This is a genomic window from Aquabacterium sp., assembly GCF_030652515.1.
GTDB lineage: Bacteria > Pseudomonadota > Gammaproteobacteria > Burkholderiales > Burkholderiaceae_C > Aquabacterium.
This window is the reverse complement of the sequence record NZ_JAUSAR010000032.1, coordinates 1-56,810: the sequence shown is the minus strand read 5'-3', so window position 1 is coordinate 56,810 and position 56,810 is coordinate 1. Positions and strand designations below refer to the sequence as shown.

Below are 56,810 nucleotides of genomic sequence, written 5' to 3'. Positions count from 1 at the left end.
GATGCCAAGGTGCGCGCCCTGGTCGATCGTTTCTACGATCTGATGGACCTGGAGCCCTCCTACAAGGAACTGCGCCAGGCCCATGGCACCAGCCTGAGCGATGCCCGCGACAAGCTCTACTGGTTCCTCAGCGGTTGGCTGGGCGGCCCCGATTTGTACGTTGAGCAATTTGGCCACCCGCGCCTGCGCGCCCGACACCTGCCTTTTTCCATCGGCATCCTGGAGCGCGACCAGTGGCTGGCCTGCATGTTCCAGGCGATGCAAGAGGTGGAGGTGGATCCGGTGCTGGCCGAGCGGCTGGAGAAATCCTTCTTCCAGACCGCAGACTGGATGCGCAACCAGGGCGTCTGAAGGCCGGCCTATTTGGCGACTTTGGGTGCGGGTTTTGGCGTTCTGGGCGGGGCAGGGCTTTTGCCCCCGGGGTTCAGCAGCACCACCAGGGCGCCAGCGCCACCATCGTCGCCACGCGCCTGCACGAAGGCCAGCACGCGGTCGCTTTGCACCAGCCAGCGGCGCACCTTGTCTTTCAGCACCGGCAGCTTGCCGGGCGATCCCAGGCCCTTGCCATGCACCACGCGCACACAGCGCCAGCCTTTGGTCTGGGCCTCGCGCAAGAACGCGCCCACGCGCTCGCGGGCCTCGTCGGTGCGCAGGCCATGCAAATCCAGGTGGCCCTGCACCGCCCACACGCCGCGCCGCAGCTTGCGGGTCACGTCCTGGCCCACTTCCGGGCGGCGGAAGGACAGGGATTCGTCGGTTTCGAGCAGGCTTTCCACGTCGAACTCATCCGACAGGGATTCGCGCAGCACCGAGGCTTCATCTTGCTGGCGCAGCTTGGGGATGGGCGCCGGGCGCGTGGCGCTGGAGCCCACGGTGCGCCCGTTGGGGGCCATGGCGTAGACCGGCCCCACCGCGTGCTTGAACAGTTCTTGTTCCAGCTCGTGGGCGCGTTGCTCGGCCTCGCGCGTGGCACGCTCGGCCTGTTCTTGCGCGAGCTTGGCGGCCGCCTCTTTGGCGGCTTTTTTCAAAGCGCGCTTGAGGTCGGCGAAGTCGCTCAGGGGCGTGTTGGTGGAGGACTTGCGGGCTGGGCTCACAGTGCCAAGCCTACCTCATGCCCGAGGCCGCTTTTAAATCAGAGCAAACCGCGTTCCGCAAACGACAGGGCGCCCCCTGCGCCGACCACGAAATGGTCCAGCACGCGGACATCCACCAAGGCCAGGCTGCTCTTGAGTGTCTGCGTCAACAGTTCGTCGGCACGCGAGGGCTCCAGCACGCCCGAAGGGTGGTTGTGGGCCAGGATCACGCTGGCCGCGTTCAGTGCCAGCGCGCGCTTCACCACCTCGCGTGGGTACACGGATGTTTGGCTGAGCGTGCCCCGGAACATCTCTTCGCAAGCGATCAGCCGTTGCTGCGAATCCAGGAACATCACCGAGAACACCTCGTGGGGCAGGGCGCCAATGTGCATGCGCAAGTAATCTTTCACCATCTGCGGCGAGGTGAACACCGGTTGCTCGCTCAACTCGCGAGTCATGGCGCGGCGTGCCAGCTCCATCACCGCGATCAATTCCGAGCGCTTGGCTGGCCCCAGGCCCTTGATGCTGGCCAGTTGTGCTGGCTGAGCACGCAGCAGGCCTGACAATCCCCCCAGGTCACCCAGGACTTTTTCCGCCAGCTGCAACACGCCCAGCCCTTGCAGGCCGGTGCGCAGCAGCAGTGCCAGCAGTTCGGTGTCAGCCAGGGCTTGCGGCCCCATGGACAGCAATTTTTCGCGCGGCCGAAGGGCGGCGGGAAGATCTTTCATGGAAACGCTCCCTGATTTGGTGACTCAAACCTAAAATTGTCGTTTTTCCAAACTGAAAGCCCAATCCTCCTGAAGGGTGGGGCACGTTTCCATGACCACTGCTGTGCCCACCGTCGTTCCCGGCTCCTTCCTGACCTTGCATTACCGCTTGGCGGGCCCCGATGGCGGCGACATCGTCAACACCTTCGCCGACAAGCCTGCCACGCTGTCGCTGGGCTCGGGCGAGTTGTCGCCTGCGCTGGAGGCCCGCATGCTGGGCCTGCAAGAAGGCACCCGCACGGTGATCCAGCTTGACCCCGGCGAAGCCTTTGGCCCCCGCAACCCCGAGTTGGTGCAGCGTGTGGCCTTGTCGCTGTTGCGCAAGCTGGGCGACATGAACGAAACCTGGGACGTGGGCGATGTGGTCCAGTTCCCCACGCCCGATGGCCAAGGGGCTTTCGCGGGCGTGCTGCGCGAAATGGGCCCGGCGGGTGAAGATTGGGCCGTGTTCGATTTCAACCACCCGCTGGCCGGCCAGACGGTCACGTTTGAAGTGCAACTGATCGGGGTCCTGTGATGAGCAATCAGGTTGAAGATGTTTTGCTGGCCGAGCCGCGCGGCTTTTGCGCTGGCGTTGACCGCGCCATCGAAATTGTCGAGCGCGCGCTCGAGCAATACGGTGCGCCCATCTACGTGCGCCACGAGATCGTGCACAACACCTACGTGGTCAACGACCTGAAGGCCAAGGGCGCGATCTTCATCGAAGACCTGGCCGACGTGCCGCCTGGCGCCACCCTGATCTTCAGTGCCCACGGCGTCAGCCAGACGGTGCGCCACGAGGCCGATGCACGCGGTTTTCAGGTGTTCGATGCCACCTGCCCTTTGGTCACCAAGGTCCACATCGAAGTGGCCAAGCTGCGCCGCGAGGGCTACGAGTTCGTGATGATTGGCCACAAGGGCCACCCCGAGGTCGAAGGCACCATGGGGCAACTCTCCGAAGGCATCTACCTGGTCGAAGACATCGACGATGTGGCCACCGTGCAGGTCACCACACCCGACAAGCTCGCCGTGGTCACGCAGACCACGCTGTCGGTGGACGATGCCGCCGCCATCCTGGAGGCCATCAAGCTGCGCTTTCCCAACATCCGCGAGCCCAAGCGCCAGGACATCTGCTACGCCACCCAGAACCGGCAGGATGCCGTCAAGGTGCTGGCCCCGCAGGTGGACGTGGTCATCGTGGTGGGCAGCCCCACCAGCTCCAACAGCAACCGCCTGCGCGAGCTGGCCGAGCGCCTGGGCACACCCGCTTACATGGTCGACTGCCCCGGTGATCTGCAAGAAGCCTGGTTCGATGGCCGCCCGCGCGTGGGCCTGACCGCTGGGGCCTCCGCACCCGACGTGCTCGTGCAGCAGGTCATCGCGCAACTCAAGGCCTTGGGCGCCGTCTCCGTGCGCCGCATGCAGGGCGTGGAAGAATCGGTGCGTTTCCCCCTGCCCAAGGGCCTGGGCGGCACGGGGCTTGACCGGCCCTTGCCCACGCAGCGCAGCGCTTCTTAATATTTCAGCTTCTTCTCATTGAACCAACATGCTTGACATCACCCTGCTGCGCAAAGACCTCGACGGCGTGCTGGCGCGCCTGGCCTTGCGCAAGAACCCGCAGCCTTTCCTGGACGAAGCGCGCTTTCGCACCCTGGAAGCCGAGCGCAAGACCATCCAGTCCCGCACCGAAGAGCTGCAATCGCAGCGCAACAGCCTGTCCAAGCAGATCGGCGCCCTCAAAGGCAAGGGCGAAGACACCACGGCCGTGATGGCCCAGGTCGGCGGCATTGGCGACGAGCTCAAGGCCAGCGCCGAGCGCCTGGACGTGATCCAGGCCGAGCTGCAAGACCTGCTGCTGTCATTGCCCAACCTGCCGCACGACAGCGTGCCCGTGGGCACCGACGAATCCGGCAACGTGGAAACGCGCCGCTGGGGCACGCCGCAGACCTACGCCTTCGAGGTCAAGGACCACGTCGATGTGGGCAGCCCGCTGGGCCTGGACTTCGAGACCGGGGCCAAGCTGTCGGGCGCCCGCTTCACGTTCTTGAAGGGCCCCATCGCCCGCCTGCACCGCGCGCTCGCCCAGTTGATGCTGGACACGCAGACGCTTGAGCACGGCTACACCGAGTGCTACACGCCCTACCTGGTGCAGGCCAAGGCGCTGCAGGGCACCGGCCAATTGCCCAAGTTCGAACAAGACCTGTTTCATGTCACCTCGGGCGATGGCGATGCCTCGGGCAGCAAGTGGTACCTGATCCCCACCTCGGAAGTCACCTTGACCAACTCGGTGGCCGACACCATCGTGCCCATGGACCAGCTGCCCATCAAGCTGACCGGCCACACGCCGTGCTTCCGATCAGAGGCGGGCAGCGCTGGGCGCGACACGCGCGGCATGATCCGCCAACATCAGTTCGACAAGGTCGAGATGGTGCAGATCGTGCACCCTGACGAGAGCTATGCAGCGTTGGAGGCCATGGTGGGCCACGCCGAAGCCGTGCTGCAAAAGCTGGAGCTGCCTTACCGGGTGATGTCACTGTGCACGGGCGACATGGGGTTTGGCGCCACCAAGACCTTCGACCTGGAAGTGTGGCTGCCCGCGCAGAACGCTTACCGCGAGATCAGCTCGGTCTCCAATTGCGAGGCTTTCCAGGCGCGGCGCATGCAGGCGCGTTTCAAGAACGCCCAAGGCAAGAACGAGTTGGTGCACACGCTGAATGGCTCCGGCCTGGCCGTGGGCCGCGCGCTGGTGGCCGTGCTGGAGAACCACCAGCAGGCCGATGGCAGCATCCGCATCCCGGCGGCGCTGCAGCCCTACCTGGGTGGCCAGGAAGTGCTGAAACCTTGATGCTATAATCTGCGGCTTTCCAGCATCGGCTGGACGCTGACTAGACCCCAGCGAGCCCCGCATACAGGAGAGGTGGCAGAGTGGTCGAATGTACCTGACTCGAAATCAGGCGTACCGCAAGGTACCGTGGGTTCGAATCCCACCCTCTCCGCCAATAAATGGTTTCGCGCGGTCTCACCAAGACCCCAGTTACCACCAGAAAGCCCCGTCACCACGGGGCTTTTTGCATTTGGCGCCCCCAACAGTTGGTGACAAATTCCGGGCTAACCCTTGCGGACAGGCGCACCACACGGCCACTAAACTCAAGGGGCTCTCAAAGGGAGGGCAGAGCGGGAGGCTCTTTTCCGAGAACGAAGGCGGCCTCCCTTTTTTCATCATGAATTCAGTGGAGAGTCAACATGAAATTCGCATTCAAGACCGCGGTGATCGCCGCCACCTTCATCGCCGCCAGTTCGGCCAACGCCCAGAGCTGGCAGTTCCAATCGGGTTCGGGCGGCCTGACGTTTTCGGGAGACGCCTTGTCGGCCCTCAGCGCTTCGGGTTCCTCGATCGTGACCGCCGCCACCGTGCCCACCATTCCTGGCCTGGACATCAGCGGAGCGGTCAATACTGCGGCTTACACCAAGGCCACCGGCAACGTCAGTCTGACGTTCAGCGACGCGGTCACCAACGGCGACAATCTGACTTCGCTGCAAGCGGCCAATTCCTTTGTGCAGATTCGTCGCACCACCTTCAACGACGATGAAACCACCACCACGCGGTCGATTTTCATGGCCAACTTCGACGTGAACCTGTCCAACTCCACGATTTCGGCCGATCTGTACTCGCGCACGAATTCCGGCGCACTGGTGAGCTACGGCACGCGTTCCATTTTCGCGGCTGACTTACCTGGTGTGGTCGGTGGCACCCAGGGGGTCATCGTGCCGGTTTTTGGCCCCGGTGGGCAGGTCACTGGCGAAGCCAGCGGCGGCCTCGCCGGCAGCTTGCGCATGAACCTGGGGACCGCCGACATCATCCTGGCCGACCTGGGCCTGAACACCTCGGCCACCGACCCGGTGGCCATCCTGGTGCGCACGGCCAACTGGGGCACGACGCAGGCCGCTGGCACCTTCGCAGTGCCCGAGCCTTCAACCTACGCCATGTTCGGGGTAGGCCTGTTGGCCGTGGGTGCCGTCGCTCGTCGCCGCAAGGCGGCCTGAGCCTGATCAGCCTTGACGTGTTCAAGGCTGCCGAAACCGCCCCACACACCGGGGCGGTTTTTTTTCGTGCCTGCAGCGGGAATTCCGCGCCAGCAGGCGCGTTGGCGCGCCGGATGAAATAATGCTGGTTTTGCACACGCCGTGCAAAACCGCAGCACCCGCCCGGAGAGCGCATGAAAGACCACTACGCCAGCCTTGGCCTGGGCAGCGCCGCAACCCTGGCCGACATCAAGAAGGCCTTCCGCCAGAAGGCCTCGCTCTACCACCCCGACCGCAACACCGCCGACGACGCGGCCGAGCGTTTTCGGGCCGTGCAAGAGGCCTACGACGTGCTGTCCGACACGGCCAAGCGCCAGGCCTACGACGACAACCGCCGCCGCAACCTGCTCGACAGCCCGATCGAGACCGCTAGAGACATCTGGCAAAACTATTTCAGCGCCTTGCTTTGACGAACTTCAGCCCCACATGAGCATTTCCCCCTTCTTCCATGAACTGCGCTCGGCCTACCAGGCTGAACTCGACGACCTGGCCTCTGACTCCGAAGGCAAGGACGTGCTGCGTCAGCGCCTGGCCGCCAAGCGCAAGGAGGTTGATTTCTTGCTACAGATGGTCGAGCTGTGCCCCGAGATGGTCGCGGTGGTGTTCCACCAGGGTTTTCGTTTTCCGCAGCCGGTGCTGATGGACCAGTTGCTCAGCCTGGAAGTGGACGAGTTTCCGGAGTGGGACACCCTGTCCAACGCCGTTCAACTGACGCCCTGGGCGCAAGAACTGGCCCAGGTGTTCTTGAAAGAGCCCTCCGGTGGCCGCTTCCTGACCGTGGCCGCCGGGCTGGAATACATGCATGGCAAGGCCGACCCCTCACAAGCCGCCCAGGCGGCCGATGAGGACACGGAAGAAGAGGATGGCGAAGACCGCGACGGCGACTTCAGCCAGGAGGACAGCGACGACGCCCGTGCGCGCGAAGAGGCCGGTGCCGACTGGATGGTCGAGCAAGGCTTCGACCGCAAAGACTGATTGAACCAAAGGAGACTTGATGAGCAGCCACCACCTTGCCCTGATCGCCAAAACCCAAAGCCTGATCGCCGCTGGCGACATCGTGGGGGCCGAATCCGCCCTGGTCGAGCTGGCCGACACCGAGGGCGATGGTGCGTTGATGGTGGTGCTGGAGCAGCTGCCACCCAAAGACATCCTGGCCGTCATCCGCGAGTACGACAACTCCAAAGAGTCGATCATCAACCTGATGGTCACCCCCGCCCAGTTTGCCCGCGCGGTGGTGATCGAAAAACGCTACAAGGACCTGACCCGCACCCACCTGCGCGGCATGGTCAACTCCATCATCTTCCGCGAAGACGCCAACCCGGTCGAGTTCCTCACGGCCGTGGGCGATCTGGAAGGCGGCAGCGAAGCCCTGGCCGACTACTTTGCCGACAAGTGGAGCCGCGTGGAAACCTTTGCCCGCACCGGCAGTTTCGACGCCCTGGAAGACGACGGCCAGATCTTGTCCGAGACCGCGCTCTACGCATCAGCCTACGTCAAACCCATCGTTGATCAAGACGAAGTGGCCGACCAGGACTGGATGGAACTGGCCTGGATCCTGCGCTACCAATGCCCTGATCTGTTCATCGAGACGCTGCTGGTGCTGCGCGCTAAATCACGTGCCTTCGATGCGGGTGAGGAAGAGGCTGACGAGGCTGAAGAGGGCGATGGCAAGGTCGACCTGGCCGACACCGACCGCGGCAAGATCACGCCTGCCAATTTGGAATCGGAAGAAGAGTCGGCGATCTAAATGACGGGCAGTACTTTTTCTTCTGATTCAGCTTCGTCCATCGCGGTTTACGACGCGCGGCCTTTTTTCGAGAAGGCGTTGCAGTACGGCGTGCGCAACGGCATCATCGACCAGCCCAAGCTGGACGCCATCTGTCACGACGCTCCCAAAGGCATGGTGCAGATCGCCAGCTACTTTGGCAGCGAGTTCCTGCAACCCGAGCTTGAAAAAGCCAAGGACCGGCTGGTGAACCTGGTCAGCCTGTACCTGGAAGAGACCTGCGGTGGCGATTTGCGGCAGGCGGCCGAGTCCCTGCGCGACCACTCTTTCCTGTCGCGCTCCAAGGGCGGCTCGGACATGCTCAAGCGCCTGATCGCCATGCCGCAGACCAGCCACTTCGGCATGAACGAGCGCCACGGGTTCACCGACGACCACATCCCGCAACTGGCCAAGTGGTCTTTGCGCAGCCTGGCCGACTACCGGGCCGAGTTGGCCCAGCGTGCGCACGCCACCCAGGCCATGGACGCGGCCATCTGGCTGGCCGAGGCTTTGGGCACGGACGCCGCCGAGCTGGAAGAAGCTGGTGCCGATGCCGACGCCGTCATCCGCACCGCACTGCTCACCTTCGCCACCAAACACACCGACCTGCCCGACTGGGCCGCCTTCGACAAGATGGTGGGTGCCTTGCGCAAGAAGCCGCCAGCCAAGTTGACGGCAACTTTGCCGCCCAAACTGCCCGAGCACCTCAAGCCCGTGGTCGATGACGCCTGGCAATCGGTGGTGGCGGATCTGCCCAAGATCCTGGACACCAGCTTGACGCCTCACAAGCTGTTCCACAAAACGCCCGCTTTCCGGGGCCGCTATTTCTGGATCGAAGACGCCTTGAGCGAGGTGGATCACCACGACCGCTCGGCCTCCGCCAAATGGAAAAAAGTCACCGCAGGCCACAGCGATGAAGGCTCACTGATCACCTTGTTCTTGTGCGTGGCCACGAGCACTGCGCCCAAGACGATGCTGACCGAACGCAGCGCGGGCACCTTGATCCGCAAGATCCGCAAGACTGGCCTGGACACCGACCTGGCGGTTCAGTACATCCGCGACCACGCCCCCATGCAGCATCAGGACGACTACGTCCAGCTGTGGCAGTCCTTCATCACTGAATCGCAGGCCACCTTGAAGAGCGATGCGGACTACGCCTTGAAAGACGCCCTGGCCGTGCTGCGCCGCGAGGGCAATGTGGCGCCGTCTTAGGCGCTCACTTGGGCGTGATCTTCCAGAGCTCGCCCTTGGCCTGATCGGTCACCACGTACAGCGCGCCATCCGGCCCCTGGCGGACATCGCGCACGCGCTGTTCCCGGTCGGTCAGCAGGTGCTCCTCGCCGGTCACCCGGTCGCCTTTGATCACCAGGCGCACCAGTCGGCCCTCTTTGAGCGAGCCCAGGAACAGGCTGCCCTGCCAGGCGGGGAAGGCGGTGCCGGTGTAGAACTGCGCCCCCGAAGGCGCGATCACCGGGTCCCAGTAGTACACCGGGGGCTCGAAGCCCGGCCGATCGGTCAAGGCGCCCTCGACGGGTTGGCCTGAATACTCTTCGCCAAACGTCACCAGGGGCCAGCCGTAGTTCTTGGCTCGGCCGATCAGGTTCAACTCGTCGCCCCCGCTGGGGCCCATGTCGGCGGTCCACAAACGGCCTTGGGCATCGAAGGCGGCGGCCTGCACATTGCGGTGTCCCAGGCTCCAGATCTCGGGTTTGGCGCCCGCCGCACCCACCAGGGGGTTGTCGGCCGGGGCAGTGCCATCGGGCTTCAGCCGCAGCACCTTGCCCAGGTGGCTGTCGGGGCGCTGTGCATGGGCGCGCATCTCGGTGGCCGAGCGTTCGCCCATCGTCATGTACAGCATGCCATCGGGCCCGAAGGCCAGGCGCGAACCAAAGTGCAGCCCGCCAGTGAAGGCCGGCAAGGACTGGAAGATCACCTTGGCCTGCTCAATGCTCAAGCGGTCTTTCGACAGCACACCCCGCGCCAGGCTGGTGCCATTGAGTCCGCCGCCACGCGCTTCGGTGAAGGTCCAGTAGATCACGCGGTCGGTGGCAAAGGTGGGGCTCAGGGCCACGTCGAGCAGGCCGCCCTGGGCGCGTGCTTCCACCGGTGGCAGCCCCGCCAGGGGCGGGCCCACGGTGCCATTGGCCAACACGATCCGCATCGCGCCCACCTTCTCGGTGACCAGCAGCGCGCCGTCGGGCAGGGGCTCCACGGCCCAGGGGCGGTTCAGCGCCTTGGTCAGCACCGTCACTTGGTGGGCCACTTTGGAGTTCAGCCCGGGTGCCCGGGTCTGCCCGGCAAAAGTGGGGCGCTGGGCGCCCGCGTTGGGCGAGCGCGTCTCGATCGGCGTGCCAACCGGTCCTTGCACCGACGTGGCGTCTGTGCAGGCTGCTGTCAGCCCCAACAGGGCCAGCAGGACACCCAGGGCGGGGCGCTTTGCTTCAGCCATCGGCGGATCCCGTCCGCGTCCTCGCTTGTCGGCAGATGTTGCTGCCCGTGAGGGTCAGGGTCAGGTTGCCGCCATCCCAGACCATCCAGTCCAGTTCGATGAATTCGTCGATGTCGCTGGGGGGGATCAGGTCGGCGCGGCGTTGCTTCAGCAAATCGACACAGGCCACCAGGGCGTCACGCAGGGTGTCCAGGCGGGTGGGCAAGGCCGGTGGGGGCGTGACCGCGCCTTTGGTGCTGGCACGCGGGCGGCGTGCGCGGGGCCGGGCGGGCCCATTGAGCTCAGACATGGGAAAACTCCAAAAGCTGAGACACGTTAGCACGGCGATGCGACTTGTTCCTGCCCGATACTCCCGGGATGTCCCTGCATCGCAACCGATTCATCCGCCAGGTCCAGGTCCGGCCGCGCTTGTTCATCGCGGCTGCCTTCGCAGCGGCCATCATGGCACTGCTGCCGACGGGTGTGGTGGAAAGCCTCACCACCCGAATGCTGATTGGCTGGAATGCCGGGGTGGTGCTGTACCTGGTGCTGGCCGGGGTCATGATGGCCCGTTCGTCGCGCGAAAGAATCCGCTGGCGCGCCAACCTGGAAGACGAGGGGCAACTGGTCATCCTGGCCCTGGTCATCGTGGCCGCCGTGGCCAGCCTGGCGGCCATCGTGGTCGAGCTGTCCCTGGTCAAGGAGATGGCCCGGGCCACCAAGTTCATGCACATCGGGCTGGCCATCACCACCATCGTGTCCTCCTGGGCGTTCACGCATGTCATGTTCGCGCTGCATTACGCCCACGACTACTACCTGGATGGTAGCGAGGGGGCCGTCGGCGGGCTGGATTTCCCGGGCACCGAGACGCCTGATTACGGCGATTTCGTCTACTTTTCCTTCGTCATTGGCACCTCGGCCCAAACGGCCGATGTCAGCTTCACCAACAGCGCCATGCGGCGCATCGGCCTGATCCATTGCGTGCTGGCCTTCCTGTTCAACACCACCTTGCTGGCTTTGACCATCAACATGGCCGCCAGCCTGATTTGAGTGGGCGTCAGCCTGCCACCTTGAACATGCTGACGCGTTCGGCCAGCTGCTGAGCCAGTTTTTTCATCGACAAGACAGCGGCGGCGGTTTCTTCCACCAGGGCACTGTTTTGCTGGGTGGAACGGTCCAGGTCCTGCACCGCCGAGCCAATCTCGGTGATGCCCGAGTTCTGCTGGCGGGCCGACCCGGAGATCTCCTCCAGCAAGGTTTTCATGCGCTGCGCATTGGCCACCAGGTCGCCCATGGTCTTGCCCGCAGACTGCGCCACTTGCGTGCTGGCATCGACCCGGCCCATGCTGTCGGTGATCAGGGACTTGATCTCGCGGGCGGCCGTGGCCGAGCGCAATGCCAGCGCACGCACCTCGCCCGCCACCACGGCAAAGCCCTTGCCCTGTTCGCCAGCGCGCGCGGCCTCTACCGCTGCGTTCAGGGCCAGGATGTTGGTTTGAAAGGCGATGCCGTCGATCACCGCGATGATGTCGCCGATCTGGCGAGAGCTGTCTTTGACGGCATCCATGCTGAGCATCACCTGCTGGATGATCGTCAGCCCCTGGCTGGCCGCGTCGGCGTTGTCGTGGGCCAGTTCGGAGGCGGCCCGGCTGTGGTCGGCGCTGGCATGGGCGGTGTGGGTCATCGCACTCATGGAGGCGGCCGTTTGTTCCAGGCTGGCCGCGTTGGCCTCGGTTCTGGCCGACAACTCCATCGATCCCAGGCTGATCTCGCTGGCCCCGCTGAGCAGTGAATCGGAGGACTGCCGAACCTGGTGGACGATGCCGCCCAGCGAGTCTTGCATGTCGCTCACGCACTGGATCAGCTGGGCGATTTCATCGCGCCCCCAGGCCTTGGGCTGGGTGGTCAGGTTGCCCTGGCGCATGGCGTCCAGGTGCAGGGCGATCTCGCGCAGGCCACCGTCCAGCACTTTCTTGAAAGCCAGGAACAGGTACAAGGCCGCGGCCACGCACAGCACCATCACCCCGGTGGTGATGTCGCGGGCGCGGGTCATGGCGTTCACCCGAGTCTCGATCAATTGGTCCATGTGGCGGGTGGCGCGGCTGGTCAAGCCTGTCAGTTGGTCCAGGGCCTGAAGTGCCGAGGCGTGGTGCGCACGGGCATCGCCTTGAGGGCCTTGCGGGCGCAGCAAATTGGCTTCGGCCTGTTGCAGGAACAGGCTGATCTGCCGGACTGCCTGGTCGGCATTCACGTGCGAGGCGGACTCGCCGTTGTAGGCGTAGACCTTGTCCAGGCCATCGCGCACCGCCTGCAGTTGGCCCGTGGCCAGCACCAGCAACTCGGTGACCCGGCGGACCTGGGCGGGCGTGCCGGCCGAGTTGCGCAGCATGAGCGAGCCCAGCTCGCCCAGTTGCGCCAACTGGTCGCTCAGCAAGGGCAGGCGGAACATCGACGCGTCCATCAGGTAGTAGCTGTCGATGTCGGGGTCCAGCGTCAGGTTGGAGCCGTCGGTGGAGGCGGCCAGCAGGGTGATCAGCTGGTCCAGCTGGCGGGTGTGCGTGGCCCAGACCGTGTCAAAGCCGGCCGAGGCCGAGGCCACTTGGCGGTGGGCTTCCAGGAAGGCCTGGTAGGGCTTGTCGGTGCCCAATGCCGCGCCGTCGGCCTGTTGCTCGGCGTCCAGACGTTTCAGGCTGTCGGCCACCTCTTGCTGAATCGCGGCCAGACCCGACGGGGGTGTTTGGTTGGCGGCCTCGGCGAGGGCGAGCGAGCGTTGGCGCTGCAAGGCGCTCATCAGTGGCATCACCTGGCGGGCATAGGTCACGCCAATGCGCTCCTTGGCCGAGAACCCGATCATCGCGGCCTTGTCGCCAAAGTATTGCCACGACAACCAGAACAGCGGAATGGCAAAGACGAGGGAGATCGTCAGCGCCTTGGTCTTGAAATCGATCCGCCGAAACAAGCGGATGCCGGGTGCCCAGGCACCGTGGTGGGTGAAGAACTCCGACCAGGCGCCGGGTGAGCGAGCGTCTTGTTCGGGGGTTTCAAGGCGTCGAGCTGATTCACTGAGCATGGGCCACCCTTGTCTGTTGATTTGTCCTATTTTCTGGTAACGACTTTTTTGGGGATCCCGGAAATAGTGCGGCCTTGGCCCCGTTGTTTTCACAGATCTTTACGGGCGGGCCACACCGCGTTTACTGCGGGCTCGCACCATGAAGGCATGGACAGGTGGCAAGGGCCATCTCCAGCCAAAGGAAACAAACCATGGGCAAGATCGCAAAACTCACTCGCGCTGACACCTGGAGGCCAATGGTCATGGCCAGCGCCTTGTTGGTGATTTCGGCCGTGTCGGCCTTCAGCATGAGCTCGCTGGCGCAAGCCCAGGAGCCCGTCGCCGCCACCACCAGTGCGTCGGCACCGGCTGAGGCGCACCCCCATCGCCATGGCCGCATGGGGCATGGCGGCCACCACCAAGGTGGGCCTGGCATGTTGCCCATGCGTGGTCGCCACCTGGATCGCCTGCTGGACCAGGTCAAGGCTACGGATGCCCAGCGCACGCAGATCAAGGGCTTGGCCAAATCGGCTGAAGCCGATTTGAAGCCCCTGCGCGACACCGGCCACAGCCTGCGTCAGCAGACCATGGCCCTGTTTGGCCAAGCTCAGGTGGATGCCGCCACCGCCGAGAAGCTGCGTCAGCAAGGCCTGGCCAACCACGATGCCGTCAGCAAGCGGACGCTGCAATTCGCGCTGGATGCCAGCAAGGTGCTGACGCCCGAGCAACGCGCCGACCTGGTCGCCAAAATGCAAAAGCGCCACGACCGGATGAAGTCGCACGGCCAGTCGCACGCTCGGCTTGAGCATTGAGGCTGGAGGGGGCGACAATGCTGGACATGAGCGAGCACATCCTACTGATCGACGACGACCTGCGCCTGAGTGCCATGGTGGGTGACTACCTGCGCAGCCACGGCTACCAGGTCTCCAGCGCCCCCACCTTGAGCGCGGGCCGTGAGTTGCTGGCGCGCCAGGCCGTTGATGCCCTGGTCCTGGACCTGATGCTGCCCGATGGCGACGGTCTGGACCTGTGCCGCGAGTTGCGCTCGGCGTCCCGCACGCGGTCCTTGCCCCTGCTGATGCTCAGCGCCCGGGGCGAGCCCACCGACCGCATCGTCGGCCTCGAAGTCGGGGCCGACGACTACCTGCCCAAGCCCTTCGAGCCGCGCGAGTTGCTGGCCCGCCTGCGCGCCCTTTTGCGCCGCACCAACCCGGCGGCGCAAGATGACGACGTGTGGCGCTTTGGCCGCCTGGAAATCGACGCCGGCCTGCGCCAGGCCCGGCTGGCAGGCGCGCCCTGCGAGTTGACCTCCTACCAGTTCGACCTGCTGTCCGTGCTGGCCCAGCACCCGGGCCGCGTGCTCAGCCGAGACCACATCATGGACGCGCTCAAAGGCCATCCCCTGGAGGCCTACGACCGCTCGATTGACGTGCACATCTCGCGCATCCGCGCCGCCATCGAAGACGACCCCAAAGAGCCCAAGCGCATCCTCACCGTGCGTGGTGCGGGCTACGTGTTCGCCAAGAAGCAGGACGCTGACACCGAAACCGCATGAAGACGCTGGCGCTGCGGATCTACCTGACCGTGGTCACGGTCCTGCTGCTGTTCACGCTGGGCACCGGTTGGTTGGCGCAGCGCCACATGGAGCACGAGCGCAACGAGTTGCAATCCCAGGCCGCCTCGAACGAACGCGCTGCCGCCTGGGGAGAGCTCATCGAGAACAGCCTGCCCCCGGTCAACCAGCCGGAGGCCGACCAGGCCCAGGCTCTGCTGGAGTGGGCCGCGCGCCTGCGTCTGCCCCTGGCGCTCGACAACCCGCAAGGCCGCCGCATCGCCACGTCAGACTTGATGCAGGAGCGTTTGCTCCGCCAGCGTGGCTCCCTGATCCGCCTGCAGGAGATCCACCTGTCCGATGGTCGCGTCCTGTGGATCTTGCGCCCCTCTTTGGTGGCGAGGGGGCGCGGTGGTCCGCCCAGCGCCGAGGGGCCGCCGCCACCGCCGCCAGCGGGTATGGCGGGCCCGCCGCATTGGTCTGGCGGCCCATTGGGCTGGCTGGCACCGCCGCCCTGGCTGCTCAGCGGTGCGCCCGCATTGATCCTGTCGCTGCTGCTGCTGTTCGTGGCCGTGGCCATTGGCGCCTGGCCGGTGGCCAACCGCCTCACGCGGCGCCTGAAGGCCCTGCGCCAAGGCGTTGAAACCTTTGGTTCGGGCCAGTTGCAGCACCGTGTGGAGGTGGAGGGGCGCGACGAAGTGGCCGATCTGGCGCAAAGCTTCAACCAGGCCGCCCAGCGCATCGAAGACCTCATCGGCGCCCACCGCAATCTGCTGGCCAATGCCAGCCATGAACTGCGATCGCCCTTGGCGCGCTTGAAGATGGCGGTGTCCATGATGGCCGAGTTGCCGCCCGAGCGCTGCGAGGCCCTGCGCCAGGAAATCAACCAGGACATCAAGGAGCTGGACGCCCTGGTGGAAGAGGTGCTGCTGGCCAGTCGGCTGGATGCCAAGTCCGAGCTGGATCGCCAGCCCGTGGACCTGGTGGGCCTGGCCGCCGAAGAGGCGCGCCGCGTGGGCGCTGTGCTGGAGGCCGACGAGGCCTCGGGCCAGGCTGTGAAGTTTGACGAGCGGCTGGTGCGCCGTGCCGTGCGCAATCTGCTGGAAAACGCCAAACGCTATGGCGGCGACCGCGAGCCCATCTTGCTGAACGTGTCTACCGGCCCCTTGATGGTCGAGATCAGCGTCAGCGACCGGGGGCCTGGCGTGCCACCCGAAGAATGCGAGCGCATTTTCGAGCCCTTTTACCGCTTGCCTGGCCACTCGGAACACGCGGGCGGTGTGGGCCTGGGGCTCAGCCTGGTCCGCCAGATCGCCCAAAGGCATGGTGGCCAGGTGCGCTGCGAAGCCCGCGAAGGCGGGGGCAGCCGCTTTGTGATCACGCTGCCGAAGCAGCCCGCCCAATGGCCAGATAGTCCAGGCCAAAAGCCTTGACCAGGTTGGGTTCGTAGAGGTTGCGCCCGTCGAAGATGACGGGTGTTTTCAGGCTGGCCTTGATCTGCGCAAAGTCGGGACTGCGGAACTCTTTCCACTCGGTCACGATGATCAGGGCGTCGGCCTCTTGCAAAGCCGTCATCGGCGAGTCGGCGTAGCGCAGGCTGGGGTGTTGGCCAAAGATGCGCTGGGCTTCTTCCATGGCCACCGGGTCGTAAGCGGTGACCGTGGCCCCGCGCTTGAACAGCTCTTCCAGCACCACGCGGCTGGTCGCTTCGCGCATGTCGTCGGTGTTGGGCTTGAAGGCCAGGCCCCACAACGCAAAGCGCTTGCCGCTCAGGTCTTGCCCGAAGCGCTTGGTGACCTTGTCCACCAGCACCATCTTCTGCGCATCGTTGGCGTCTTCCACGGCCTGCAGCACCTTCAGGTCCTGCCCTTGCCCACTGGCCGTTTTGATCAGCGCCTTGACGTCCTTGGGGAAGCAACTGCCGCCATAACCGCAGCCAGCGTACAAAAAGTGAAAACCGATGCGCTGGTCAGAGCCGATGCCCTGGCGCACGGATTCGATGTCGGCGCCCATTTTCTCGGCCAGTAAGGCCAGCTCGTTCATGAAGCTGATGCGGGTGGCCAGCATGGCGTTGGCGGCGTACTTGGTGAGTTCGGCGCTGCGCACATCCATCACCAGCACCTTGTCGCGGTTGCGCGAGAAGGGCGCGTACAAAGCGCGCATCAGCAAGATGGCCTGCTCGTCGTCGGCGCCCACCACGATGCGGTCGGGGCGCATGAAGTCTTCCACCGCCGCGCCTTCTTTCAGGAACTCGGGGTTGGAGACCACGGCGAAGGGCGTGTCGCTGCCGCGCTTGGCCAGCTCGTCGGCGATGGCGGCTCGCACCTTGTCGGCCGTGCCCACGGGCACCGTGCTCTTGTCGACCACCACCTTGTAGTCGGTCATCAGGCGGCCGATATTGCGGGCCGCGGCCAGCACGTACTGCAGGTCGGCCGAGCCGTCTTCGTCAGGGGGCGTGCCCACCGCGATGAACTGCAAAGTGCCGTGCGCCACGGCGCGGGCAATGTCGGTGGTGAACGCCAGGCGCCCGGCCTTGACGTTGCGCGCCACCACCAGGTCCAGGCCCGGTTCGTGGATGGGGATGCCCCCCTCTTCCAGGATTCGAATCTTGTTCGGGTCAACGTCCAGGCACAGCACATCGTTGCCCATCTCGGACAAACAAGCCCCCGTCACCAGGCCCACATAGCCGGTGCCAACAACTGATACTTTCATGGACGCTCGAAGGTTGATTGAGACATGGGTGGCATTCTGTCAGAACCCCACCGGTCTCATGGACTCTTCCTTACGCCATGAACCCCAAGTTGCGCGTTGACACGTCGAAGTTGCCGATGTTGGGGGCGATGCCCGCTGTGCCGCCCGCGCCGGTCAGGGCCGACTCGGGCACGTCCATCCACTTGCCCAGGGTGTAGACCACCTGGTCCACGGACTGGGATGGCAGCAGGACGCCGTTGGTCAGCAAGTGCGCGCTGAAGTAAGTGCCTTGGTCAAACGGGCTGAAATCGGGGTAGCGGCCATACATGTCGCCACCCTTCACGCTGCCGCCAAAGACGAAGTGGTGCCCACCCCAGCCATGGTCGGTGCCGTCGCCATTGTTGTTCAGGGCGCGCCCGAAGTCGGACGCGGTGAACGAGGTCACGTTCGAGCGCATGTCCTGGCCACCCGGCATCCTGGACAAGGTGTCATAAAAATAACCCACAGCGTGGTCCAGACGGGCCATCAGGTCGCCGTGGCTGAGCAGCAGGCTGTCATGGGTGTCAAAGCCGTTCAGCGTCACCATGAACACCTGGCGTTTGGCGCCAATGCCGGTGGCCCCTCGGGCCGCGATCATGCGTGCCACCATTTGCAGTTGCTGGGCCAGCGGGTTGAGCGTGCTCAGGCCGGTGTTGGGGTCGGTGTACTTCAGCAGGGGATCGGCGGCGGAGGTGGCCGCGCCGGGGGTGCCCCAAGGCGCCTGGGCAGCGGCGGGCAGCGAACTCAGCAAGGTGCTTTCCACGCTCAAGGCCCGTTGCACGGTCTTGGTGTAGTCCTGCGCCAGGACGTCGGTGTTGGTGGGGGTGGCTGCGATCTTGCGCACCGCCTGGTAAACGGCCGCGCTGCCGTAGGTGCTGCCTTCACCCGCCATGCGGGTCAGGCCCGAGGTGCTGAGCTGGTAGGGCATGACCTGCTTGCCCGACAACCACACTGAGCCGTTGTTGATCCCGATGCTGGAGAACGTGCTCGCAGTGTTGCGAGACATCAGGCTGTCCATCATCAGGCCGCCCCAGCCCGCGACCGCCCCTTCCGCCGCGAACGACTGCCACATCGACTGCTGGTCGTTGTGCGACATCAGGTTGGTGGGCAGCGGGAAGCTCAGGCTGAACAGGTCGATCTTGTTGGTGGGCACGATCAGCGGACCCACGTTGGCAATCACGGCCGCCTTGCGGTCCACGTACATGTCGCGGATGCGTTTGAGTTGCGGGTGCAGGGCAAAGGACTTGAAGTTGCGGTCGGCGTTGAAGCCGCCCGCATCCGGGACGGTGATGGGCAACAAGTCCGAGCGATTCAAGGCGATGGACAAGGCGCCGGGGATGGGCGTGCCGCCATTGGCCACCGTGGCCGCGTTGGAATCACGCGCCACGCTGTAGTAGTACCACGAGGCTGCGTCGGTGGGCAGCACGGTGTTGTGGGCATCGTTGCCGCCCGCCAGGAAAATGCACACCAGGGCCTTGTAGTCGGTGGCGCCGCTCGACTGGGCCGAAGCCACGCCCATGGAGGCCAGGTTCAAGGCCCATGGCGTGGTCAGCCCGGCCGCGCCCAGCACGGTGGCTTGTTTCAGAAATGATCGACGTTGGTTGGTGCTCATGTCGGCAAGCTCATTTTTGAATCAGAAACTCTGGTGACACGGCGGTCATCAGGATGGCGGCATTGACACGCTTGTCCAGCGCGGCGTTGATGTCGGCGGTGTTGGTGCCGGACTCGTTCAGCGCTGGCACGGGGATGGTCAAGATCGCGGCGGTGATGTCCTTGCGCAGGGTCTGGCTCATGATCCCGCCCAGCAGGCGGTTGGACATGTCGGACACCAGGTCGTCGGGGGTGTTGGCCAGCAAGCGTTGCTCGGTCAGCACCAGGCGCACACCCGCTTGATTGTTCACCCGGCCAATCCCGTTGTTGAGCACTGACAGCACTGCGTTGACATACCCCGTCACGCTGATCTCGCTGGTGATCTGCATCTCGGGCAGCACCATGCCCATGGAGGCGCTCTTGCTTTGCGGCGGCACGTAGCCTGGCCTGAAGAAGTTGAACACGGACGGCGAGTTCCAGGGCGATTGACCAAAGGACAAAGACGCATCGCTGGTGGAGGTGATGCCCACGTTCTTGACCCGCTGGGTGCCGGATTTCAAACCCGGGCCATCAAAGTTGAAGGCGCGCAGCAAGGCCGTCAGGCGCAAAACCGGTTCGCGCAACTTGCCGTCGGAGTTCATGGCGATGTAGGGCGAGCCCAGCGCTTCGGCGTCCATGAGGATGGCCTTGACGACCTCCTTGATGTTGCCGTTCGTGGCCACGAACTTCTGGGCCACGCGCGACACGTAGGCGGGGCTCGGGTTGCTGGTGACCAGGCGTTGAATCAACTGACGGCTGAAGAAGGGGGCCACGTTCTTGTGGCTGGCCAGCGTGTCCAGCGCTACCTTCAGGTCGGCTTGCAGATTGGGGCTGGACCGTGCCGGCAGACTGACCTTGAGGAAGGAGGTGGCCGATGTCGAATGGTAGTTCGGGTAAGGCACCATGGGCTGGTAGGCGGCCTCCGGATCCAGGCAACTGACGTTGCCGGTGAAGCAGGCCTCCTCGGTCTGGCTGGCCACCGAAGGGCCACGGTAGAAGCTCCAGCCCGTGAAGATCTTGGCCAGGCCTTGCACGTCCTCGCTGGTGTAGCTGACCTTGGGCTGGCCGTTGGATCCCATCACGGGCGTGCCATCCATGTTCAGCTCATGCAGGCCGATCGAGAACAGCTGCATGACTTCACGCGCGTAGTTTTCGTCCGGGATCCGGCCGATCGCCGGGTCTTCCTTCTGGTTGCCACGGTAGGTCAGGTACACGCCCATGGCGGGGCTTTTGGTCACCGCTTCCAGCAAGGTGCGGTAGTCGGTCCAGACGTTGGCGTTGAGCGTGTCGATGTAGCCTGCCACCAGGGTCGGGCGCATGTTCAATTCGACGTTGTAGAGCGAGACCACGAAGATCTCGGACAGGGCGAACACCACGCGCTGGCGCAGTTGGGCCGGGTCGGTCAGGGCGCCGGTGTAAAAACCTTCCACCACCTGCTCGAACCGGCCTTTGTTGCTGGGCTCGTCCACCTTGAGTTCGGCATCGCGTCGCTCCATGAACGACCGGTAAGTCGTCTCGGGCGCCATGGCGAACTGTTCGTCCAGCCAAGCTGTGTAGCCGATGGTGTTCAGGTGGGCCACACTGGCCTCGGACGGGCCAAAGGTGGCGTGGTTCAGGAAGCGCCAGGCTTCGGACCGATTGTTCGGGAAGTCTTTCTCGGCCTCACCGACCACGCAACCACTGCCGCTCAGCAGCAATGCGCTCATGCCGATGCAGCTCAGCCATCGCCCAATCATTCCAATCTTCACTACACGCTCCCGATGTCACGTTTAACGTCGGTAAAGCGTACCGGTCTGGATTTTCAGGACACAGGGTGGTTGTCTCTAGTTGTGACAGCTTGCCACTCGTCAGGCGCCAAATGTCACCTTTTCCCCCGTGAATGAGGGGGGCTGCCGTTCATGGCAAACCCGATTGACCGGATTTTCTGCACTCATTTGGGGAAATACGCCAGGTACCAATTCACGAATTTGGCCACGCCGTCAGGCAAGGACGTGGTGGGGTGCACGCCTGTCCAGTCCGACAGGGCCTGCGTGTCGGCGTAAGTGGCCACCACATCGCCGGGCGCCATGGCTTGCAGATCCTTGATGGCCGGGCGGCCCAGGGCCTGTTCCAGCGTTTCAATGAACTGCAGCAACGGCACCGGTTGGCTGTGCCCGATGTTGAAGATCCGGTAGGGCGCCCAGGAGGTGGCGGGCGAGGGGTGTTGGCGATCAAACCCATCCTCGGCCGAAGGCGGGCGGTCCAGCGTGGCCAGTACACCTGCCACGATGTCATCGATGAAGGTGAAATCGCGCTGCATTTGCCCGTGGTTGAACACCGTGATGGGCTTGCCCGCCAGGATGGCGCTGGCAAACAGCATGGGTGCCATGTCCGGGCGGCCCCAGGGGCCGTACACCGTGAAGAAGCGCAGGCCGGTGGTGGGCAAGCCAAAGAGGTGGCTGTAGCTGTGGGCCATCAGCTCGTTGGATTTCTTGGTGGCGGCGTACAGGCTGACCGGGTGGTCGACCGAATCGGTCTCCACAAAGGGCATTTTCACATTGCCGCCATAAACGCTGGAACTGCTGGCGTACACCAGGTGCTTGATCTGGTGGTGCCTGCACGCCTCCAGCATGTTCACAAAACCCACCAAGTTGGACTGCACGTAAGTCTGAGGGTGCGTCAGCGAGTAGCGCACACCCGCTTGGGCCGCCAGGTGCACCACGGCGTCGAAACGTTCCGAGGCCATCAAGCTGAACAAGTCACCGTGATTGGCGATGTCCAGCGGCAGGAACTGGAAAGGTGCCCCTGGCGCCTGCCGAGCGATCTCGGCCAGGCGGTCTTGCTTGAGCTGCGGATCGTAATAGTCGTTGAGGTTGTCGATGCCCACCACCACATCGCCCCTGGCCAGCAAGGCCAGGGTGGTGTGCATCCCGATGAACCCGGCCGCGCCGGTGACCAACACTTTCATGGGCGCCAATCAAGCACGCGCATCGCCCCAGCGCAGGGTGGTGGATTCGTCGCCCTGGTACGTGGTGTTGCCATGGCGGTCAACGCTGTATTGGGGCGAAGCCACCACTTCGTGGAAGGTGGCGCCTTCGCTCAGGCGCGTGTACTCGAACAGCACGCTGCGCACCACGGTGCTGTTCTTGCGCAAACGGCAACCATGGCCAATCCAGGTGGGCCCCTGGATGGTGACACCCGGCTCGATGCACGAGCCCGAGCCGATGTACACGGGGCCATTGATCTTGACGGTGTCCCAGTCGACCTTGGTGTTCAAACCGACCCACACGCCGGGGCGCACTTCGGTGCCAGGCATGTCCATCTGGGCGATTTCGCCGCGCAACACGCGCTGGCACACCGACCAGTAATCGCTCACGCGGCCAATGTCGATCCAGTTGAAATGACGACTTTGCGCAAAGAAGGGCAGTTCCCGTTCAGCCAGCAGTGGGAACAATTGGCTGCCAATGTCGAACTCCACGCCCTGCGGCACCATTTCCAGGATTTGCGGTTCAAAAATGTAGATGCCGGTGCTGGCCAGATTGGACTTGGCCTCTTCGGGACTGGGCTTTTCCTGGAACGACGTGACGCGGCCTTGCTTGTCCGTCACCACGATGCCGTAGTTCTTGACCTGGTCCTTGGGCACCTCCAGGGCCACCACGCTGGCCATGGCCTTTTTCACCTTGTGCTCGAACAGGGCGGCACTGATGTCCAGGTCGATGATGGCGTCGCCGCACATCACGATGGTGGTCTCGTCAAAGAAACCGCTGAAATCCTGGATGTTGCGCATGCCGCCTGCCGAGCCCAAGGGCTTGGGCACGATCTCGCCATGCTCGCGGGCACCTTCGTGCGAGTAACCAATTTCGACGCCCCAGCGGTGGCCGTCGCCAAAGTAGTTTTCAATTTTCCAGTGGTTGAAGGCCACGTTCACCATGATTTCCTTGACGCCGTAACGCGCCAGGTGTTCGATGATGTATTCAAGAACTGGTTTGCCCAGGATGGGCACCATGGGCTTGGGTGTTTGCTTGGTCAGTGGCCGCACTCGGGTGCCTTGACCTGCCGCCAAAATCATTGCTTTTGCCATGCTGCTGCTCGTGCCAATGGATCCATGTTGATATGGGGTAGCATCATGCAACAAGTGGACCAATGCGGTGCATGTAAACGCCGACACCCCCCAGATGTAGGGCCTGCAAGTGAAGGGGGCGCTGGGCATAATTCCAACAAATTTGGCCAAAAAACCTTTGGGTTGTTCACATGATTTTCATCACAGGCGGAGCCGGATTCATCGGTGGCAATTTCGTCCACCATTGGTTCGAGCGTCTGGCCAAGCTGGGCCTGCCCCCAGAGCCCGTCCTTGTTTTTGACAAGCTCACCTACGCCGGCAATCCGCTCACCATCAAAGTGCACCTGGAGGCCGGGCGTGCCACCCTCATCCAGGCCGACATCGCCGACCGCGATGCCGTGCGCGCCGCGTTGGCGCAGCACCAGCCCCGCGCCATCCTGCATTTCGCGGCCGAAAGCCATGTTGACCGCTCCATCCACGGGCCGGGCGAGTTCATCCACACCAACATGGTGGGCACCTTCTGCCTGATCGAGGAGGCCCGTGCATACTGGGGCGCTTTGCCGGCCGCCGACAAGGCCGCCTTCCGCTTCCTGCACGTGTCCACCGACGAGGTCTATGGCTCGCTCAGCGACACCGATCCTGCCTTCAACGAAACCACGGCCTACGCGCCCAACAGCCCCTATTCGGCCAGCAAGGCGGGCAGCGATCACCTGGTGCGCGCTTATCACCACACGTATGGTTTTCCGACGCTGACCACCAATTGCAGCAATAACTACGGGCCCTACCACTTTCCCGAGAAGCTCATCCCCCTGATGATCCTCAACGCGCTTGATGGCAAGCCATTGCCCGTGTATGGCGATGGTTTGAATGTGCGGGATTGGCTGTTCGTGCGCGACCACTGCGAGGCCATCTGCCAAGTCCTTGAAAAAGGCCGCTTGGGTGAAACCTACAACGTGGGCGGCAAAAACGAAGTCAAGAACATCGACGTCGTCACCACCATCTGCCGCAAGCTCGATGCCCTGCGCCCCAAGGCCACGGGCCAATACGAAGACCAGATCACCTACGTCACTGACCGTCCCGGCCACGACCGCCGCTACGCCATCGATCCGAGCAAGATCGAGCGTGAGATCGGCTGGCAGCCCGCCGAAACCTTCACCTCGGGCATCGATAAAACCGTTCAATGGTTCCTGGATAACACCGAATGGATTGACTCTGTCCGCTCCGGGGCTTACCGTGATTGGCTCAACACCAACTACCAAAGCCGCGTGGCCTGAGCAGCACCATGAAAATCCTTTTGCTGGGCAAAGGCGGGCAGGTTGGCTGGGAGTTGCAGCGGTCGCTGTCGTGCCTGGGGCAGGTCACCGCGCTGGATTTCGATTCCCCCGGCCCGCAGGCCGCGCCACACCTCAAGGCTGATTTCAGCTGCCCTGAGCAAGTGGCGGCCATCGTGCAGGCCGTCAAGCCCGATGTCGTTGTCAATGCGGCCGCCCACACGGCGGTCGACAAGGCTGAAAGCGAGCCTGAGCTGGCCCGAGCCATCAACGCCACCGCCCCTGGTTTGATCGCCCTTGAGGCGGCCAAACTGGGCGCACTGCTGGTTCACTACAGCACCGACTACGTGTTCGATGGCAGCGGCTCGGCCGCCCGCCACGAGACGAGCCCGACCGCGCCCTTGAGCGTTTATGGCCGCACCAAGCTGGAAGGCGAGCAACTCATCCAGCAAAGCGGCTGCGCCCACTTCATCTTCCGCACCAGTTGGGTGTACGCGGCACGGGGCGGCAACTTTGCCAAAACCATGCTGCGCCTGGCGGCCGAGCGCGATCAGCTCAAGGTCATCAACGACCAGATCGGCGCACCCACCGGGGCTGATCTGGTGGCCGACGTCACCGCGCACGCCATCCGCGCCTTCCGCCAGGCCAACCGCCCAGAACTGAGTGGCCTTTACCACCTGGTGGCCCAAGGCGAAACCAGCTGGTTCGACTACGCCCGCTTCGTGATCGAGTGGGCACGCGCCAATGGCCAGCCCATCAAGGTGGCGCCGGATGCCATCGAATCCACGGGCACGGCCTCGTACCCCACACCGGCGCAGCGGCCGCTCAATTCGCGCCTGGACACCACCAAGCTGCAGCAAGCGCTGGGCTTGACCTTGCCCCATTGGCAGCGAGGCGTTCAGCGCATGCTCACCGAAATCACAGGGAAGTAATTCGTCATCATGACTCTCGCCACACGCAAAGGCATCATCCTGGCCGGCGGCTCGGGCACGCGCCTGCACCCCGCCACGCTGGCCATCAGCAAGCAACTGCTGCCGGTCTACGACAAGCCCATGATCTATTACCCGCTCAGCACCTTGTTGCTGGCCGGTATCCGCGACATCCTCATCATCAGCACGCCGCAAGACACCCCGCGCTTTCAATCGCTGCTGGGCGATGGCAGCCAGTGGGGCGTCAACCTCAGCTATTGCGTGCAGCCCAGCCCCGATGGCCTGGCGCAAGCCTTCATCCTGGGCCGCGATTTCGTCGGCAACCACCCCAGTGCCCTGGTCCTGGGCGACAACATCTACTACGGCCACGACCTGCAAGGCCTGTTGATGGACGCGGCTGGCCAGCCCGATGGTGCCAGCGTTTTCGCCTACCACGTGCACGATCCTGAACGCTATGGCGTGGTCGATTTCGACGCCAGCAAACGTGCCCTCAGCATCGAAGAAAAGCCCAAGGTCCCCAAGAGCAACTACGCCGTCACCGGCCTGTACTTCTACGACAAGCAGGTCTGCGACATCGCCGCCGAGATCAAGCCCAGTCCGCGCGGCGAGCTGGAGATCACCGACGTCAACGCCATGTACCTGAAGCAAGGTCAGCTCAATGTGCAGATCATGGGCCGGGGCTATGCCTGGCTCGACACCGGCACGCACGACAGCCTGCTCGAGGCCAGCCAGTTCATCGCCACCCTTGAAAAGCGCCAGGGCCTGAAAGTGGCCTGCCCTGAAGAGATCGCCTTCCGCTCGGGCTGGATCACGGCCGAGCAGGTTCACAAGCTGGCCCAGCCCATGCTCAAGAATGGCTACGGCCAATACTTGCTCAAGGTCATCAACGAGCAGGTGTTCTGAGCATGAAGCTGATCCCCACGCGCATTCCCGATGTCGTCATCATCGAGCCCGCCGTGTTTGGCGACGACCGCGGCTGGTTCATGGAAAGCTTCAACCAGCACCGCTTCAATGCCGAGCTGGCCAAACTGGGCCTGCCTGCGCCCCGGCCCTTCGTGCAAGACAACCATTCCTGCAGCAAGAAAGGCGTGCTGCGGGGCCTGCATTACCAACTGCCACCCAGTGCGCAAGGCAAGCTGGTGCGGGTGGTGCAGGGTGCCGCGTTCGATGTGGCGGTGGACATCCGCCGTGGCTCACCCACCTTCGGCCAATGGGCCGGTGTTGAACTGTCTCCGCAAAACAACCGTCAGTTGTGGGTGCCGGAGGGCTTTGCCCATGGCTTTGTGGCCCTGACCGACGACACGCATTTCTTGTACAAAACCACTGATGTTTACGCCAAGGACTGCGAGCGGGCCATTGTCTGGAACGATCCCGACATCGGCATTGATTGGCCCCTGGGCGGCTTGCAGCCCAATCTGGCGGCCAAAGATGCGCAGGCCCCACGTTTGAAGGATGCGGATTATTTCTAACGCCGCATGGCGCTCGGCATAATCCCGGCCATGCTGTCCTCCGTTCCACGCCCTCCCGCAAGCTCACCCAACAGCTTGTGGCGCAACCTCCTGACCTACGGGCTCATCATCGGGTTTGCAGTTTGGTGCGTGGTCGGATTCCACCGTGATTTGTCCAAAATCAGCCTGGCCCCCTTGATCGCGGGTTGGCCCGCTGTGTTGGCGGCCACGGCCTTGTCCTTGCTCAACTATGCCCTGCGCGTGGTGCGCTGGAAGATGTACCTGAACCGACTCGGGCATGCGCTGCCCTGGGGTTTCGTCTCGCTCACCTTCATGTCCGGCTTTGCCTTCACCCTGTCGCCGGGTAAATTGGGCGAGATGGTGCGGGCCCGCTATTACCAGCCTTTGGGCATCCCGGTGTCCGGCCTCATGGCCGGATTTTTTGTGGAGCGCCTGCTCGACCTGCTGGTCATGATCCTGCTGGCCATGGCCGTCCTGGCCGAGTTGCAGGCTTACCGACAAGTGCTGTGGGTGGCCGTGGGCCTGGTGGTCGGCCTGATGGCGATGCTGGCGTTCACGCCCTGGCCCTGGGTGGCACAGCGCATGGCCAGCCACCCACGAGCTGACAGCAGGCTGTTCAAGGCCGCACAGTCCCTGGTCACCATGCTCGGCAGCGCCAGCCAGTTCCTCAAGCCGGGCATCTTGTTCATGGGCCTGTCCCTGGGCCTGGTGGCCTGGGGGGCCGAAGCCGTGGGGCTCAAGCTGGTGGGCGATGTCATCTCCACCGCGCCCTTGTCGCTGCCCTCGGCCATGGGCATCTATGCGATTGCCATCATCGTGGGCGCACTGTCCTTCCTGCCAGGTGGTTTGGGCAGCACTGAGCTGGTCATGACCGGCCTCCTGCATGCGCACGGCTATCAGCTGCCCGAAGCCATCCTTCTGACGCTGGTGTGTCGCCTGCTCACGCTGTGGTTGGCGGTGCTCATTGGCTGGGGCTGCGTCTGGGCTTTGCGAGACAAAAGGTAAAAGGTCAAAGGACTTCATGTCAGAAACCAAATCAATCCCGCTGTGCGTGGACCTCGATGGCACGCTCATCCACAGCGATTTGTTGCTCGAATCCTTCTTGCTGCTCGTCAAGCAGAACCCGCTGTACCTCTTCCTGGTGCCGCTGTGGTTGCTGGGCGGCAAGGCCAAGTTCAAGGCCGAGATCGCCCGGCGAGTGCAGATCAATGGCGCCGCCTTGCCATATTCCGAATCTTTCGTGGCCTGGCTCAAAGTGCAAAAAAGCCAGGGCCGCCAGATCTGGCTGTGCACGGCCTCAGACCAGCGCATGGCGCAGGCCGTGGCCCAGCACGTCGGTTTTTTCGATGGCGTGCTGGCCAGCGACGGCCACACCAATCTGTCGGGCAGCAACAAGGCCCAACAACTGGTGCAACGCTTTGGCGAGCGGGGGTTTGACTACTGCGGCAACCACCGGGTTGATCTGAAGGTCTGGCAGCACGCGCGTGCTGCCATCGTGGTCAATGCCAAACCCGGATTGGAGGCCAGCGCGCGGGCCTGCACCCAGGTCAGTGAGGTGTTCCAGCCGCCCAAGTCCGGCGTCAGGGTGGCGTTGAAAGCCTTGCGCATTCACCAATGGGCCAAAAATGCCCTCATCTTCGTGCCCCTGGCGGCGGCGCATCGTTTGCAGGACATGCCCACCCTGATCGACGGCCTGGTGGCGTTCGCGGCGTTCAGCCTGTGCGCCTCGTCGGTCTACCTGCTCAACGACATGCTCGACCTGGAGGCTGATCGCCAGCACCCCCGCAAGTGCAAGCGCCCCTTCGCGGCTGGCACGCTCAGCCTGCTGTTTGGGCTGGTGGCGGCGCCAGCGCTGTTGTTGATCTCGCTGGCGCTGGCCTTGACCTTGCCCCTCAAGTTCCTGGCGGTGCTGGGGGCTTATTACCTGGTGACGCTGGCCTATTCCTTCGGCCTCAAGCGCCTGGTCATGATCGACGTCCTGACCCTGGCTGGCCTGTACACCGTGCGCATCGTGGCAGGCGCGGCGGCCACCGACATCCCGCTGTCGTTCTGGCTGCTGTTGTTTGCCATCTTCATCTTCCTCAGCCTGGCCATCGTCAAGCGCTATGCCGAGCTGCACGCCATGCGCAAGCAAGGGCAGCTCAAGGCCAGCGGGCGCGGCTACCAGGTGGAAGACCTGGGCTTGCTGCAAAGCCTGGGCGGCTCTTCTGGCTACATCAGCATCCTGGTGCTGGCCTTGTACGTCAACTCGCCCGACATTGCCGTGCTGTACAGCCACCCCAGGATGGTGTGGCTGCTGTGCCCGATCATGCTGTATTGGGTCAGCCGGGTGTGGATGCAAACCCACCGGGGCCACATGCACGACGACCCCCTCGTCTTCGCCCTGAAAGACCGCATCAGCCTGCTCACCGGCGTGGCCGCCGCAGCGGTGCTGTGGCTGGCCGTCTGACGAGCCAAGTCATGGCAAGCCAGGCGGTCACCTCGTGGGGCAGGGTCTTTCGTCCGGATCAGCAGGTGCTGGGCATGCCCAGCCGCCATGCCAGCCTTCCTTTACCGGCCGACGGTGCGGCCACCGTGTTACCCCACGGCAATGGCCGCAGCTACGGCGACAGCAACCTGAACCCGGGCGGCGCCCTGGTGCTGGGCCGCCAGCTGGACCGCTTCATCGAGTTTGACCAGGCCACCGGCCTGATCACCTGCGAAGCCGGCGTGTTGCTGTCAGAGATCCTGCGCCTGATCGTGCCGCAGGGCTGGTTCCTGCCGGTCACGCCTGGCACCCAGTTCGTCACCGTGGGCGGCGCCATCGCCAACGATGTGCATGGCAAGAACCACCACCTGGTGGGCTCCTTCGGCAACCACGTCACCCAGTTTGAATTGCTGCGCTCGGATGGCAGCCGCCGCGTTTGCTCACCCACGCAGCATGCCGAGTGGTTCGCCGCCACCGTGGGCGGCCTGGGCCTGACCGGCATGATCACCTGGGCGCAAATCCAGCTGCGCCGCATCGCCAATCCCTACCTGCAAACCGAAAGCATCCGGTTTCGCAGCCTTGAAGAGTTTTTTGAGCTCAGCCAGGCCTCCGAGGCCGATTACGAATACACCGTTTCGTGGATCGACTGCGCCTTCGCGGGCAAGCGCCTGGGCCGTGGCCTGTTCAACCGGGCCAACCACGCGCCCGCGGTCATGAACCCGGCGCTGGCCGCCAAGCTGCCCAACCCGGTCGAAGCAAGCAGCCGCCGCGTGCCCTTCACGCCGCCGCTGTCCTTGATCAACAACTTGTCGCTCAAGGCCTTCAACCTGGCCTACTTCAACCGCCAGCAAGGCGACCGGGTGCAAGCCCTGCAGCACTACCGCCCTTTCTTCTACCCGCTGGATGCCCTGCTGGAGTGGAACCGCATTTACGGCCCCAAAGGCTTCTACCAGTACCAATGCGTGGTCCCGCCCGAGCAAGCCCTGCCCGCCACCCGGCAACTGCTGCAAACCATCGTGGACAGCGGCATGGGCTCCTTCCTGGCGGTGCTCAAGCAATTTGGCGCGCCGCCATCGCGGGGGCTGCTGTCCTTCCCCATGCCGGGCACCACGCTGGCACTTGATTTCCCCAACCAGGGTGAGCGCCTGCACCGCTTGTTCGCCCAGTTGGATGGCATCGTGCAGGCTGCCGGTGGCCGCTTGTACCCGGCCAAGGATGGCCGCATGGGCGCGCAGATTTTCAAGTCCGGCCACCCGCAGTGGCCAGCCTTTTCCCCATTTGTCGATCCGCGTTTCTCGTCAGGTTTCTGGCGCCGGGTCATGGAGTCCACATGAAAAAGATCCTGATCGTTGGGGCCACCTCGGCCATGGCCGAAGCCTGCGCCCGACTCTGGGCCCAACAGGGCGACCACCTTTTCCTGGCGGCCCGCAACGCGCAGCAACTGCAATCCCTGGCCGCTGACCTGCAAACCCGGGGCGCCACCAAAGTGGGCACCCGCGTGTTCGATGCCAACCAGCACGATCAGCACGCCGCTTTGCTGGCCGAAGCCACCCAAACGCTGGGTGGGCTCGACACCGTGCTGATTGCCCACGGCACCCTCACCGATCAAGACCGCGCCCAGCACGACGTGCCCTACGCCCTGGCCGAAATCGGCACCAACGGCTTGTCGGTCGTGGCGCTGTTGACCCTGGTGGCCAACCAGTTGGAGCAGCAAGGGCGTGGCGCCATCGCCGTCATCTCATCCGTGGCGGGGGATCGGGGCCGCCAAAGCAACTACGTTTATGGCAGCGCCAAGGCCATGGTGTCGGCCTTCACCTCCGGCCTGCGCCAGCGCCTGGCCAAAAAGGGTGTCCATGTGGTCACCGTCAAACCCGGATTTGTGGACACGCCCATGACCGCGCACCTGCCCAAAGGCCCACTTTGGGCCAAGCCCGAGCAGGTGGCCAAAGACATCAGCCAGGCCATCGACAAGGGCCGCCGGATTGTCTACACCCCGGGCTTTTGGCAACTCATCATGTTGATCATCAAAACCATCCCCGAGTTCGTTTTCATCAAGCTGAAACTTTGAATGCGGCCCATTCGCGCATTTATTGCCCCCTTGATTAGGGGTTTTACGGTCACGGTGTGACTTACCTCAAAGACGCGGCACCTCAACCTGAGTCACCATGCGGCATGGTTGTGACTTGGTTGTAATTTTTGGGGTTTTTGTAACATGGCGCGTGTTTGGCGAACTGCATTGAAAGGGATTTTGATCCTGACAGCGGTGGCGGTCTTGGGTGCCACCAGCTGGTGGCATCTGCGGCAGCGCGCGGTCAGCCCCGACCAGTACCATGTGCGCGGCAAGTTCGGCCCGGTGGTGGGTTGGCCCTTGATCCCACTGCAAGTCATCACTTTGCCGGATGGGCGCGTCATGAGCTATGGCACCGACGCCAAAGGACAGCAGACCGGTCAGACCATTTACGACATCTGGGATCCCACCAAGGGATTTGGCCCCGAATCCCACCTGACCTTGCCCAACCAGACGGGCACCGATATTTTCTGCAGCGGGCAATTGTTGGTGCCTGCCGATGGTGCCGTGCTGCTGGTGGGCGGCGATCTCACCGTCAATGGTCAGCGCAACTGGTCGTCGGCCGACATCAACTACTTTGATTTCAACAAGACCGTGCTGAAGTCTTCCGGGCGCACCATGCAGCGTCCGCGCTGGTACCCCACCGTGGCCACCATGGCCAGTGGCGAAGTGCTGGTGGTGGGAGGCAAGCTGGATCCCACCCACTACGCCCCGATCCCCGAGATCTACAACCCGAAAACCGGCTGGCGCACTTTGCCAGGGGCGGACAAGAACGAAGCCTATGGCGAGCCCAACTGGAACTACCCCCGCCTGTGGCTGGCGCCCAATGGCAAGATCTTCAACGTCTCGCGCTTGGGCAACACCTTTTACCTGGACATCGAGGGCCAGGGCAAGATCGAGCCACTCAAGGCCAAGTTGTTCCGGGGGCATTCCTACCTGCCCAGCCTGATGTACGCGCCGGGCAAGGTGTTGTCCATGCGCATGCTGGGGGTGGCCAACGACATCGATCTCAATGGCCCCGAGCCGGTGGTCAAAACCACGGGCTGGTACACGCCAATCCGCTTCAACGCTTCGGCCACCGTCCTGGCCGATGGGCAGGTGTTTGTCAGTGGTGGCGGCTTGAAGAACGACGATGCCAGCTCGCACATCCTGGCCAATCGCCTGGCCGAGATCTGGGATCCGAAAACGGGGCGCTGGAACAGTGCTGCCGTGGCCGGCAAAGACCGGCTGTATCACTCGGTCGCCCTGCTGATGCAAGACGCCACAGTGCTCACCGGGGCTGGTGGCGCGGGGGCTGCCAAGGCCAGCAACAACCTGGATGTGGAGGTGTACTACCCGCCTTACCTGTTCAAGCGCGATGGCTCGGGGCAGTTCGCCGAGCGCCCCAAGATCGACCAGGCGCCAACGGTGGTGAAGTGGGGGACGGCCTTCGATGTCCATGTGCAGGGCACCACAGCCGTCTCCAAGGTGCACCTGGTGCAACTGGGGTCAGCCACCCATGCCCAGGTGTATGAACAACGCTTCATCGGTTTGAACTTTGCCAGCAAGCCTGGCGGCATCCTGTCGGTCAGCAGTCCGGACAGCAGAAACACCGCCCCACCGGGCTATTACTACCTCTTTGTGTTCGATTCCGAGGGCGTCCCCTCGATTGGCAAGGTGATCAGACTGGATGCCTGAGCCAAGAACCCCAGTCAGTGCTTACACTAGTCGGCTAAGCACACAAGGGGTTCAGGTTGGCGTTTGGTTCGTCCATCATTTTCAATGGCCGTTTTTTGCAGCGCCCGGTCACGGGGGTTGAGCGCTTTGCCATCGAAACACTGAGGGCACTGGATGGCCTGATTTCGTCAGGAGAAATCAAGCTGGGGCCCCTTTTCCTGGCGGTTCCCAGGGGCACCCAGGCCAAGGTCTCGTTCAATCACATCCAGCTCATCGAGGTCGGGCGCTTTCAAGGCTACGCCTGGGAGCAGATCGAGTTGCCCTGGTTTGCCGGGCGACGCCTGCTGGTCAACCTGTGCAACACCGGGCCCGTCTGCAAACGCCACCAGGCCGTGGTCATCCACGACGCGGCCGTGTTTTCTGTGCCACAGGCTTACGGCATGGCCTTTCGGTTGGTCTACAAATGCATGCACCGTCTGCTGGCATGGCGTGGCGCGCGCATCCTCACGGTTTCCGAGTTCTCCAGGCAAGAGCTGGCCCGCCACCTTCACATTGCGGCCGAATCCATCGCGGTGCTGCCCGAGGGCGGCGAGCACGTGCTTCGTGTCTTGCCTGATGACGGCATCCTGACCAAAGCCGACCTGCTCAAGCGCCCCTTCGTGCTGGCCGTCAGCAGCGCCCAGGCCAACAAGAACTTTGCCTTCGTGGCCCAGGCCCTGGCTCCACTGGGCGATCCTGGTTTCGACGTGGTGGTGGCAGGCGGCACCAACCCTGCCGTGTTTGCGGCCAAAGGGGCGGCTTTGCCGCCTTTTGTCAAACACGTGGGTTATGTCTCTGATGCGGAGCTGGCCAGCCTGTACATGCAGGCCGCCTGCTTCGTTTTTCCATCGCTCTACGAGGGATTTGGCATCCCGCCCCTGGAAGCCATGGCCCGGGGCTGCCCGGTCGTGGCCTCCAACGCCGCCTCCATCCCTGAGGTTTGCGGCCCGGCGGCGGTGTACTTCGACCCCGTTGACCCATCCTCGTTCCTGGATGCACTCCACCAGGTCATGGGCAGCGAGCCAGCCCGAGTTCAGCTTAAAGTGCTAGCCCAACAACGCAGTCAGCTGTGGACCTGGCCCCGAGCTGCACGTTCATTGCTCCAGGCGTTGCCAGAACAGGTACCTACACACCCATGAGTATTCAAGTTGCTGTGCGAGAAGCCACTTCCTACCCCCCAGTGATCAACCCTTTGGCCAACCGCAAACTCAAGGTTGCGGTGGTGCACGACTGGCTGGTGGTCTACGCGGGCGCGGAAAAGGTGCTGGAGCAACTGATCAACATCTGGCCCGATGTAGATGTGTTCACGCTGGTTGATTTCCTGCCAGACGACCAACGGGCCTTTCTGAAGGGGCGCCCGGTCACCACCAGCTTCGTCCAGAAGTTGCCGTTTGCGCGCACCAAATACCGCAGCTACCTGCCTTTGATGCCCCTGGCCATCGAGCAGCTTGACCTGTCGGGCTACGACCTCATCGTGTCATCCAGCTATGCCGTGGCCAAGGGGGTGCTCACCTCGGGCAACCAGCTGCATGTCAGCTACGTGCATTCGCCCGTGCGCTACGCCTGGGACTTGCAACACCAGTATTTGCGCGAAAGCAAGCTGGAGAAGGGCTTCAAATCGTTCCTGGCCCGCTCGCTTTTGCATTACATCCGAATGTGGGACCACCGCACCGCCTGCGGTGTCGATGTGATGGTGGCCAACTCGCGCTTCATCAAGCGGCGCATCAAAAAAGTGTATGGCTGTGAAGCCCAGGTCATCTATCCGCCGGTGGACACGGCCGGATTCACCTTGTGCCGCGACAAGGAAGACTTCTACGTCACCGCCTCCAGGCTGGTGCCCTACAAGATGATCCCCACCATCGTGGAAGCGTTTTCGCTCATGCCCGGCAAGCGGCTGGTGGTGGTGGGCGATGGGCCTGAGCTGGAGCGCATCAAGGCCATCGCCGGGCCCAATGTCGAGGTCATGGGGCATCAGCCCTTTGCCACGCTCAAGCAACTCATGCAAACGGCCAAGGCCTTTGTGTTCGCCGCTGAAGAAGACTTTGGCATCACCCCGGTGGAGGCCCAGGCCTGTGGCACGCCGGTCATTGCCTTTGGCCGGGGTGGGGTGCTGGAAACCGTGCGCGGCCTGGGGCTGGGCAGCGCACCCACAGGGATCTTCTTTCACGAACAAACCCCTCAGGCCATCGCGGATGCCGTTCAGCAGTTTGAACGCCATGCCGGTGAGTTCTCGGCGGATGCGTGCCGCACCAATGCCGAGTTGTTCTCAACCGAGAACTTCAAAACCCAGATGGCCGCGCTGGTCAGGCAGTCGGCGGCTGACTTCGGCTATTGAGCCTTTATTTGGTCATGGTCACTTGGCCATGGTCACGAACAGCGGGCCATCGGCTTCGCGCATCACCACGTGGCGGCCAGTGCTGGTCACCGTGGGTTGAACGGTGGTGCCGTCCCAACGTGTCACTGTTCTGATGGTGGCGGGCAATTGCACCGTGATCTTGCTGGCGTTCGTGTCTGACCACAGGGCGAAGGCGCGGTCCGAGGCACCATCCCAGCGCAGCACGTGCAGGCCTGGGGGCACGTCGGGGATGAAGCCCTTGAGCACCCGCCCATTTTGAGCACCGTACAGGTTGCGCAGGCCCACCATGGCTGGTTTGTCGGCGCCCGAGGCGGTCAGCAGGCCAAAGTTGTGTTCGCGGTCGGTGGGGCTGCTGCCATCATCGAGCAGGTTGTACAGAACGCTGACCGGGCTGTTCAGGGCAATTTGAGTCAGCACCTTGCGCAGCACCAGGATGCCTTGCCGACGCAGGGCGCGTGGATCCCGGCCATTGCCATAAACCGCGGCGTCAATGTCTTCGAACGAGGAGTAGCCCCATTCGGTGTCCCACAGCACGGCGGCCGTGCCTTTGCTGTTGACCAGGTTCTGCAGGGGGGTGGCGTCGGCGGCATAGGTTTCAGGCGCCGTCTTGCGGTAGGGGTGAACGCCGACGGCGTCAACACCAGTGAGCTTGCCGGTGTTGAGCATCCTCAGCAGGTAGGTGGTGTCCAGGTCAGCAATGCCACCTGACGCGACCTTGGCGGTAGGGACTGCCAGGTGGATGGCCCGGGCGGCCTTGTCCAGCAGGTTGGCAAAAGCCACCGGATCAGGCGAAGGCCAGCGTTTTTCCTTGTTGGGCTCGTTCCAGATTTCGTAGCCCACCACCTTCTGGTTTTTGTACTGCAGCGCCGCCCGGCGGGCAAACTCGGCGAAGGCGCTCTGGTCGGCGCTGGTCAGGGGGGCCGCGCCGCCGTGGTCGGGATGGCCATAGTTCAGGATCCACAAGACCGACATGTCGCGTTGCGTCAGCGCAGCGGTCAGGGCGTCGTAGCGGGCGAAAGAGAAAACGCCATCCTTTTCCACGCCATCCCAGTGCAAATCCTTGCGCACCATGGTGATGCCGGCCGCTTTGAGCTTGTCCAGTGCGGCCAGGGTGTAGCTCTGGATGGTGACCCCGACACGGCCGACATAGGTGGGCGGAAAGGCGATGTTGGACAGGGGCACGTTGGATTTGAGTTCAAACGTGTTGTCAGGCGATTTGAGCAAGGCGACGTTGTCGATGTCCAGCGAGCCCGCGGGGTAGGACATGGGCAGGTCACCCGACAGCACCGAGACTGACTTCAGGGGGCCGCGGAAAATGCCGTCGTTCGTGCCCTCCCAGAAAACCGAACTGCGGCCCACTGGGATCTGCACCGAGCGCCATGCGGTGCCGCTGGCTTGTTCAAGGGTTCTCAGCGGGATGGGGAACTGCAATGTCTGGCCACTGCCATCAACCACGCGAAGACTGGGCCGGGCCACGCCTTGCAGATTGCGCAGGTCCAGGGAGATGGTGGGCTGGTCGTTCACGCCCACCTCGATCGTCTGGGGCAGGCGCAAGCTGGCCGAGACATAGCGGCCGCAGGAGGTATTGGCCAACCCGTAGGTGGGGGTGCCGCAACCCAGGTCATATTGCAAGGAGACTGCTTTGGTGCCTGCCACGCCATTGGTGATTTCTGCGAGCCCACCGTTGGCGCCAGGGAACTCTGAGCCGGGGTAGAAGGTCCAATTGGCAGCTTTGTCCGTGTCGGTGTCAAAGGTGGCAATGATGTTGGAGGCCGTGGGCACCCAGGACGCTGCCATGTCAACGGCGTCGGTCACCACCACTGGTGGTGCTGGAGCGGTGGGCTGTGTGGTGCCTGAAGTGCCGCTTCCGCTGCCTCCCGAGCTGGTGTTGTTGTTGGATGTGGACCCACCCGATGTGACCACCGATTCGGTGGTGGCCGAGCCACCGGTGGTGCTGCCGGGTGCTGCTGTCGAGCCGCCGCCACCGCCGCCGCAACCTGCCAGCCCGATGGCTGCCACACAGGCCCATGCCACCAAACCAAACTTACCCATCAAATCATTCTGCGATTGCGTTTTCATGTGCTCTGCGACAACGTCGAACTCGTTTAATCAATGTGAAGCAAGCTTATGTTGCCAAGCCCGACGCAGGCTATTGCACTTTTCACACTTTGAGGGGGGGATACAGAGCGTTACAGCATGCCGTGATACCGCCTGGGGGGTGATCGTAATGTCTTAATTTCATTTGGTCTGTGAGTAGTTGTCTGCAATAGGATCAAGTGGCCCCCCGTGAACAGGGGGGACTAAGGAGGTTTGGCCATGAAGTGTTTTTGGATACCGCTGTTGATGTCGGGTGTGGTTTGCATGGCGGCAGAGCCAGTCAAGGGTGTTCCCTTGGTGGCGGAGTCCGGCCCGGCCTGGGAGGCCAGCCTGGGGCGCGAGTTTCCGGGGGCAGCCGCGTCCATGAGCCAAGCCAAAGTGGGCGCGCGCAGCAAGGTGGCCAGGTTGCACTATGACCTCGGCTGTGGTGCCGCCAAACCCAAGGCCGCCTCGGGCAAAGCCTGTGGGCGATATGTGGCCATGAGCTTGCGTTTGAAGGCGCCGATGGCCGTGGGTCCCTCAGAGCGGCCAGCGATCGCCTTTGACATCCGCAACCTGGATGGCCACGCGCAGACGAGCCTGCGCGTGGTGGATGCCACCGGGCAGAACCATCAGTTCAAGGCCAGGGCCCGAAGCCTTGAAAACCCGTCCGGGCAAGCTTGGCAAAGGGTGCAGGTCGGGGTGGGCAAAAGCCGCGCTTTCTGGGGTGGGGCCGCTGATGGCGTGCTTCATCCGCCCATCAAGGCCTTGTCCGTGCTGGTGGGTGACATGGGCTTGTTGCAGCCGCCCGGCATCGTGGAGGTCGACAACCTCACCTACCTGCCCAGCAATGACGTGGCTTACCAGCTCAAATTGGATGGGCCCTTGTCGGGGCAAACCTTCGCGCCCAGTTATGTGGGGCGCCTGGCGGTGGCGCTGCATCGCCCGTTGGAGTTTCATCAATTGGACAAGGCGCGCTCTGCGGGCATCACCGTCATTCGGACCGATGTCTATTGGGACAAGGTCGAGTCTGGTGGCAAGTTCAACTTTGACCGTTACGAGAAGCTGGCTTCGGAGTTGAGCAAGCGGGGGATGTCGGCTTTGTGGATCCTGGACTATGGTCACCCTGAGCATGGCGGCAAGGCGCCTTTGACGGAGCGGGATCGGGCGGCGTTTGCAGAGTTTGCGCGCCAGGCTGCCCGGCACCTCAAAGGCAAGAGCACGCTGGGCTTCGAGATCTGGAATGAGCCCAACTTGGCGCACTACTGGCCCAAGCCCGATCCTGTGGCCTATGCCACCTTGTTGTCCGAAGCCATGAAGGCCATCCGCGAGGTCCAGCCTGCCGCCGTGGTGGTGTCCGCCGGGCTGGCCAACACCGATGAGGGTTACCTGCTGAGGATGGCGGAGTCGGGCAAGCTGGCCGGGGTCAGTGCCGTCAGCCTGCACCCCTACCGCAAGGAGGGCCCCGAGAGCTTCGCGACTTTCGTGGCGCCCCTTCAGCAGGTGCTGCAGGCCCACGGCGTGCAAGCCCCACTGTGGGACACCGAGTGGGGGTACTCATCATTTGGCGACATTGATGCCAAGGAGTTCGGCCATGGGCATGACCCCCGGGCACTGCGTCAGCAAGGCATCCTGGTGCTGCGCAAGGTGCTGACCCAATTGGCCCTGGATATCCCTTTGCACACCATCTACGACATGACCGACGATGGTGACGACCCCCGCAACCGCGAGCACAACTTTGGCTTGTTGACGCGCGATGGTGCCGACAAACCCGCCATGACGGGCTTGCGGAGTTTGCTCACGGCGCAGACAGGCAGGGTCTTCAAAGGCCCGGCCCCCGACGTGCCGCCGGGCCTGCACGTGTTGCGCTGGGACTCGCCCACCGACCAGACTTATGCCGTGTGGGTCGATACCCCGGATCGGACGGCGGTGGTGTCCTTGCCCAAAGCAGTTAAAGTTAAGAAGGGGCTGTGGTGGGATGGCAAGCCTTGGCAAGGCAAGGCCGACAGTGTCAGGTTGACCGAGCAGGACGGCCCATTGTTCGTGACGGTTGGTCGCTGACGCTGCGGTGTTGGTGGTGTCAGGCGCGCAGCAGCTTTCGTCCTTGGTGCAAGCCGCTTGGTTGATGAAGTGCCCCATCAATCAAGGCGCCGCCGACTACCGAAGTAGGTGGTCGTGGGGCTTGCGAAATTTTTTATGCCAAGCCAACTTATCACTTTGGTTATTGAAGGAGGAGCCCCCGGGCAATTCCACGCATGATCTGGATCGACCGCCAGTGGGCGGGTTTGGCGCTGCTCATGGTTTGGCTGGACTGCTGAGCCGGTGGCCCCATTGATTGAAAGGCTCCTCCACCAGCTTGTAGCTGAGCTGGGCCATCAGCAGGCACAGCAGCGATCCCCCCAGCATGTAAAGGCTCATGTGCCAGCCTGTGATCTGGTAGTGGATGCAGGCCGATGCCACCAGGGTCATGGCGATGGGATGGAACAGGTAGACGGAATAGCTGATCTTGCCAATCCAGACCAGCACACCAGGCGGGCGGCGCAGGTACAGCAGGCCCAGCCCGAATATCAGCAGACCCAGCAGATGGGAGTAACCAAAGCGAAGTGGTGAGTCCGTCAGCTTCAGGTCAGCGAGCCAATATGCCGCCAGCACCAGCGCGGGAATGCCGAAGCTCAGCAGGGTGCCCACGATGGCCAGGGTGTTGATGGCGCGATTCTTCCAGTGCGCATCAAAAGCTTTGCGGTACAGGGCGCCCACAAACATGATGCTGATCAGGAAAGGCGCGTAGGCCAGCTCCTTCGGAGGCATCCATGCCGGGACTTTCTTGAACAGCAGTTGCGACACGCCAAACAACATCAGAAAACCGACACAGGCCAGGAACAGGGTCCGGGGCTGGTGCAGCACGCCAGTCATGAACAGCAGGGCGCAACTGATGTAAAAAACCAGCTCGATCTGCAATGTCCAGTACAAGCCCAGGATGTGCGGCTCACCAAAGAAGGTTTGCAGCATGGTGGCATTGGCCAGCACCGTGCTGGCGCCATGGACCTGGTCAAGCACCAGGCCATGGACCAGGATGGCCACGGCGATGGACAGCCAATAGGCTGGGTACAGGCGCAGCAGGCGCTTGATGGCGAAGCCTTTGATGGCCTGGTCGTCGCCTGGCTTCAAGCTGCTGGGGATGATGAAGCCACTGATCAGGAAGAAGCAGACCACGCCAATGCGCCCGAAGTCCACCTGCCATGCCATGTCGTGCAAGGCCGTGCCTTGCGAGGCCACGCCTGGAATCTTGATGAAGGTTTCGGCGAAATGCTGCCAGACCACCAGGATGGCAGCGATCGCCCTGAGTGCGTCGAGAGGGGAAAACCGGCTTTGCATGTCTAGACAGTTGCCTTGTGCATTTCTTTGGGTTGCGACATCAGGCCCCATGCAATGCCGATGGCAATCGGTGAAAAGGCGTCGTCGGCGATGTTGGACACGATGCCGTAACCCAGTGCGATGATGCCCACGGCGAAGGCCGCTCGCGATGCGTCACGGTGGCTGTCTGCATTGCGCATGATCCTGACGAAGAACAGCACGAACAGTGTTGTTCCGATGAGGCCAAAATTAGCCATCAGGAAGAGGTGCAGGTTATCGACCACTGACATTCGCGACACTTTGCCGGAGAACAAGGCGGGCAGGCCGATGCCACCCAGTCCTTGCCCGACCAACCAGTTGTACCAGTGAGTGAAACCATTGATGGTGTCTGGCCAGGAATTGCTGATACGGTCGGCAAATGAGGACAAGATGCGAGGGCTGGAGCGCTGGAAGGCAATGCCTGGATTGGTGATCCAGGAGATCAGCGGGGCCAGGATGCCAAGAATGAAAAAGGCTATGGCGAAAAAAACACCGGACATGCTGCGCAGCTTGGACTGCATAGGGAAGGCCGAGATCGCTGCCACGGCCATGTAGGCAATGATCAGACCCTTGCTGGTGGTCAGGTAAATACCGGCAATCCCCGCGACGAACAGCAACAGGCGCACCCAGTAGTTCTTGGCGGTGATGAGCATGGCCCCACCAGTGATGGCAATGATCCCCGCAGCCAGGGGTGAGGCTCGGGTGAAGCCGGCCAGTCGGCGCTCGCCCCCGCTGATCCACCATACACGGCTGATTTCGGAGGTGCCAAACGCACTTTCGAACAGCCCGCCCTCCCACGGGAAGGCGCCATAAAATCGGTTGATCACAACACCCGTCAAGGTGACGCCGAACATCAGCATCAAAGCGAGCTTGAACTGTTTGGGGTGCGTCAGCACCGCCGTGTAGGCTGCGATGCCAAACAGGAACGTGCCGAAAATTTTGATCGCGAACAGGCCCGAGAAGATCCCGTTGTCCAGCAGCACCGTGGCGAAGAACGAGGTGATGAGCAGGTAGGTCAGCAGCAGCAGTTGATTTCTCTGGCGCTGGAAATGGGCTCGAGCCACCACCATGCTGGCCAGGATGACGGTCGCTGAGATCAGGTCTCGGGCGTAAAGCAGCGTGGCGATCTTCAGGTGAGACAGCACGAAACGCAGCGGCCCCTCCAGCGCCAGCGTGGTCATGTAAATGCACAGGCCCCAGAAGATCAGCTTTTCCAGCTGCGTCGGGGCGGTCGTGCTTGGCGAGCCCGGGTTCAGGGCAGCTGTGGGCGTGGACAAGGTGCTATGCATGTCGGGCCTCCTCAAACAGTTGTTCGTGCTCGCTCAACATCTGAGAAAAATCCAGGAACCGCTTCACGGAAGCGCGCGCCCTGGGTTGCATGGCTTCGATGCTGGCTGGTTGGCGCGCCGCCTGCACGATGGCTGCCGTCAGTGCCGCGGGCTGTGTGGGTTCGAACAGCATGCCGTTGATGCCTTCCTGGATGATCTCCGGGATGCCGCCCCGTTTGGCACCAATCACCGGCACACCCTGGCTGATGGATTCATAAACCACGCCTGGCAGGGGGTCGTTCCATTGCGAGGGTGCAATGCACACATCGATCTGCTGAAAGAAAGCCATGGCATCGGCCTTGCCCAAGAACTTCACCACGTTGGGTGGGGCCAGGGCCTTGAGCTGGGCTTCATAGCCGGGCTCGCCGGTGCCGGCCACCAGCAGGGTGATGCCGGGCACCTCTTGGGCCGCCAGCACAAAGGCCTCGATCAAGGGCTGGATGCCTTTGACCTCGGTCAGTGCCCCGATGAAGCCAAACACCACAGGCCGCTGCTGGCTCGTCAGTGGTGCGCGGAGCGCGGGTTCTGGCAGATCGCGGGCGTTGTAGATCACGCGCTTGATGGGCGTGTTCTTGAAAATGCCTGCCGCCAGGTGCGTATTCAGAATGGACTGGCTGACCGACAGCACGGCCGAGACCTTGTCGGACAAAGCGGCATGTGGCCGCCTGAAAATCTGGCAGGTGCCGCAGGCCTGCTCGCAAATGCGACCGCCCTTGTACATGGTGACGCTGGGGCAGATCAGGTAGTAGTCGTGCATCACATGCACGATGGGGATGCCCAGGCGCTGAGCCTGCTGCCACACCGCCACCGACAGGCCCGAGAGGTTGTTGGACACCACCACGTCAGGCTTGACCTGCTGCATCACTTCGCGGATGGGCCGTGCCATGAACAGGTTGTTGCTGTCGATGCCATGCCAAAGCATGCGCTTCCAGGTGGGCCGGGCCTCTTTGGGGAAGCTCCAGTACACATTGCGCTGCTTGAGCCGGTGCACCTCGATGCCGTTGACGTTGTCACGTGCATCGGCATCGGCCGAGACGAGCGCCGACACCCGGTGCCCGCGCGCGGCCATGCCTTCGGCCATGGCTCGCAACATGACCTCGGCCCCGCCACCCACATGCGGGTGGTAGGAGGTGTTGGTGTACAGGATGTTCAAGCGAACTGCCGCTTCCACTGCTGGATCTGCTCGAAAGGCATCTTGATGGACACGGGCCGTGGGTTGTTGATCCACTGGTCAATGCCGGCGATGTCGGCGCGGGGCAGGGTTTGCAGGCCGGTGTCGCGCCCGATCTCGGCGGCGCGGTTGTCCACCTCAAGGATCAGGGTGCGGCGGCCATGCTGCAGGGCCCGGATGCCGCCGTGCAGGCGGTTGCCCACGTAGTCGCAATCGGTGGTGGCCAAAAACTCATTGAAGGCGGCCAGCGTGGGCGCGATCACCTTGACCTTGTCGCCCACCTGTGACTTGGCGTATTCCAGGTCTTCGAACATTTGCGACCAGAAGTACACCTGCTCGTAGTTCTTGAGCACGGTGTCCATCCATTGGCGATCGACTTCAATGTTCTTGAGGTACTCGGTCACCGTCATGACGGCGATCTTGGCCTTGTGCGTGGGCAACTTGCTGCAGTGCTCGGGCGTCAGGCTCCACATCGTGGGGCAGCCGGTGTAGACCACGTTCTTGATGCCGATGGCGTGCAGGTGCTTCTCGGTGTAGCGGTCGCGCACCGAGTGCAGGTGCTTTTTGGACAGCATGGATCGCAGGATGAAGGCGGTGGCAAAGTCAGGCACCGATTGGTATTTGTGCCAACCCACGCCGCACAGCACGGCATTCTTGACCTTGAAAACGTCTTGCAGGCGCAGCTTCCACTGGCGGTACCAGAGCCAATGGCTGGTCAGCATGTTGGTGCCGCCCACGAACGAGAGAGGGCTCTTGGCGATCTGCTCCAGGCCGCCCTTGCCAGGGCAGTCGTGCGTGGGCACGTGCAGCAGGTAATCGTCCGGAAAGATCTCGTACAGGGCCGAGTTGACCGCATCCATGATGATGAAATCACCCAGGTTGTCGGTGACCTGGCTGGGGTCGAATACGACGATTTTCCGCATTTGTTTCTTTCTTGATCCGAGGGTCTAACGAGTTTTCTGGTGAACGATGGCCGCCATGCTCAAGGCCAGGAAGCACTGGCAGGCATAGGCCGACATGACGGCGCCCATCCACGAGTAGTGCTGAATCAGCACAAAATTCAGCAGCACGGCCAGCACTGCCGCAAAGATCTGCACCATGCTCCTGGCCCGCTGGTGGTTGGCGGCGGCCAATGCGTCGGACATGGCACTTTGCACAAACAGCGGGATGGGCAAAAAGGCCAGGGCGCGCATGATGTCGACCGACAGGGCGTACTTGGGGCCAATGAGCAGCGGCAGCAGCGGGGCCAGGGCGTAAATCATAATGCCCACGGCGGTGCCATAGAGCACGCCCACCACCATGGCGCGCCTGGCAATGCGCGCTGTTTCTGACAGGCCATGGGTGCCGCCAGCCCGGTACATCTTGGCTTGCAAGGCCAGCAAACCTGCTGTCAAGGGGGTGGTGGCCATGTAGACCAGCCTGAAGGCGGCCGTGTACGCGCCGTTGACGCTCAGGGATTCGAAGCGCGGCAAGATGGCTTTGTCGATGTCGATGTAGACCCCGCGCGCGGCAAACCCCATTGAAAAGAACACGCCCTGCTTGATGTCGGTGCGCATTTTCGGGAAGTTAACGCTCACGCCCTTGGTGGTCTTGAGGGTGTAGCTCATGATGAACAGGGCAGCCAACCCGCCGCCCACGATGTGCGCCAGCGCCCAGTCACGGGCGGTTTGCAGATCCAGTTGCAGCAACACCATGGCGCCCACAAATCGCAAGCTGCTTTGCAGCACCAGGAACTTGCTGGCCACGGCATGGCGGTCCAGCCCGAAGAACACGTGCTGCGAGATGTCGACTGCTTTGGTGAAGATCAGCTCGGAGATGCAGAACAGCAGGGCGATCAGCAGGAAGTCAGGGTCATCGTCCCAGAGGTAGAACCCCGCCAGCACCATGGCGGTGAGCACAGACCCGGACAGCAGGCCCGCGGTCAGCGAGTTGCCATACAGCCGGGCGATGGCTTGTTCGCCACGGGCCAGTTGCATCACCATCATGTTGGCGGTGCCCAGCCCGGAGAAGGGCAGCAAGGCAGCCGTGATGGCCAGGATGCCAGCCACTTTGCCAAATTCATGGGGGCCCAGTGTGCGAGCCACCACCAGCAGTTGAAACCCCTGCAGGGCGGCCACGCCCAACTGACCCAGGATCAGCGGTAATACATTGTTCTTGAAGAACGCCAACCGCTGGTTCACGCACAGGCCATTTCAGCGAACCAGCAATGGGCGTGTTTCAGCGGGCGAGGCGCTGACCATGGCGGCGGCAAATTGCTCTTGCCGTTGGAACAAATCCTCGAGCTTGGTGCCAGGGACCACGCGTTGGGACACCCGCACCAGCACCCCATCGGTGATGCGCCCTGACAAGCCTTCCTTGAGGATGTGCAGGCGGGTTTCCCAGGCGTTGCCGCTGTAGGTGCTGCCCAGGCGGATCCAGTAGCTGACAGCCTCCAGGTTGCCGTTGCGGTCTTTGGCCATCAAGCGCTTGCCGGTGACCGGTTGACCATCGGGGGTGTTCAATGGGAAGGTGACGTCGGTCAGTGATTCCACCGCGAAACCCTGGGCGGGATAGCACAGCTCGGGGCGGTGGATCTTGACTTCCTGGCGTTGGCGTTTGCCCCAGGCCAGCGCGACCTGGATCATGTGGCCCGCATCATCCACATAGGTGCGCATGACGCTTTGGTCATAGGGCTGGTCGTAGGTGGTCTCGCCGGTGCTCAAGGACACTTGCACCCGGGGGTTGGGCAGCTCGCGCCAGGGGCCGATCTGACGAGGAACGGTTTTCTCCAGATCGGCCGCGTTCTGGATCTCGTGCACGGAGGGGGTGGCGATCATGGCGGCGACCGCAGAGGCGCCCAGAATCACCGAGATGATGACGCTTCGCAGCAGCGTGGATGATGATGACGATTTCATGACGTTTCAGCCTTGTGTGCTCAGGCGTTGAACTCGTTGAGGATGACCCCACCGAAGTCTTGTTCGCGTTTGTTCAGCATCGTGACCAATTGCCTCATGGCCGGGACCGAAGTTTGGCCCTTGCGGCCGATGGCCACCGATGAGCCGCACTTGGCGGCCACCACACGTGCATCGGCCCCATGGCTGAAGGCGGGTGTGTCGACCAGAACATAGTCGAACTTGCTCACCAGCTCATTGAGCAGGAGATCAAACACGGGGCGCTGGATCAACTCCAGCGGGTTGGGGGGGACCACGCCAACCGGCAGCAGGAACAGGCTGGGCAGCGCATCGATCGGCCGGATGACATTGGTTTCATTGCGACCGGACAGGATGCCGCTCAGGCCCGTCTTTGGATTTTCAATGCCAAAGATCTCGTGCAGGCGGGGCGTGCGCATGTCGGCATCGACCAGCAAAGTGCGACCGCCCAACTGGCTGAAAGCCACGGCCAGGTTGGCCGCGAAAAAGGATTTGCCATCCCCGACATTGGGGCTGCAGATGGCCAGGGCCTTGCGAGGATTCTGATCCGCGAACATGTTGCTGATCAACTGGCTGCGCACGTCGCGGAAGAACTCGGAGGCGGCATCAAACGGTTTGGTGGCCACCACCAGCTCGGCGCAGACGGCCGTGCCGCCTTCGGCCTGGTAAGGGTAGTGAAACTGTTGCGACAGGGCCCACAGCACGTCTTCGCGCTTGATGAAGCCCAGGGCCACGGCGGCCTCGCCAAATTTGAGGCCGGTTTTTTGCTGATGCGCCAGGACTTGAGAGACCTGGCCCGCTGACAAATTGTTGGCCTCGGCGATGATGTCGCCAATGGATTTGTCGCCACTGCCTGATGTTTGGAAGTCGGTCATGCTGAGGTTCTGGTGAGATCAGGAGGATTGGCCGGGTGCGGACAATTCAGGCAGGCCACGTTGTGTGCCCAGGCGTGGAGACGACCCCACTGGCAGCTTGCGGCCTCGCTTGGCCTCTGCGACGGCAGGCATCAGGCCCAACATGGGGGCGCCCAGGGTTTCGGTGACATCCTGTTCCAGCCGAAGTTTGCGGTTCATCAGCTCTCGGATGATGGCCGCCCCAATGCCCAGCAAGGTGCCCAGGATGATGGACACGATGGTGTTCAGGATCAAGCGTGGGGACGACGCCTTGGCGGGCGGCGTGGCCATTTTCAGCAACGAGACGTTGGTCTGGTTGGTGTTGCTTTCCAGGGTGGTTTGGGCCAGGCGCCCTTGCAGCGCGTCGTAAGAGCGTTGGGCATTTTCGACATCGCGCTGCAGCACGGCGGCGTCATCGCGTTGCTTCTTGAGGGTCATCAGCTTTTCACGCTGGGCTTCCAGGGTGGCGCGGAACTGGCGTTCGCGCTGCAGGTTGACGCTGCTGGAAATGCCCATGCTGGCCCGGGCCGCGCGGGTTTCCGATTCAAGCTTGGCTTGCAGCTCGGTGATGTTGGCTTGCAGTTCCAGAACCTGGGGGTGGGCCGGGCCGAACTTGGCGTTAAGCTCTTTCAGGCGGGCCTGTTGGCGTGACATGTCGGCGCGCAGGCCGGCCACCACGGGGCTGCCCAGCACTTCGGGGCTGTTGGCGCCAGATTGCGAGTTGCGGCTTTGCGCGTCGGCGGTCTGGGATTGCATGCCGACCAACTGTGCAGACAACTCGCCAAGCCGGGCGGTTTCAACGTCCAGGCGTTCGTCGGTGGCCAAAATGCCTTTGCTGCGCTGGTATTCGGACAGCTTGGTTTGGGCTTCCTCCAGCTGTTGGCGGGCTTGCTTGATTTGCTCGTCAAACATTTTGGAGAATTGCCGGGCGGGCTCGATGCGCATGTCCAGACTGGTCTGGATGTAGGCGCGGATATAGGCATTGGCCATGGCCGACGCGAATGTCGGGTCCACGGCGGTGTATGAAATATTGATGATGCTGGATTCTTTGCCGGGCGTGACATCCAGGTTCTTTTGCAGGATGTCGGACAACCAGGATTGGAAAACACCCTGGCCTTCGGTGTCATCTATCCACTGCTGGCGCAGGTCGGGGTTTTCGGCCAGTTTGAGGGACTCGATGACTTTTTGCGAGACGCGTTCGCTCTGGAGCACATCGATCTGGGTGGCCACGTACCCCGGCAGCAGGGCGTTTTGCATCACCATGCCGCTGATGGGATCCGAGGCGCGAAAGTCGATCACGACCACCCCTTCGGCGGTGTACTTTTTAGGCAGGAGCAAACTGAGCGCCACCGCCAGTGACACGGTGACCACCAGAATGGTGACCATGATGATCCATCTGGCTTTGAGTATGGAAATAAACTGATTGAAGCTCATGGTTTTTGGTTTGTGCTGATCGTTTTAAGCGACCGAAGCATCCTTCTTCGGCAGTTTTGGGTCAGTCATGAAGAGGCCTAAAATCGAGTCCGTGCCGATGGTGAGCAAGGTCGCCACCATGAACAACACAATACCCGCGAAATCGTGGACAAAACCTTGTCCCACCTCGTCGCCAAAATAATAGGTGACCAGCACCAGCGCCACCACTCGGATCACGTTGGAGGCAAATGAAATGGGCAGAATCAACACGGCCAGCAGTCCGTTGCGCAGTTGGTTGGTGTGCTGGGCCACGCTCATGTAGAAAACTCCGATGGCCTCAAGGGCGAAAATGGAGTTTAGCCCGGCGCAGGCATCGGCCACCAGCAATTGGTAGGGGCCGATGGTGAGGACCACGCCTGAGCGGCCGATGGGGTAGCCCGCCCAATACAGCACGTGCTCGGCGGTGTACGACACGGCTTGCTTCAAGGGGGCCGTCACCTGGTCAACCACCGAGCCTGGTACCGGGATCATGAAGAGGATGAAGAACAGCGGGAACCACATCACCCGCAGGCCAGGCCAGCCGCGGTACAGCAGGAACAGCCCGGCCAGTACCAGCAACTGTGAGCCGACATCCATGAAGAGGATGTCTTGCGAATGGCCCAGGATGTAGAACAGCAGGCCCGTGGCCAGGGTCAGGCCCCCGGCCACGGTGGCAGGCGGGCTCTCCAGGGCCGCGAATTTGGGCCACCGCTGCCAGGTCAGCCAGAGCATGAGCGCCAGAATCACCGGGCCGTGGCCCTGCCCCACGACGTTCCAGATGGTCTTGTCCAGGATCACGTAGGTGGGGACATACAACGCCAGCAGCCCGGCCAGCACCAGCACCAGTTCAACTGTGTTGAAGCGCGATGTGTTCTCTTGGGCGAGGCTGGATGGTGCGGATGGGGTCACGGTGGCCTGTGTCATGCAAGAAGAATTCCAAGTGTATAGGGCCGGCTGTTGCAACTCATGCGGCGGTGCGGGTGAGGAAGTCCTGGTAGGCCAGGGCGATGCCTGTCTGCAGGGAGGTCTTGGCTTGCCAGCCCAGTCCGGTCAAGCGAGAAACATCCATCAGTTTGCGCGGTGTCCCGTCGGGCTTGGTGGTGTCGAAGCGCAGTGCGCCTTCAAATCCAACGACTTTGACGACGGTTTGTGCCAGCTCGCGGATGGTGATGTCTTGGCCGGTGCCGATGTTGACCAGCGGACCGTCGTAGCCCTGCTCCATGAGGTAGACGCAGGCATCGGCCAGGTCGTCGGCGTACAGGAACTCTCGCATGGGGGTGCCAGTGCCCCACACGACCAGGGACTCGTCACCCCGCAGTTTGGCCTCATGGGCCTTGCGGATCAGGGCAGGCAGCACATGGCTGTTGTTCAGGTCGTAGTTGTCGTTGGGCCCGTAAAGATTGGTGGGCATGACGCTGATGTATTGCCGCTGGTACTGGTCGTTGTAGGCGTCGCAAAGCTTGATGCCTGCGATTTTGGCAATGGCGTAGGGCTCGTTGGTGGGCTCAAGCTCGCCGGTGAGCAGGGCATTTTCGTGGAGGGGCTGTGGTGCCAGCTTGGGGTAGATGCAGCTGGAGCCCAGGAACATGAGCCGCTGCACGCCCGCGACGTGGGCCGCGTGGATGAGGTTGGCCTCGATCATCAGGTTCTGATAGAGAAAGTCGGCCCGGTAGGTGTTGTTGGCCTGGATGCCGCCCACCTTGGCGGCGGCAATGAAGGTGTAGCTGGGTTGCTCGGCCTGCATGAAGGCCAGGACCGCACGCTGGTCGAGCAGGTCCAGTTCATGGCGTTGGCGCGTGACGATCTGGGTGTAGCCCAATGATTGCAGGCGGCGCACGATGGCCGAGCCCACCATGCCGCGATGACCAGCGACGAAAATTTTTGCAGCTTTGTTCATATGAATGCGTTGATGAGGGGCAGATCCCGGCAGTTAGGCAAAGGTTCAATGCAATCTGTCACTAAACGTGCCCTGCCGGGTCGCTGGATCTGTGCTACCTGAGAGTTTAATCAGGCAAAAAAAAGCCCCGCCGTTGAAAGGAGGGGCTGTTGTGGGCAGGCATCGCCGCAGGTGGGCTAGCCTTTTTGCTGCTTGGGGTCTCGTCCGAACACCGCGCGAACCAGGAGCTTGGCCAGGAAAACGCTGTTGGTTTCCAGGTAGCGGCGTGCCAGGCGGCGGGGCTCGCAGACGAAGCGGTAGAGCCATTCCAGGCCTCGCTGCTGCATCCACACGGGGGCCCGGCGCAGGGTGCCTGCGTGGTAGTCGAAGGCGGCGCCAACGCCGACCATGACGGCCTTGATGGTGCCGCGTTGTGCGGCCATCCAGGCTTCTTGCTTGGGGCAGCCCAGGCCCACGAACACCACATGGGCGCCCGAGGCGTTGATTTTTTGCGCGTAGTCGGCGTCTTCTTGCTCGGTCAGCTTGCGGAACGGGGGCGAGATCATGCCTGCGATCTTCAGCTTGGGGAACTTGGCCATCATCCGGCCGCGCAACTTGGCGAGGGTGTCGTCAACGCTGCCGTAGAAGAACACGGATTGGCCGCGGCGCTCGGCCTCGGCCAGGTAGCGCAGCATCAAATCGGGGCCGCTGAGGCGTTGTTGTTCGGCAAAGCCTTCCTTGCGCATCATCCAGGCGACAGGGGCGCCATCGGGCAGGGCCATGTCGGCGCCATTGATCACGGTGGCGAATTCGGCACTTTGGCTGCCGGTGACCACAGAATGCACATTGCACAATGTGACATAACGCGACTGATGCTCGGCACCCCAGTCGGCGATGCGGCTGACGGCGTCATCCCAGGAGGTGGCGTCAATGAACGTGTCAAGGACGTACGCGCCGCTACGAATGATCTTCTTCTTCGCGTGTTGCTTCAAGCTGCCCAACACCTGTTCCCGCTCCAAGAACGACAGAGATGGATAACCGAAATTTGGATCTGGATGTCTCATAGGACGCCCACCAGGGGTTGTTGTTGATGTCCGAACCTGCTTGGACACATGTGCTTGATTTTAGAGGAGAGGCCACAGGCGCTACTTCAGGGTTAGCGCGTGGTCTGGCAGAAAGCCGTGTCAGAAAGCGCTGGCATTTATCACGAGGTGGTTGAATGGAGTGCTTTTGATGCGGGAAGTTCCGGGGGTGGGGTCTGGGTGACAATGCGGCGGGGTTGACCCGGGCGGCAGGATGGTCGTGGATGAGAGTCTTGATGGTGCACAACGCCTACCAGCAGCGGGGTGGCGAAGACAGTGTGGTTGAGTCGGAGGTGGCTCTTTTGCGCCAGCATGGGCATGAGGTGCATCTCTATGAGCGCCACAACGATGAGGTCAACCAGGTTTCACGCCTGAATGTGGCGGCGCAAACCTTGTGGTCGACGCAGACCACCCGCGAGGTCAAGGCCCTGATCAGCCAGTTCCTGCCCGATGTGATGCATGTGCATAACACCCTGCCGTTGGTGTCGCCGTCGGTGTACTGGGCCGCCCGCGCCCAAGGCGTGCCGGTGGTTCAAACGCTCCACAATTTCCGGTTGATGTGCCCCCAGGCCATTTTTCTGCGCGAGGGCAAGGTTTGTGAGGATTGTCTGGGCAAGGTGCCTTGGCGCGCCGTGCAGCATCGCTGCTACCGTGGGTCTGCGGTGCAGTCCGGGGCGGTGGCGGTGATGCTTTCGACCCATCGCGCCCTGGGTACTTTTCAAAAAAAGGTCTCCAGGTACATCGCCTTGAATCAGTTTTGCAAGGATAAATTTGTGGCTGGAGGGTTGCCCGCCGATCGCATCAGCATCAAGCCCAATTTTGTGGCATGGCCCCACGTGCCTGATTGGCGGGCGCGGGCTGGGGGGCTGTTTGTCGGCCGTTTGTCCGAGGAAAAAGGCATTTCGGTGATGTTGGCTGCGATGCGCTTGATGGCGAACCCGGGCGTTCAGATCATTGGCGGCGGTGCTTTCGAGGCGGAAACCAAAGCGGTTGCAGGCACCAGTTACCTGGGATTTTTGCCTTTGGACGACATCATGGCCCGAATGGCATCGGCGGCCTTCCTGGTGTTGCCCAGCGTTTGCTATGAGGGTTTTCCCCGCACTCTGGTTGAGGCTTTTGCCAGCGGCATGCCTGTGATCGCCAGCCGACTGGGGTCCATGGCGGAGTTGGTGGCTGATGGGCGGACAGGGTTGTTGTTCAATCCGGGGGACGCTGCCGACTTGGCCGCCAAGATCGAGTGGGCACACCAGCATCCGCAAGCCATGTTGCTGATGGGGCAGGCTGCTCGGAAAGAATACGAATCTCGTTACACGCCAGAGCAAAACTGTGCTGAACTCATCGAAATCTACCGGCAGGCGATCGCTGAATCAGGGTAATCCGATCGAACTTTCTGCATGAATCGGTAACAATCACCGGTGCCAGCCCTGGGTGGTGGCTTCATCGTTTATTTTGCGCGGTCTATGGCTCAATCAGCACCAACCTCCGGGGCGTTTCCCAGCGCTCAATTGCCTGTCAAGTTTCCGGTCTGGTCGCTGGTCATTTTTTGCCTGGCCTTCGGGGTCATGTACATCCCTACTTTTGCCACCCTGGCCCAGACGACCTGGGCCACGGACGAGCAGGGGCATGGTCCTTTGATCCTGGCGGCTTGTGCCTGGCTGCTTTGGGGCATGCGCAACGATTTGTTTGCCCCTCCTGCCAAGCCGGCGCTGGTGCCTGGCTTTTTGCTGTTGGCGCTGGGGCTGGCGATGTACGTCGTGGGGCGTTCACAGCGGGTCATCGAGTTTGAAGCCAGCTCTCTGATCCTGGTGCTGGTGGCTTGCATTCTGCTGGTTCAGGGCGGTGCGGCGGTGCGGCGGGCCTGGTTTCCCATCCTTTTTCTTTTGTTCATGGTGCCTTTGCCGGGTGCCTTTGTGCAGGCCTTGACCTTGCCGCTCAAGAGCGTCGTGTCCATGGTGGCCGAGCAGATACTGTACTGGGCGGGTTACCCCATCGGTCGCACGGGTGTGACCTTGATGATCGGGCCTTATCAATTGCTGGTGGCCGATGCATGCTCTGGGTTGAATTCCCTGTTCACGCTTGAAGCTTTGGGCTTGCTCTACATGAACATCATGAACTACAAGTCCAAGGCCCGGAACGTGATCCTGGCCGTTGGCATCATCCCCATTTCCTTCATCGCCAATGTGACGCGTGTGATCATCTTGGTGTTGATCACTTACCACCTGGGTGACGAGGTGGGGCAGGGCTTTGCGCATGAGTTTGCGGGTCTGGTGCTCTTTTCTGTGGCGTTGGTGCTGACCTATGGGCTGGACCGCTTGCTGGCGGCCCGCTTTGACAACCTGAAAGGTGCCCGCGATGGCCGCTGATGTGATGACGACCCAAGCTGGCGTGTCTCGGCGTGTGCCTTTGGCGGTTTTGTTGGCAGCCGGCCTGATGTTGGCTGGCGCGGCAGCCTCGGTCTGGCTGAAGCCCACAAAGATGATCGCCGATGAGAAGCCTGCCATCGTGCTGAGTGCCGTGGTGCCCGAAACGTTTGGGGGCTGGAAAATCGATCCCAACATCGTGCCGGTGTTGCCCGATCCCACGGTGCAAGACCAGCTGAACTCGCTTTACTCCGAAACACTCAACCGCACCTACGTCAATCAACAGGGTCAGCGAATCATGTTGTCGATTGCTTATGGCCGCAATCAGAATTCGGAATCAACGGCCGCACACCGACCTGAGTTTTGTTATGTGGCCCAGGGTTTCACGATCAAAGGGTTTGGCAAGGAGGCAGTGGCGTTGCCGACTCATGCCCTGAGTGTGGTGCGGTTGGAGGCTCAAGCTGATCGCCGCATTGAGCCCATCACCTACTGGGTGACGCTCAACGAGGAGGCATCCACGCCTGGCCTTGATCGCAAGTTGCAGCAATTGCGCTATGGCCTGCAGGGGTACATTGTCGATGGGATGCTGATGCGCATTTCGTCGCTCACCGATGCTGCCGCGTCGCCTGGTGGCAAACCTGACTACCACCTGCATGACCAGTTCATTGCGGACATGGAAAAGGCCATGACCTCCGGCTTCAGGCCTCGTTTCTTTGGTTCTTGATGGTGTCTGACATGACAAAAAAAATAGCGTTGATCACTGGGGTGACAGGGCAAGATGGTTCTTATCTGGCAGAGTTTTTGCTCAAAAAAGGCTATGAGGTTCACGGCATCAAGCGCCGCTCCAGCCTGTTCAACACCGACCGGATCGATCACCTGTACCAGGATCCGCACGTTGACAACCGCAACTTCATCCTGCACTACGGCGACCTGACCGACTCCACCAGCCTGGTCCGCATCATGCAAAAGGTGCAGCCCGACGAGGTTTACAACCTGGCCGCGCAGTCGCACGTGGCCGTGAGCTTTGAAGAACCCGAGTACACGGCCAATGCCGATGGCATTGGCGCCCTGCGCCTGCTGGAGGCCATCCGCATCCTGGGCCTGGAGAAAAAAACGCGCTTCTACCAGGCGTCAACCTCCGAGCTGTATGGCCTGGTGCAAGAGATCCCGCAGAAGGAAACCACGCCTTTCTACCCGCGCAGCCCCTACGCGGTGGCCAAGCTGTACGCTTACTGGATCACGGTGAACTACCGCGAGGCCTATGGCATGTACGCCTGCAATGGCGTGCTGTTCAACCACGAAAGCCCGGTGCGTGGCGAGACCTTCGTGACGCGCAAGATCACGCGGGCCATCAGCCGCATTGCGCTGGGCCTGCAGGAGTGCCTGTTCCTGGGCAACATGAGCGCGCTGCGCGACTGGGGTCACGCCCGTGACTACGTCGAGATGCAATGGTTGATGCTGCAACAGGAGGTGGCCGAGGACTTCGTCATCGCCACTGGCGTGCAGTACAGCGTGCGCCAGTTCGTGGAGTTTTCTGCGAAAGAGCTGGGCATCACGCTGGCTTTCGAAGGTGAAGGCGAACAAGAGGTGGGCAAAGTGGTGGCCGTGGAGCCGGTCAATGGTGAGTTGCTGGCCCGGTGCAAGGTGGGTGATGTGGTGGTGCGGGTTGATCCGCGCTATTACCGCCCCACCGAGGTTGAAACCTTATTGGGTGATCCGACCAAGGCCAAGACCAAGCTGGGCTGGACGCCGGTCATCACGCTGCAGCAGCTGGTGGCCGAAATGGTCTTGAGTGACTACACGGCTGCCAAGCGCGACAGTTTGGTCAAGCAGGCCGGTTACCAGGCCTATGACTATCACGAATGATCGGGAGCCCGAAGCGTTCGGATGGTGGGGGCCGCATGTCTGAGGGGGCGGATCAGCGCAAGTTGCCGTTCCAGGGGGTTTCGCATTCGTTGGTTGACCAGGCCTTGCTGAGCATCAGCAATTTTCTGATTGGTCTGGCATTCATCAAGTTCGCGACGAAGCATGACTATTACGCCTACAGCCAACTGATTGGTTATGTGGCACTGACCTTGGCCATTCAGGCGGCGTTGGTCAACACCACCGCATTGACGCTGTTGCCTCAAAAACGTGGGCGGGAACGTGCTGAAGCCACCCATGTTTTCTTTGGCTTGCAGTTGTTTCTCAGCTCGACCCTGGCGATGGTCGGTGGCCTCTTCCTGTGGTTGACGCCTGCGGCTATTTCCATGGATGTCATAGAAATGCCCTTGGCGTTGGCCATGGTCTTGATGGTGTTGTCATCTTGGTTGCGGGAGTTTCTGCGCAATGTGCAGTTCATCAACATGAGGGCCGACATGTGCTTGCAGCAGGACATGGCCTATGTTTTCTTGCTGGCCATTGCCATTGGCACCCTCGTGGTTTCCCAGAATGTTCAAGCCGATGAAATGCTTTTGGTCATTGGGACAGCCGGCATCCTCAGTGCTTTGCCCTGGCTTCATCGGGCGTCGATCAGGCCTGTATTCAATTGGGTTCAGTGGTCTCGGCTGTGGTCAGAAATCTGGCCTTTGGCACGGTGGTCCTTGCCGGCGGGATTGGTGTCCTGGGCTTCCGGCAATGGTTACCTTTTGATTGGTGCGGCAGTCCTGGGGCCCGAGACCACGGCTGAAATCGTGGCGGCCAAATTGTTCATGGCGCCTTTGGGCACCATATTTTTGTCATGGGGCAATATCTTCAGGCCAAAGGTGAGCCACTGGATTTCCGTTGGGGCCAGGTCCGAAGTGGCTCGTTTAACCCAGCTTTCAATTCTGGGCGTGGCAGGCGTGGTGTTGATCTATTTTCTGGCCATGGTGTTCGCGTACCCATTCCTGGATGCTCACCTGTTGGGTGACAAATACAAAGGTTTGCAGTTTGACATCGCT

52 protein-coding genes, 1 tRNA gene and 1 pseudogene (1 of these 54 running past the window's edge) are annotated in these 56,810 nt (G+C 62.4%); 31 read left to right on the top strand and 23 right to left on the bottom strand.

Features of this window, described 5'->3' with window-relative positions; translation table 11 throughout:
• Positions 1-351, top strand: partial view of a group II truncated hemoglobin gene (locus tag Q7V20_RS04355; protein ID WP_304787587.1) — the 3' portion only. Its footprint begins 9 nt before the window's first position; the window shows 351 of its 360 coding nt (coding positions 10-360); its start codon lies beyond the left edge, outside the window; the stop codon is at positions 349-351.
• Positions 352-359: 8 nt separating this feature from the next.
• On the opposite strand, the gene Q7V20_RS04350 is transcribed toward Q7V20_RS04355, so the two are convergent.
• Positions 360-1,094 (bottom strand): Smr/MutS family protein, encoded by a 735-nt coding sequence (locus tag Q7V20_RS04350; RefSeq protein WP_304787568.1) that lies wholly within the window; start codon positions 1,092-1,094, stop codon positions 360-362.
• A 38-nt stretch (positions 1,095-1,132) separates the two neighbouring features.
• Entirely contained in the window at positions 1,133-1,801 is a 669-nt protein-coding gene (gene radC, locus Q7V20_RS04345) for a DNA repair protein RadC (protein WP_304787566.1), read from the bottom strand.
• A gap of 91 nt (positions 1,802-1,892) precedes the next feature.
• Between radC and Q7V20_RS04340 the strand changes: the two genes are divergently transcribed.
• The 9 genes from Q7V20_RS04340 to Q7V20_RS04300 all read left to right on the top strand — a co-directional run bounded on the left by Q7V20_RS04340 (position 1,893) and on the right by Q7V20_RS04300 (position 8,879).
• Entirely contained in the window at positions 1,893-2,357 is a 465-nt protein-coding gene (locus tag Q7V20_RS04340) for a peptidylprolyl isomerase (protein ID WP_304787564.1), read from the top strand.
• Positions 2,357-3,337 (top strand): 4-hydroxy-3-methylbut-2-enyl diphosphate reductase, encoded by a 981-nt coding sequence (ispH, locus tag Q7V20_RS04335; protein WP_304787562.1) that lies wholly within the window; start codon positions 2,357-2,359, stop codon positions 3,335-3,337. The genes Q7V20_RS04340 and ispH overlap by 1 nt, the downstream gene beginning before the upstream one ends.
• A gap of 28 nt (positions 3,338-3,365) precedes the next feature.
• On the top strand, positions 3,366-4,664 hold the full coding sequence (gene serS / locus Q7V20_RS04330; protein WP_304787560.1) for a serine--tRNA ligase: 1,299 nt from the start codon (positions 3,366-3,368) through the stop codon (positions 4,662-4,664).
• A gap of 66 nt (positions 4,665-4,730) precedes the next feature.
• Positions 4,731-4,818: transfer RNA gene (locus Q7V20_RS04325), tRNA-Ser, on the top strand.
• A 244-nt stretch (positions 4,819-5,062) separates the two neighbouring features.
• Positions 5,063-5,863 carry a PEP-CTERM sorting domain-containing protein gene (locus Q7V20_RS04320; protein ID WP_304787558.1) on the top strand — a complete coding sequence of 267 codons (801 nt, stop codon included), beginning with the start codon at positions 5,063-5,065 and terminating at the stop codon, positions 5,861-5,863.
• A gap of 173 nt (positions 5,864-6,036) precedes the next feature.
• Positions 6,037-6,312 carry a DnaJ domain-containing protein gene (locus Q7V20_RS04315; RefSeq protein ID WP_304787554.1) on the top strand — a complete coding sequence of 92 codons (276 nt, stop codon included), beginning with the start codon at positions 6,037-6,039 and terminating at the stop codon, positions 6,310-6,312.
• 16 nt (positions 6,313-6,328) lie between these two features.
• Positions 6,329-6,877, top strand: coding sequence for a hypothetical protein (locus Q7V20_RS04310; protein ID WP_304787552.1), 549 nt, complete (start codon positions 6,329-6,331; stop codon positions 6,875-6,877).
• Positions 6,878-6,896: 19 nt separating this feature from the next.
• The gene (locus Q7V20_RS04305; protein ID WP_304787549.1) at positions 6,897-7,649 is read left to right on the top strand and encodes a hypothetical protein; all 753 of its coding nucleotides are present in this window, start codon (positions 6,897-6,899) and stop codon (positions 7,647-7,649) included.
• Positions 7,650-8,879 carry a hypothetical protein gene (locus Q7V20_RS04300; RefSeq protein ID WP_304787547.1) on the top strand — a complete coding sequence of 410 codons (1,230 nt, stop codon included), beginning with the start codon at positions 7,650-7,652 and terminating at the stop codon, positions 8,877-8,879.
• Between the two features lie 4 nt (positions 8,880-8,883).
• Here the strand turns inward: Q7V20_RS04300 and Q7V20_RS04295 are convergent, their stop codons facing one another.
• Positions 8,884-10,116, bottom strand: coding sequence for a PQQ-dependent sugar dehydrogenase (locus tag Q7V20_RS04295; RefSeq protein WP_304787544.1), 1,233 nt, complete (start codon positions 10,114-10,116; stop codon positions 8,884-8,886).
• The gene (locus tag Q7V20_RS04290; RefSeq protein WP_304787542.1) at positions 10,109-10,405 is read right to left on the bottom strand and encodes a hypothetical protein; all 297 of its coding nucleotides are present in this window, start codon (positions 10,403-10,405) and stop codon (positions 10,109-10,111) included. Before Q7V20_RS04290 ends, Q7V20_RS04295 begins: the two co-directional genes overlap by 8 nt.
• A 68-nt stretch (positions 10,406-10,473) precedes the next feature.
• On the opposite strand from Q7V20_RS04290, the gene Q7V20_RS04285 reads away from it, so the two are divergent.
• Positions 10,474-11,145 carry a DUF1345 domain-containing protein gene (locus Q7V20_RS04285; protein ID WP_304787540.1) on the top strand — a complete coding sequence of 224 codons (672 nt, stop codon included), beginning with the start codon at positions 10,474-10,476 and terminating at the stop codon, positions 11,143-11,145.
• Between the two features lie 7 nt (positions 11,146-11,152).
• On the opposite strand, the gene Q7V20_RS04280 is transcribed toward Q7V20_RS04285, so the two are convergent.
• Entirely contained in the window at positions 11,153-13,165 is a 2,013-nt protein-coding gene (locus Q7V20_RS04280; protein WP_304787538.1) for a methyl-accepting chemotaxis protein, read from the bottom strand.
• A 191-nt stretch (positions 13,166-13,356) separates the two neighbouring features.
• On the opposite strand from Q7V20_RS04280, the gene Q7V20_RS04275 reads away from it, so the two are divergent.
• The 3 genes from Q7V20_RS04275 to Q7V20_RS04265 are packed head-to-tail and all read left to right on the top strand — an operon-like array spanning position 13,357 to position 16,129.
• Complete coding sequence (locus Q7V20_RS04275; protein WP_304787535.1) at positions 13,357-13,956, top strand: Spy/CpxP family protein refolding chaperone; 600 nt, start codon at positions 13,357-13,359, stop codon at positions 13,954-13,956.
• Positions 13,957-13,982: 26 nt separating this feature from the next.
• Positions 13,983-14,699, top strand: coding sequence for a response regulator (locus tag Q7V20_RS04270; protein ID WP_304787533.1), 717 nt, complete (start codon positions 13,983-13,985; stop codon positions 14,697-14,699).
• Positions 14,696-16,129: a HAMP domain-containing sensor histidine kinase gene (locus Q7V20_RS04265; protein WP_304787531.1), complete on the top strand. Its 1,434-nt coding sequence runs from the start codon at positions 14,696-14,698 to the stop codon at positions 16,127-16,129. Before Q7V20_RS04270 ends, Q7V20_RS04265 begins: the two co-directional genes overlap by 4 nt.
• On the opposite strand, the gene Q7V20_RS04260 is transcribed toward Q7V20_RS04265, so the two are convergent.
• The 5 genes from Q7V20_RS04260 to Q7V20_RS04240 all read right to left on the bottom strand — a co-directional run bounded on the left by Q7V20_RS04260 (position 16,074) and on the right by Q7V20_RS04240 (position 23,115).
• Positions 16,074-17,408: a UDP-glucose/GDP-mannose dehydrogenase family protein gene (locus Q7V20_RS04260; protein WP_304787529.1), complete on the bottom strand. Its 1,335-nt coding sequence runs from the start codon at positions 17,406-17,408 to the stop codon at positions 16,074-16,076. The two genes, Q7V20_RS04265 and Q7V20_RS04260, sit on opposite strands and share 56 nt — an antisense overlap.
• 70 nt (positions 17,409-17,478) lie before the next feature.
• On the bottom strand, positions 17,479-19,038 hold the full coding sequence (locus Q7V20_RS04255; protein WP_304787527.1) for a DUF1501 domain-containing protein: 1,560 nt from the start codon (positions 19,036-19,038) through the stop codon (positions 17,479-17,481).
• 10 nt (positions 19,039-19,048) lie between these two features.
• A complete protein-coding gene (locus tag Q7V20_RS04250) occupies positions 19,049-20,761 on the bottom strand; it encodes a DUF1800 family protein (RefSeq protein WP_304787525.1) in 1,713 nt (570 codons plus the stop codon).
• A gap of 224 nt (positions 20,762-20,985) precedes the next feature.
• Positions 20,986-22,002, bottom strand: a complete 1,017-nt coding sequence (locus tag Q7V20_RS04245) for an NAD-dependent epimerase (RefSeq protein ID WP_304787523.1) — start codon at positions 22,000-22,002, stop codon at positions 20,986-20,988.
• Between the two features lie 9 nt (positions 22,003-22,011).
• On the bottom strand, positions 22,012-23,115 hold the full coding sequence (locus tag Q7V20_RS04240) for an NDP-sugar synthase (RefSeq protein ID WP_304787520.1): 1,104 nt from the start codon (positions 23,113-23,115) through the stop codon (positions 22,012-22,014).
• A 170-nt stretch (positions 23,116-23,285) separates the two neighbouring features.
• Here Q7V20_RS04240 and rfbB point away from each other — a divergent pair, with 170 nt between their 5' ends.
• The 11 genes and pseudogenes from rfbB to Q7V20_RS04185 form a co-directional block, all read left to right on the top strand.
• Positions 23,286-24,368 carry a dTDP-glucose 4,6-dehydratase gene (gene rfbB, locus Q7V20_RS04235; protein ID WP_304787518.1) on the top strand — a complete coding sequence of 361 codons (1,083 nt, stop codon included), beginning with the start codon at positions 23,286-23,288 and terminating at the stop codon, positions 24,366-24,368.
• An 8-nt stretch (positions 24,369-24,376) separates the two neighbouring features.
• Entirely contained in the window at positions 24,377-25,297 is a 921-nt protein-coding gene (gene rfbD, locus Q7V20_RS04230; protein ID WP_304787515.1) for a dTDP-4-dehydrorhamnose reductase, read from the top strand.
• 9 nt (positions 25,298-25,306) lie between these two features.
• Complete coding sequence (gene rfbA, locus Q7V20_RS04225; protein ID WP_304787512.1) at positions 25,307-26,197, top strand: glucose-1-phosphate thymidylyltransferase RfbA; 891 nt, start codon at positions 25,307-25,309, stop codon at positions 26,195-26,197.
• A 2-nt stretch (positions 26,198-26,199) separates the two neighbouring features.
• Positions 26,200-26,763: a dTDP-4-dehydrorhamnose 3,5-epimerase gene (rfbC, locus tag Q7V20_RS04220; RefSeq protein WP_304787510.1), complete on the top strand. Its 564-nt coding sequence runs from the start codon at positions 26,200-26,202 to the stop codon at positions 26,761-26,763.
• A gap of 6 nt (positions 26,764-26,769) precedes the next feature.
• Positions 26,770-27,768, top strand: a complete 999-nt coding sequence (locus tag Q7V20_RS04215; protein ID WP_370652399.1) for a YbhN family protein — start codon at positions 26,770-26,772, stop codon at positions 27,766-27,768.
• 16 nt (positions 27,769-27,784) lie between these two features.
• Positions 27,785-29,212, top strand: coding sequence for a UbiA family prenyltransferase (locus Q7V20_RS04210; protein ID WP_304787506.1), 1,428 nt, complete (start codon positions 27,785-27,787; stop codon positions 29,210-29,212).
• An 11-nt stretch (positions 29,213-29,223) separates the two neighbouring features.
• Positions 29,224-30,564 carry an FAD-binding oxidoreductase gene (locus Q7V20_RS04205; protein ID WP_304787504.1) on the top strand — a complete coding sequence of 447 codons (1,341 nt, stop codon included), beginning with the start codon at positions 29,224-29,226 and terminating at the stop codon, positions 30,562-30,564.
• Complete coding sequence (locus tag Q7V20_RS04200) at positions 30,561-31,298, top strand: SDR family oxidoreductase (RefSeq protein WP_304787502.1); 738 nt, start codon at positions 30,561-30,563, stop codon at positions 31,296-31,298. The genes Q7V20_RS04205 and Q7V20_RS04200 overlap by 4 nt, the downstream gene beginning before the upstream one ends.
• A 180-nt stretch (positions 31,299-31,478) precedes the next feature.
• Positions 31,479-32,975 carry a glyoxal oxidase gene (locus tag Q7V20_RS04195; protein ID WP_304787499.1) on the top strand — a complete coding sequence of 499 codons (1,497 nt, stop codon included), beginning with the start codon at positions 31,479-31,481 and terminating at the stop codon, positions 32,973-32,975.
• 56 nt (positions 32,976-33,031) lie between these two features.
• Positions 33,032-34,132: a glycosyltransferase family 1 protein gene (locus Q7V20_RS04190; RefSeq protein WP_304787497.1), complete on the top strand. Its 1,101-nt coding sequence runs from the start codon at positions 33,032-33,034 to the stop codon at positions 34,130-34,132.
• Positions 34,129-35,301: pseudogene (locus Q7V20_RS04185) on the top strand (glycosyltransferase family 4 protein); the annotation flags it as partial. The gene Q7V20_RS04190 and the pseudogene Q7V20_RS04185, both read left to right, overlap by 4 nt.
• A gap of 45 nt (positions 35,302-35,346) precedes the next feature.
• On the opposite strand, the gene Q7V20_RS04180 reads toward Q7V20_RS04185, so the two are convergent.
• Positions 35,347-37,401 (bottom strand): cellulase family glycosylhydrolase, encoded by a 2,055-nt coding sequence (locus Q7V20_RS04180; protein ID WP_304787495.1) that lies wholly within the window; start codon positions 37,399-37,401, stop codon positions 35,347-35,349.
• A gap of 264 nt (positions 37,402-37,665) precedes the next feature.
• Here Q7V20_RS04180 and Q7V20_RS04175 point away from each other — a divergent pair, with 264 nt between their 5' ends.
• Positions 37,666-39,486 (top strand): cellulase family glycosylhydrolase, encoded by a 1,821-nt coding sequence (locus Q7V20_RS04175; RefSeq protein WP_304787493.1) that lies wholly within the window; start codon positions 37,666-37,668, stop codon positions 39,484-39,486.
• Between the two features lie 234 nt (positions 39,487-39,720).
• Here the strand turns inward: Q7V20_RS04175 and Q7V20_RS04170 are convergent, their stop codons facing one another.
• From Q7V20_RS04170 to Q7V20_RS04120, 11 genes are all read right to left on the bottom strand, one after another.
• Positions 39,721-40,800: an acyltransferase gene (locus Q7V20_RS04170; protein WP_304787491.1), complete on the bottom strand. Its 1,080-nt coding sequence runs from the start codon at positions 40,798-40,800 to the stop codon at positions 39,721-39,723.
• Positions 40,801-40,802: 2 nt separating this feature from the next.
• Positions 40,803-42,107, bottom strand: coding sequence for an O-antigen ligase (locus Q7V20_RS04165; protein WP_304787488.1), 1,305 nt, complete (start codon positions 42,105-42,107; stop codon positions 40,803-40,805).
• Positions 42,100-43,317: a glycosyltransferase family 4 protein gene (locus tag Q7V20_RS04160; RefSeq protein WP_304787486.1), complete on the bottom strand. Its 1,218-nt coding sequence runs from the start codon at positions 43,315-43,317 to the stop codon at positions 42,100-42,102. The genes Q7V20_RS04165 and Q7V20_RS04160 overlap by 8 nt, the downstream gene beginning before the upstream one ends.
• Entirely contained in the window at positions 43,296-44,240 is a 945-nt protein-coding gene (locus tag Q7V20_RS04155) for a polysaccharide pyruvyl transferase family protein (RefSeq protein WP_304787484.1), read from the bottom strand. The genes Q7V20_RS04160 and Q7V20_RS04155 overlap by 22 nt, the downstream gene beginning before the upstream one ends.
• 24 nt (positions 44,241-44,264) lie before the next feature.
• Positions 44,265-45,497, bottom strand: a complete 1,233-nt coding sequence (locus Q7V20_RS04150) for a lipopolysaccharide biosynthesis protein (protein ID WP_304787482.1) — start codon at positions 45,495-45,497, stop codon at positions 44,265-44,267.
• 12 nt (positions 45,498-45,509) lie between these two features.
• Positions 45,510-46,211, bottom strand: a complete 702-nt coding sequence (locus tag Q7V20_RS04145; protein WP_304787480.1) for an exosortase C-terminal domain/associated protein EpsI — start codon at positions 46,209-46,211, stop codon at positions 45,510-45,512.
• Positions 46,212-46,231: 20 nt separating this feature from the next.
• Complete coding sequence (locus Q7V20_RS04140; RefSeq protein ID WP_304787478.1) at positions 46,232-47,101, bottom strand: polysaccharide biosynthesis tyrosine autokinase; 870 nt, start codon at positions 47,099-47,101, stop codon at positions 46,232-46,234.
• Positions 47,102-47,119: 18 nt separating this feature from the next.
• Positions 47,120-48,553 carry a chain length determinant protein EpsF gene (gene epsF / locus Q7V20_RS04135; protein ID WP_304787476.1) on the bottom strand — a complete coding sequence of 478 codons (1,434 nt, stop codon included), beginning with the start codon at positions 48,551-48,553 and terminating at the stop codon, positions 47,120-47,122.
• 24 nt (positions 48,554-48,577) lie between these two features.
• On the bottom strand, positions 48,578-49,495 hold the full coding sequence (gene xrtB / locus Q7V20_RS04130; RefSeq protein WP_304787474.1) for an exosortase B: 918 nt from the start codon (positions 49,493-49,495) through the stop codon (positions 48,578-48,580).
• Between the two features lie 40 nt (positions 49,496-49,535).
• Positions 49,536-50,468 carry a GDP-L-fucose synthase gene (locus tag Q7V20_RS04125; protein WP_304787472.1) on the bottom strand — a complete coding sequence of 311 codons (933 nt, stop codon included), beginning with the start codon at positions 50,466-50,468 and terminating at the stop codon, positions 49,536-49,538.
• Positions 50,469-50,644: 176 nt separating this feature from the next.
• The gene (locus Q7V20_RS04120) at positions 50,645-51,439 is read right to left on the bottom strand and encodes a WecB/TagA/CpsF family glycosyltransferase (RefSeq protein ID WP_304787470.1); all 795 of its coding nucleotides are present in this window, start codon (positions 51,437-51,439) and stop codon (positions 50,645-50,647) included.
• Positions 51,440-51,753: 314 nt separating this feature from the next.
• On the opposite strand from Q7V20_RS04120, the gene Q7V20_RS04115 reads away from it, so the two are divergent.
• The 4 genes from Q7V20_RS04115 (at position 51,754) to gmd (ending at position 55,755) form a co-directional block, all read left to right on the top strand.
• Positions 51,754-52,905, top strand: a complete 1,152-nt coding sequence (locus tag Q7V20_RS04115) for a glycosyltransferase family 4 protein (RefSeq protein WP_304787468.1) — start codon at positions 51,754-51,756, stop codon at positions 52,903-52,905.
• An 84-nt stretch (positions 52,906-52,989) separates the two neighbouring features.
• On the top strand, positions 52,990-53,892 hold the full coding sequence (gene xrtB, locus Q7V20_RS04110; RefSeq protein WP_304787464.1) for an exosortase B: 903 nt from the start codon (positions 52,990-52,992) through the stop codon (positions 53,890-53,892).
• 4 nt (positions 53,893-53,896) lie between these two features.
• On the top strand, positions 53,897-54,613 hold the full coding sequence (gene epsI / locus Q7V20_RS04105) for an exosortase-associated protein EpsI, B-type (RefSeq protein WP_304787462.1): 717 nt from the start codon (positions 53,897-53,899) through the stop codon (positions 54,611-54,613).
• Between the two features lie 11 nt (positions 54,614-54,624).
• Entirely contained in the window at positions 54,625-55,755 is a 1,131-nt protein-coding gene (gene gmd, locus Q7V20_RS04100) for a GDP-mannose 4,6-dehydratase (RefSeq protein ID WP_304787460.1), read from the top strand.
• A gap of 259 nt (positions 55,756-56,014) precedes the next feature.
• Here gmd and Q7V20_RS04095 read toward each other — a convergent pair whose 3' ends face one another.
• Positions 56,015-56,248, bottom strand: coding sequence for a hypothetical protein (locus Q7V20_RS04095; protein WP_304787458.1), 234 nt, complete (start codon positions 56,246-56,248; stop codon positions 56,015-56,017).
• 4 nt (positions 56,249-56,252) lie between these two features.
• On the opposite strand from Q7V20_RS04095, the gene Q7V20_RS04090 reads away from it, so the two are divergent.
• On the top strand, positions 56,253-56,810 hold a 558-nt coding region (locus Q7V20_RS04090; protein WP_304787457.1), incomplete at its 3' end, for a hypothetical protein.

Bases quoted from the DNA above. Each gene is read 5' to 3' on its own strand.
- gmd (WP_304787460.1), top strand. From the start codon at position 54,625: ATGACAAAAAAAATAGCGTTGATCACTGGGGTGACAGGGCAAGATGGT.
- xrtB (WP_304787474.1), bottom strand. From the start codon at position 49,495: ATGACACAGGCCACCGTGACCCCATCCGCACCATCCAGCCTCGCCCAA.
- Q7V20_RS04240 (WP_304787520.1), bottom strand. From the start codon at position 23,115: ATGGCAAAAGCAATGATTTTGGCGGCAGGTCAAGGCACCCGAGTGCGG.
- Q7V20_RS04210 (WP_304787506.1), top strand. From the start codon at position 27,785: ATGTCAGAAACCAAATCAATCCCGCTGTGCGTGGACCTCGATGGCACG.
- Q7V20_RS04200 (WP_304787502.1), top strand. From the start codon at position 30,561: ATGAAAAAGATCCTGATCGTTGGGGCCACCTCGGCCATGGCCGAAGCC.
- Q7V20_RS04275 (WP_304787535.1), top strand. From the start codon at position 13,357: ATGGGCAAGATCGCAAAACTCACTCGCGCTGACACCTGGAGGCCAATG.
- Q7V20_RS04280 (WP_304787538.1), bottom strand. From the start codon at position 13,165: ATGCTCAGTGAATCAGCTCGACGCCTTGAAACCCCCGAACAAGACGCT.
- xrtB (WP_304787464.1), top strand. From the start codon at position 52,990: ATGGCTCAATCAGCACCAACCTCCGGGGCGTTTCCCAGCGCTCAATTG.
- Q7V20_RS04285 (WP_304787540.1), top strand. From the start codon at position 10,474: ATGTCCCTGCATCGCAACCGATTCATCCGCCAGGTCCAGGTCCGGCCG.
- Q7V20_RS04205 (WP_304787504.1), top strand. From the start codon at position 29,224: ATGGCAAGCCAGGCGGTCACCTCGTGGGGCAGGGTCTTTCGTCCGGAT.
- Q7V20_RS04165 (WP_304787488.1), bottom strand. From the start codon at position 42,107: ATGCATAGCACCTTGTCCACGCCCACAGCTGCCCTGAACCCGGGCTCG.
- Q7V20_RS04145 (WP_304787480.1), bottom strand. From the start codon at position 46,211: ATGAAATCGTCATCATCATCCACGCTGCTGCGAAGCGTCATCATCTCG.
- Q7V20_RS04295 (WP_304787544.1), bottom strand. From the start codon at position 10,116: ATGGCTGAAGCAAAGCGCCCCGCCCTGGGTGTCCTGCTGGCCCTGTTG.
- Q7V20_RS04255 (WP_304787527.1), bottom strand. From the start codon at position 19,038: ATGAGCACCAACCAACGTCGATCATTTCTGAAACAAGCCACCGTGCTG.
- Q7V20_RS04215 (WP_370652399.1), top strand. From the start codon at position 26,770: ATGGCGCTCGGCATAATCCCGGCCATGCTGTCCTCCGTTCCACGCCCT.
- Q7V20_RS04310 (WP_304787552.1), top strand. From the start codon at position 6,329: ATGAGCATTTCCCCCTTCTTCCATGAACTGCGCTCGGCCTACCAGGCT.
- Q7V20_RS04125 (WP_304787472.1), bottom strand. From the start codon at position 50,468: ATGAACAAAGCTGCAAAAATTTTCGTCGCTGGTCATCGCGGCATGGTG.
- Q7V20_RS04245 (WP_304787523.1), bottom strand. From the start codon at position 22,002: ATGAAAGTGTTGGTCACCGGCGCGGCCGGGTTCATCGGGATGCACACC.
- rfbB (WP_304787518.1), top strand. From the start codon at position 23,286: ATGATTTTCATCACAGGCGGAGCCGGATTCATCGGTGGCAATTTCGTC.
- Q7V20_RS04155 (WP_304787484.1), bottom strand. From the start codon at position 44,240: ATGCGGAAAATCGTCGTATTCGACCCCAGCCAGGTCACCGACAACCTG.
- Q7V20_RS04305 (WP_304787549.1), top strand. From the start codon at position 6,897: ATGAGCAGCCACCACCTTGCCCTGATCGCCAAAACCCAAAGCCTGATC.
- rfbC (WP_304787510.1), top strand. From the start codon at position 26,200: ATGAAGCTGATCCCCACGCGCATTCCCGATGTCGTCATCATCGAGCCC.
- rfbD (WP_304787515.1), top strand. From the start codon at position 24,377: ATGAAAATCCTTTTGCTGGGCAAAGGCGGGCAGGTTGGCTGGGAGTTG.
- Q7V20_RS04095 (WP_304787458.1), bottom strand. From the start codon at position 56,248: ATGTCGGCCCTCATGTTGATGAACTGCACATTGCGCAGAAACTCCCGC.
- Q7V20_RS04175 (WP_304787493.1), top strand. From the start codon at position 37,666: ATGAAGTGTTTTTGGATACCGCTGTTGATGTCGGGTGTGGTTTGCATG.
- serS (WP_304787560.1), top strand. From the start codon at position 3,366: ATGCTTGACATCACCCTGCTGCGCAAAGACCTCGACGGCGTGCTGGCG.
- rfbA (WP_304787512.1), top strand. From the start codon at position 25,307: ATGACTCTCGCCACACGCAAAGGCATCATCCTGGCCGGCGGCTCGGGC.
- Q7V20_RS04115 (WP_304787468.1), top strand. From the start codon at position 51,754: ATGAGAGTCTTGATGGTGCACAACGCCTACCAGCAGCGGGGTGGCGAA.
- epsI (WP_304787462.1), top strand. From the start codon at position 53,897: ATGACGACCCAAGCTGGCGTGTCTCGGCGTGTGCCTTTGGCGGTTTTG.
- Q7V20_RS04290 (WP_304787542.1), bottom strand. From the start codon at position 10,405: ATGTCTGAGCTCAATGGGCCCGCCCGGCCCCGCGCACGCCGCCCGCGT.
- Q7V20_RS04265 (WP_304787531.1), top strand. From the start codon at position 14,696: ATGAAGACGCTGGCGCTGCGGATCTACCTGACCGTGGTCACGGTCCTG.
- Q7V20_RS04170 (WP_304787491.1), bottom strand. From the start codon at position 40,800: ATGCAAAGCCGGTTTTCCCCTCTCGACGCACTCAGGGCGATCGCTGCC.
- radC (WP_304787566.1), bottom strand. From the start codon at position 1,801: ATGAAAGATCTTCCCGCCGCCCTTCGGCCGCGCGAAAAATTGCTGTCC.
- Q7V20_RS04320 (WP_304787558.1), top strand. From the start codon at position 5,063: ATGAAATTCGCATTCAAGACCGCGGTGATCGCCGCCACCTTCATCGCC.
- Q7V20_RS04250 (WP_304787525.1), bottom strand. From the start codon at position 20,761: ATGAGCGCATTGCTGCTGAGCGGCAGTGGTTGCGTGGTCGGTGAGGCC.
- Q7V20_RS04340 (WP_304787564.1), top strand. From the start codon at position 1,893: ATGACCACTGCTGTGCCCACCGTCGTTCCCGGCTCCTTCCTGACCTTG.
- Q7V20_RS04315 (WP_304787554.1), top strand. From the start codon at position 6,037: ATGAAAGACCACTACGCCAGCCTTGGCCTGGGCAGCGCCGCAACCCTG.
- ispH (WP_304787562.1), top strand. From the start codon at position 2,357: ATGAGCAATCAGGTTGAAGATGTTTTGCTGGCCGAGCCGCGCGGCTTT.
- Q7V20_RS04140 (WP_304787478.1), bottom strand. From the start codon at position 47,101: ATGACCGACTTCCAAACATCAGGCAGTGGCGACAAATCCATTGGCGAC.
- Q7V20_RS04270 (WP_304787533.1), top strand. From the start codon at position 13,983: ATGAGCGAGCACATCCTACTGATCGACGACGACCTGCGCCTGAGTGCC.
- Q7V20_RS04180 (WP_304787495.1), bottom strand. From the start codon at position 37,401: ATGGGTAAGTTTGGTTTGGTGGCATGGGCCTGTGTGGCAGCCATCGGG.
- epsF (WP_304787476.1), bottom strand. From the start codon at position 48,553: ATGAGCTTCAATCAGTTTATTTCCATACTCAAAGCCAGATGGATCATC.
- Q7V20_RS04300 (WP_304787547.1), top strand. From the start codon at position 7,650: ATGACGGGCAGTACTTTTTCTTCTGATTCAGCTTCGTCCATCGCGGTT.
- Q7V20_RS04260 (WP_304787529.1), bottom strand. From the start codon at position 17,408: ATGAAAGTATCAGTTGTTGGCACCGGCTATGTGGGCCTGGTGACGGGG.